Genomic DNA, 53,870 nt, shown 5'->3' with positions numbered 1-53,870 from the left:
CCTCCAAGGTGACGGGCACCTGGCGCGGCACCTGGCAGGCGGTGCGGGACATGAGCCGCGTGCTGGCGGAGACCCCGGCCGAGGGGAGGCTCGTACGGTGACCACGCTTCTCGTCATCGCCAAGGAGCCGCGACCGGGGCGGGTCAAGACCCGGCTCACCCCGCCGTTCACACCGCAGGAGGCCGCCCGTCTGGCGGAGGCGGCGCTCGTGGACACCCTGCACGCCGTGGCGGCGGCCCCCGCCACTCGGCGGGTGCTCGTCCTGGACGGGACGCCGGGACCGTGGCTGCCGCCCGGTTTCGAGGTGCTGCCCCAGTGCGCGGGCGGCCTGGACGAGCGGCTGGCGGACGCCTTCGCCCGGTGCTCGGGGCCGGCGCTGCTCATCGGCATGGACACCCCGCAGGTGACGCCGCAGCTGCTCACCGTGGACTTCGCGGCCTGCGACGCGTATCTGGGCCTCGCCGAGGACGGCGGGTTCTGGGCGCTGGGCCTGGCCGAGCCCGCCCCCGCGCTGCTGCGGGGCGTGCCCATGTCGACGCCCACCACCGGGGCCGTGCAGGGGGAGCGGCTGCTGGCCGCCGGGTTGCGGGTGCGGGAGCTGCCCCGGCTGCGGGACGTGGACACCGCCGCCGACGCCCGCGCCGTCGCCGCGCTGGCCCCGCACGGCAGGTTCGCCCAACAGCTGGCCCGCTGCACGCCGGTCACCCCGCGATGAGGGGCAGCTCCGTCGCCTGGGCGGCCGCCGATCCCTACTCCGCCGCGCTGCGCTCCGGCCGTGGCCCGCTGTTCCTACGCCGCGCCGACGGCTGGCTGCTCCCGCTGGAGGTGGAGCGCTGGTGCGCCCGCGCGGACGCCGTGGACCGGGCGGTGCTGGACCGCTGCGAGGGCGCCGTCCTCGACGTCGGCTGCGGGCCCGGCCGGCTGGTGGCGGAGCTGGCCGCCCGTGGCCGCAGCGTGCTCGGCATCGACGTCAGCGAGGCCGCCGTCGACCACACCGTCCGGCTCGGCGGGCAGGCGCTGCGGCGCTCGGTCTTCGAGCGGCTGCCGGGCGAGGGCCGCTGGGACACCGTGCTGCTGATGGACGGCAACATCGGCATCGGCGGGGAACCGTCCGCCCTGCTGGAGCGGGTGGCGACGCTGCTGCGGCCGGGGGGTCTGCTGATCGCCGAGACCGTTCCGGGACACGTCGACGAGCGGGCCCGGGTCCACGTGGTCGACACGGCCGGTACCGTCGGCGCCTTCCCGGCCCCCGGTGCGCCGTTTCCCTGGGCCCGCCTCGGCACCCCGGCCCTGCTGCGGTACGCGCGCAGGGCCGGCTGGCGGTCCGTCGCTCAGTGGTCGGCGGGCGGCCGGTGCTTCGCCGCCCTGCGCAGCCGCCACGCCAACAGCGCTGCCGAGCCCCCGAAGAGGACCGCGGTGATCAGCAGCCAGCGGGTGAGGAAGCCGTCCGGGGACAGGCCGGTGGCCGACCGGTAGCGCTGCTCGACCATGCCGCTGATCAGCGGGAACCACACCAGCAGGAGCAGCCCGGACAGCATCGCCGGGACGCGTACGTACAGCGTCCAGCCGCGCCGTCCGGCCGTTCCCAGACCGCGCACGACGGCCCGGTCGGCCGCCGTGTACAGCGGCAGCAGGACGAGGTCGTGCAGCAGGGCGGCGCCCACGACCCACACCGCGACGCCGAACCAGTCACCGGCGAACAGCCGGAGCCCGGCGTACGCGGCGAGCGCGAAGGAGCAGGCGAGCAGCAGCAGTTGAAGGGGGCTGCCGAGGTGTACGCGCGGCGGCATCACAGGTCTCCGAAGGTCAGCCGGGCCACCCACTTGGTGTTGAGCACGCCGGGCGCCGCGGGGACGATGATCCGCGCCGGGTGGCCGTGGTCGGGGGACAGTTCCTCGCCGTTGACGTACAGGGCGAGCAGCGAGCGCCCGTCGGCCACCTGGTTCGCGCGCAGGGCCGCGCGGCGGAAGGCCCCGTGCCGTTGCAGGGACTCCACGAGCACGTCCGGCGGGTCGCCCTCGTACCCGACGAGTGCCGCGAGGTCACGCAGCCGGACCCCGCGCCACCACTGGTCGGCGGTCGACCAGCCCTCCACACAGGCGATCGGCAACGACGCGCTGTGCTGGGGCAGTTGAAGCAGCTGGGCGCGGCTGAGCCGGACGGTTCCGGTGCGGCCGGCGACGACGAGCCGCCACGCGTCCTCGTGCGTGTCGGCCGCCGTGACACCGGCGTAGGCGGCCGTCTTGTTGATCTGGAAGCCGTTCGGACCGCCGCCGGGATCGGCCGTGCCGTGCGGCGCGAGCAGGGCCGTACGGCGGAAGGGGCCGCCGAGGCTCTGCCCGACCGTGGTCAGGAACAGCAGCAGGGAGCCACCGCCGACCAGCCCCAGCGCGCCACGCCGGGAGACCGTGGGTGCCGTGGGCCGCGGGGAGACCAGGTCGCTCTGCTCGTGTCGGCGCCGCCGTACGGCCCGTACCGCCGTGGGTGTCTTCAGCGCGGCGTGTGCGACGAACGCGGCGAAGAACACCCACGCCCCGTAGAAGTGCAGGGGGTAGAAGGAGCCGGGGAAGACGTAGTCCAGCTGGACGTTGAGCACCCCTGTGGTGAACTCGAACAGTCCTCCGCCGACGAGCAGGACCAGGGAGATCCGCTCCAGCGCGTGGGCGAGCGAGCGGGCCGGAGGCAGGCTGAACAGCCTCGGCACCACCGACCACAGCTTGGCCAGCAGGACGGGGATCAGGGTGATGCCGAGCGTCACGTGGACACCCTGGGTGAGCCGGTACAGCCACACCGGGCCGGTGGGCCAGGCGAACAGGTAGAAGCCCAGGACGCCCTTGTCCGGGGTCATGTCGTTCACCCGGGACAGACCCGGGTTGTAGGCGGCGTACGACACCAGTCCGGTGACGAACAGCACGGTGACGCCACCGAGCAGGACGAGGCCGAGGACCGAGGTGAACCAGGGGCCGCGCAGCGGGCTGCGCCAGAAACCTGGGGAGGTGGGAAGCCGAGGATGGTCGCGCATGTCCTGACCGTAGGCCGGTGCACCCCCGGAAACGGGTCCACGACCGGTGACGAAACGCTGACGTCCTGCCTGGCGGGCGCCCGGTTGCCGGTACCCCGGCCTAGCGTGCCGGTGTGACCCGATCTCTCCGCCGTGACCTGTACGCCGCCGGTGCCGCCGTCCTGCTCGTGACGGCGGCCGTCGTGACCGGCCGGCACATCCAGGACACCCGCCACACCCTGTTCGTGCACTGGCCGCCCGTGTTCGCCGACTGGGACCCGCATGTCGGCCCCGGCACCCCGGCGGCCCTGGCGGTGGCGGCGGCCATCGTGGCGTACGGGCCCACCGTCGCGGCCCGTCTCCCCTGGCGAGCGCTGCTCGCGGTGGCCTGGACGGCCGCCCTGGCCTGGATCCTGTCCCTCGCCCTGATCGACGGCTGGCACCAGGGCGTCGCGGTCAGGCTGACCACCCGCAACGAGTACCTGACTGTCCTCGGCCGCTTCCACGACATCCCGGCGACCCTGCGGGACTTCACCCACCACATCGTCAGCGGCACCCCCGAGCCCTGGCCCGCGCATGTCGCGGGCCATCCGCCGGCCGCCACGCTCACGTTCGTCCTGCTGGACCGGATCGGGCTGCGGGGCGGCGGCTGGGCCGGGATGTGGTGCATCACCGTGGGTGCGACGGGATGCGTGGCCGTGCTGATCGCGCTCCGCGCGCTGGCCGGCGAGAACCTCGCGCGGCGGGCCGCGCCGTTCCTGGTGCTCGCCCCGGCCGCGGTGTGGCAGGGCACCTCCGCCGACGGCTACTTCGCGGCCGTCGCCGCCTGGTCCCTGGCCCTGTTCGCCCTGGCGGTGACCCGACGGTCCCACGGGTGCGCGGCGGTCTCGGGCCTCCTGTTCGGCCTGACCTGCTACCTCTCCTACGGCCTCGCGCTCTTCGCGCTCATCGGCGCGGCGGTGCTCGCACTCGCCCGCTCCGGCCTCCGGGAACGCCCCACCCTCCTGCTGTCCCTGCTCGCCGGACTGGCCGTGTTCCCGCTGGTGTTCACCCTCGCCGGCTTCGACTGGTGGGACGCCTACCACCGCCTCGTCACCCGCTACTACCAGGGCGTCGGCGGCACCCGCCCCTACGGCTACTGGGTCTGGGCCAACCTCGCCTGCACCGCCCTCGTCACCGGCCCCGCCACGGCGGCGGGCCTGCGCCGGACGACCGCGGCACTGCTCCCCGGGACCGGGACCCGGCGCCCTGCGGAAACGCGTCTGGCGCTGCTGGTCTCCGCCGCGCTGCTCGCCCTGCTGGTCGCCGACCTGTCCGGCATGAGCAAGGCGGAGACGGAACGCATCTGGCTGCCGTTCGCCCTGTGGCTCCTGGCGGCCTGTGCGCTCCTCCCCCGCCCCCGCCCCTGGCTCACCGCCCAGGCCGTGCTGGCCCTGCTCCTCAACCACCTGCTGCTGACGGGCTGGTGAGGCCGGGGGCCTTCGCAGTGCCGGACCAGGCAGAACGGGTGCCCTGCCGGGTCGGCGTACACGCGCCGGCTCCGGCCCCCGGCGCCGCCGTCCAGCACCTTGGCGCCCCGGGCCACCACCCGCTCCTCGGCCCGGTCCAGATCGGCCACGCCGAAGTCCAGGTGGAATCGCTGGGGTCGGCTCGGGTCCGGCCACAGGCCGATCCTGGGCGTCCACGGGCGAGCCCCGGCAGCCTCCTCGCGCCCGCTCCGGGGTGACCTCGCGTGACCGCCGGTCCGTCCGGGCGTTGCGCTGGGCGTGGGAGGGGCCGGTGTGGCCGAAATCGCGTACTGGTGCGGGGCGTACCGCTGCCACTTCTCTGAACGCACACGGCAGGAAGGACAGGGTCAGGGTATGGACTTCGGCAGCGTCGACCGGCGCCGGTTCATCGGGACGGCCGCGGCAGGGGTGATCGGCGCCGTCTCCCCGCGGCCGGCGGCGGCACGGGAAGCGGGCGACGGGTCCGGTGCGCCGGCAGGCAACGCCCGGCGGTTCCTCACCTACACGGGGATGACCGGCGGTTCGGTCACCGCCGGCAGGGCCGGCGGCGCGCTGATCGCCGAGGTGCAGGGGGTGCTGTGGCGGGTGCCCAGGGACGGGGGGTCGGCCGTGCAGGTGACGGGCTGGGAGCTGGAGGCGACGCGCCCTGCCCTGTCCCCCGACGGGGCGACGCTGGCCGTGTGCGGCTATCGCGGGGGCGGCTTCCACCTGTGGACGATGCGGCCGGACGGCGGCGGACTGCGGCAGGTGACGGACGGGCCCTGGGACGACCGCGGGGTCGCCTGGTCGCCGGACGGCACCCGCCTGGCCTTCTCCTCCGAACGCGGCGGTGACGCCACGGCCGGCGCCTCCTACGGGCTGTGCGTACTGGACGTGGCCGGCGGCCCGCCCCGCCGGCTCACCGGCGGCGACCACGAGGACTTCGATCCGGCCTGGGCGGCGGACGGGCGGTCGCTGGTCTGCGTGCGCGCCGCCCACACACCGGGCGGCGGCAACGACGGCGGTCTGTCGCTGGTCCGGGTACCGGTCGAGGGCGGCCCCGCCGAGGTGCTGCGCACGGTGACCGGGGGCCGGCTGCTGTGCCCGTCCGTGTCGCCCTCGGGGCGGATCGCGTATGTGCACCTGACCGGCGCGAGCAGTCCGGGATCGCCGGCCGACGCGGCACTGCTCGTGGTCGACGGTGAGGTCGTCACGGCCGACGAGGACCTGGCGGCCGCTCCGCCGTGCTGGCTGAACGACGACGAGCTGCTGTACGTCGGGGACGGCCGGATCCGTGTCCGCTCCCTCTCCGGCTCCTCCGTGCGCCAGGTGCCCTTCACCGCGCGCATGCCGGTGCCCGGTCCGTCCCGGCGGCGCCGACGGCGTCCGCTCGCGCCGGAGCGGCCGGCCCCGGTGCGGGGTCTGCACCGGCCGGCCCTGTCCCCCGACGGCCGCACGGTGGCCTTCGTGGCGCTGAACGCCCTGTGGCTGATGCCGGTCAGGGGCACCGCGCGCAAGCTGCTCCAGGCCGCCGACGTCCACCTGGTGCAGATGCCGGCCTGGGCGCCGGACGGGCGCAGCCTGCTGTACTGCACGGACCAGGACGGACTGGTGGCCGTACGTCGCCACCACCTGGACGGCGGCGCCGACGAGCCGTTGACCGAGGGCGGCCGGCTGTACCCCGCGCTGTCACCGGACGGCTCCCGGCTGGCCTGCCAGGACATGACCGGGAACCTGCTGCTGCGCACCCTGGCCACGGGCGGCGAGCAGCGGCTGGCCCAGCCGCTGGCCACCGACGGGCCGCCCGGCGCCCCCACCTGGTCACCCGACGGCCGGTACGTGGCCTTCTGCGACCGCAACCGGCTCAACCAGCGGTTCCGCGAGGGATACAACCTCATCCGCGTCTTCGACACCCGTACCGGCGCCGAACGCCGTCATCTGCCCGCCGAGCACCAGTCGCTCTCCGACCGGGTGGCCTCCGGGCCGGTGTGGTCCCCCGACGGCCGCTGGATGGCGCTGGTGGCCGAATCCGCGCTGTGGCTGCTGCCCGTGACCGCCGACGGCACCCCGGCCGGTCCCGCGCGCCGCATCACCGACGAGCCTGCCGACCACCCCAGCTGGTCCGCCGGCTCCGGCACGCTCCTCTACCTCTCCGACGGCCGTCTGCGCCGCCTCACCCTCACCACCGCGCACGCCCGTACGCTCCCACTGCGCCTGACCAGCGCACCCGTCGCGGGCGACTCCGCCGGGCCACTGCGGATCCACGCCGGCCGGCTGTGGGACGCCACCGGCGCTCCGCCGCGGCACGACGTCGACATCCTCGTCACGGGGAAGCGGATCACCGCCGTCGAGCCGCACCGTTCCCGCCGCCCGGGGCACCGCACCCTCGACGCCTCGGACCGGACGGTCCTCCCCGGCCTGTTCGACAGCCACACCCACCCTTATGCGGCCACGTACGGCGCCCGCCAGAGCCTCACCGCGCTCGCGTACGGCATCACGACCACGGCGTGTCTCGGCGGCCCGCTCTACGACGCGGTCCGGCTGCGCGAGGCGGCCGCCTCCGGCGACCTGCTCGGTCCGCGGCAGCTCGCCTGTGCCGAGCTCATCGACGGCTCCCGCACCGCCTACAGCATGGGCCGCGCCCACCGCACCCGGGAGGGTGTCCGGCGCACGCTCCGGCGCGCCACGGCCCTGGACGTGGACTTCGTCAAGACCTATGTGCGTGCCCCGGGCGAGGTCATGGCGGAGGCGGCCGTGGCCGCCCAGGCGCTGGGGGTGCCCAGCGGCAGCCATCTGTGCGCGCCGGGCCGGGCGGCGGGCCAGGACCTGACCACCCATCTGCAGGCCACCCAGCGACTGGAGTACGGGCATGCCGTCACCCCGCTCGGCCGCGTCGGCCAGGACCTGGTGCAGCAGTACGCCGACGGCTCCTTCGCCCTGATCATCACGCCGTTCAGCGCGCAGATCCTGCTCGCCGCGGACCCACGGCTGGCCGAGGATCCGCGCGTCACGCGTCTCATGCCGCCCTGGGACGTGGCCGCCGTCCGCGCACACGCCCGGACCGCGCCCACCGACGCACAACAGCGCGCCCTCGGCACCGAGATGGCGGACTACCGGCGGCTGGCGACGCACGGCGCCCGTATCGCCCTGGGCACCGATGCTCCCCTGGTCCCGGTCGGTCTCTCCCTGCATCTGGCGCTGCGCGCGCTGCACGCCCACGGCTTCACGCCCGCGGAGGTCCTGCACAGCGCCACCACGGTGCCGGCCCGCCTCTTCGGGCTCGACGGGGATCTCGGCACCGTGGAGGAGGGCAAGATCGCCGACCTGGTGGTCGTCGACGGCGACCCGTTCTCCGACTTCCGTACCCTCGTCGACATCCCGGTGGTGGTACGCGAGGGAGTCCCGCACCTCCAGGGCGACCTGACGTCGGCCCACCGGCCCGACGGGGCAGCCGAGCACCAGCCTCCCCGGGGCATGACGTGGCTCGAGGTGGCCGGTCAGGTCCGGCGGGGTTCGTGCTGCCACCCCGGCGCGGACGGCGGATAGCACGACGGGGGCACCGCGAAGGGGGCCGCCGTCAGTCACCTGCGCCTTCGTCATCAGTGGTGGTGCGGCTCGCCAGTCGTTCGTAACGCTGTCTGGCGGCCTGGGGCGTGCCGAGTCCGAGTCCGAAAGCGATCTCCGGCCAGGTCATCCCCCGGCCGCGCGCCATCTGGAGCAGCCCCGCCTCCAGTTCGTCCAACTCGGCCCGCACCAGCGGCACCAGGCTCAGTGCGGCCGTGATGTCGGCGTGGTCCACCTCCGGCTCGCCGTCCTCGTGCAGCACGGCCCCGCTGAGCAGGAACGTCACCAGCCTGACGGCCTCGTGCGGCGCGAGGAGGGAGGGATGCGTCTGCCGGCGTCGTTGCTCGTCCGTCGCGGCATGCCGCTCGGCGATGCGGAACAGCGAGGCGTACACCCGCTGGGCACGGGCCTGCTCCGGATGCGGGGGCGTGAAGGGATCGGTGGGGTCAGCGGTCGGTGACATGGCCCCAGCATCAGATCACACACAACACGACGTCAACTCATTATTGTGAACGGAATGTTCACCCGAGCGGTGCGGTGATCTCCCGCTTGAGGATCTTGCCGCTCGGGCCCATCGGCAGGGCGTCCGTGAGCCAGAGCCGGCGCGGGTACTTGTAGGCCGCGACCCGGTCCCGGACGAACTGCTGCAGTTCCTCGGTGCCCACCTGGGCGCCCGGCCGCAGCACGACCGCGGCGGCCACCTCCTCGCCGAGCCGCTCGTCGGGGACCCCGAGGACCGCGGCGAGGGCGACGGCGGGGTGCTCGTGCAGCACCTCCTCGATCTCGCGCGGGTAGACGTTGTAGCCGCCGCGGATGATGAGGTCCTTCTTCCGGTCGACGATGAACAGATAGCCGTCCTCGTCCTGGCGTGCCAGGTCGCCGGTGCGCAGCCACCCGTCGGGGATGGTGGCGGCCGTCTCCTCGGGGCGGTGCCAGTACTCCTTCATGACGTTGGGCCCGCGCACGGCCAGTTCACCGACCTCGCCCGGGGCGACGTCCCGGCCGGTGTCGTCGAGCAGCCGGACCTCGACATCGCGGATGGGGGTGCCGATGGAGCCGGGCTTGCGCGGGCGGTCGGGGTGGTTGAAGGAGACGACCGGGCTGGTCTCGGACATGCCGAAGCCCTCCAGCACCATGCAGCCGAAGCGCCGCTCGAACCCGTGCAGGACCTCCACCGGCAACGACGCGCCGCCCGAGACGCACATGCGCAGGCTGGACACGTCGGCAGCGGCGGCGCCCGGGTGCTGGAGCAGTGCCGCGTACATGGTGGGGACGCCCTCGAAGACGGTCGCGCGGTCCCGGGCGATGGCTTCGAGCACCGTCTGCGGCTCGAAGCGCGGGACGAGCGTGAGGGAAGCGCCGCTGCGGACGGCGACGTTCATCGTGCAGGTCTGCCCGAAGATGTGGAACAGCGGCAGACAGCCGACGATCACGTCGTCGGAGTCCAGCCGCTGCACCTCGGTGACGTTGACCTCGGTGTTGTGGCGGAGCCCGGCGTGGGTGAGCGCGGCACCCTTCGGCCGGCCGGTGGTGCCCGAGGTGTACAGCAGCACGGCGATGTCGTCCCCGGCGGTGGCGGTCACCTCGTCGTACGGCTCCAGGCGCGCCAGCTCGGCGGCGAGAGCGACCGGTTCGACCGCCAGGCGCCGTACCCCGGCGGCGGCCGCCCCGGCTGCCCCCTCGCCGGGCGCCCGGTGCCACTCGAAGAGCAGGACGGCGCCGGAGTCCCGCAGGTGGTACTCGGTCTCCCGTTCCTTCAGCAGCGGGTTCAGCGGCACCACGATGCCGCCGGCGCGCAGGACGCCGTAGTACAGGACGACGAACTCGGGCACGTTCGGGAGCATCAGCGCGACGCGGTCGCCGGTGCGCAGGCCCTCGGTGCGCAGCAGCGCGGCCGCCTGCGCGCTCAGCCGGTCCAGTTCGGCGTAGCTGGTGGTCGCCGTCCCGAGCCGCAGCGCCGGGCTCGCGGGCCGCCGTCGCGCCGTCTCCACCAGGAACTCCGCCAGATTGGCCATGATGCCTCCTCGCACCCACGCGCTCGCCGCGCTCCCGGGGTCCCGTCCCCGGCTGACGCGGGGTCCCGCCCCCGACGCCCTCGGCATGGTCGCCCGCACGATCGCCGGGGTCCATGGCCACGCCCACAGTTCACTCCCGCCCCGATTGTTCCCGGGACCAAACAGACCGCCGTACGCTGCGGGTATGGGTCTGCAGAATGTGGGTGCGGCGTTGCGTGTGCGCCTTCCGGAGCTGGGTGAGCTGATGACCGAACGCATCCGCGCGGAGGTCGAGTCGTACGCCGACGACTCGCTCATCCCCTTCGCGTCGCTCAGGGAGTCCTGCGAGGGCAACGCCGATCTGCTGCTCGGGCGTTTCGCGTACGGGGCCGAACCCGACGTGGGAGCCGCGCAGCAGACCGGTCGGCGGCGCGCCGAGCAGGGCGTGCCGCTCGCGGACACGCTGCACGCCTACCGGGTCGGTTTCGAGATGCTCTGGTCGGAGATGGTCGACGAGGCGCGCCGGCACCCGGACGTGACGGACGCCGAGCTGGTGGCCGGTTCCTCGGAGATCTGGGCCCTGTTCGGCCGGTACGCGGAGGCAGTGGCGGCCGCCTACCGCGAGGCCAGCGCGGAGCTGGCGCTGCAGCGCGAGTCACGCCGCTCGGCCCTGGCCGAGGCGCTGTTCACGGGCGCCCTCGCGAATCGTACGACGCCGTGGGAGGCGGCCCGGCAGCTCGGTCTGCCGGAGCGCGGCCCGTACGCGGTGGTGGCCGCGTCGGTGCCGGATCCCGGCCAGGAGCCGCTGCCCGGCATCGAGGCGGCGCTGCGCCGCTCCGGGGTGCCGTCGGTGTGGCGGCTGCTGCCCGACCAGCAGGTCGGGCTGGTCTCGCTCGGGCACCGGGACGCGGAGACGGTGAGCCTGCGGGCGCTGCGCCGGCGGCGCGGCCGGGTCGGCGTCAGCCCCCGCTTCGACTCGCTGCGGGAGACGCCGCAGGCACTGCGTTTCGCCCGGCTGGCCCTGGCCGGGCTGCCCGCCGACGGGCCGGGGGTCGCCCGGTTCGACGACAGCCCGCTGGCGATGCTGGTGGCCGCGGCGCCTGCGGAGGCCGGCCAGCTCGTCGAGGTCGCCCTGGGCCCGCTCCTGCACCTGCCGGAGGCGGAGCGCGCACGGCTGCTGCGGACGCTGGGGCACTGGTTCGGTGCGGGTGGTGTGGCCGCCGAGGCCGCCGAGCGGCTCTTCGTCCACCCGAACACCGTGCGCTACCGGCTGCGCCGCATCGAGGAGCTGACGGGGCGCTCGCTCTCCGACCCGATCGCCGTCGCCGACCTGGGGGCGGCGATGTACGCCCTGCGGCTGCTGCCTTCCTGAACACTCCGCGCGCGGTCTGGGCTAGCGGGCCGCCGTGAGCCGGTACACCGAGACATGGGAACGGGAGTCGGCCGTGAACGCGGCGCCTTCCCAGTCCGCGTGCCTGGACTCCAGCTCGAACCCGGCCAGTTGGGCCATGAGGTCGAGTTCGGACGGCCAGATGTAGCGGTGCGGGCTGCGGTGCAACCGCACCTGCTCGGTCCCTTCGACGTGGAAGTGGTGCGACACGACCCGCTGCTCGATGACGTCGTAGGTGTCCAGCCCGACGTAGTCGGCGTCGGCGTGCCACACGGTGGCCGCCTTGCCCGGGGAAGTGTGCGCAGCTCGGGCACCCACAGCTCGATCACGAACCGTCCGCCGGCGGTCAGATGGCGGGCGGCGTTGCGGAAGCACGCGACCTGCTCGGCCTGTGTGAGCAGATTGGAGATCGTGTTGTAGACGAGGTAGACCAGGGTGTACGCCCCCGGGGCGACCGTCGTCGCCATGTCACCCATGACCACGGGGATCCGGGCTTCGTCGGTCTTGGTCCGCAGCTGCTCCACCATCGGCCCGGACAGCTCGATGCCGGTGACGGGAACTCCCCTCTCGGCGAGCGGGACGGCGACGCGCCCGGTCCCGATCGCGAACTCCAGCGCCGCTCCGCCGTCCGCCAGCGCCGCGAGGCGTTCCACCGTGGGGGTCAGCACCTCCGGCGCGAACATGCCGGTGCCTGGCGTGTCGTAGCGCCGGGCGACGGCGGCGTCCCAGATGTCATCCTGCTGCATGACATCGACGCTCGCCCCTGTCACGGGAGTTGTCCACCGAATATCGTCCCGGCGCTCGCCTCTCCCCTGTGCCACGCAACCGACCTCCGGGCCGCCTACATCGGCTGGTCCCCGTACACGCCGGTCACCGGTGCCGACCGCGGTTCACGCCAGACGAACACCTCGGTGCTGGGGGCGCGTTCGGAGAACAGGCCCGCGGGTGAGGACCGGGCGAGCAGGCGGCGCAGATCCGTTTCGAAGGTCCCGCGGCGGGGGCCGAACAGGTGGGGAGCCGAGCAGGACATCGAGAACGTCCAGGCGACCACGTCGTCCACCGTGCGCCGCAACTCCTGCCCACCGGGTACGACGTACCGCTCGGGGCCCAGGAAACCGGCGCCGGCGAGCACCGCCGCCTCGCCGCCGGGCGTTCCCTGCGGCAGCAGCCCTCGGCCGGCTCGGCGGACCGGCCCCAGGTGCCGCCTGACCAGTTCCTCGACGTCCCGGTACGGCACGGCGGGGTGGGGCAGTCCTTCGACCGCACGGGGCTCCGTCTTCAGGTCCGACAGGTGCACCAGCGCCCCGCCGGGGCGCAGCATGCCGCGCACGGTCCCCGCCACCCGTTCGCGGTCCGTCCAGTGGAAGGACTGGGCGAAGACCGCCACGTCGAACAGGCCCAGGCCGGCCGGGAGTTCCTCCGCGCGCTTCCGCACCCAGCGCGTCTTGCGGGCCAGCCCCGCGGCGTCGGCCCGGCTCGTGGCCTCGCTGATCATTCCGGCGTCCGGATCGACCCCGACGACCTCGCGGAACAGCCGGGCCAGCGGGATGGTGACGGTCCCGGGGCCGCATCCCACGTCGAGAAGCCGCCCGTGTCCGTCGGCCGCCAGTACGCCGGCCAGCAGCGGCACCAGCCCCGGGGCGTAGGGCAGTCGGCCCTGCTCGTAGTAGGGAGCCGCACCCTCGAAGAGGGTCTCGTCCCACTCCCAGCCGCTCATGGAGCCAAGGATCGAGCACGGCGGGGTGCCGGTCAAAGCGAAATCCCGGCCTCCTCGAAACCGACTCAGCGGTTTGGTAAGGACGGTCGTACGACGGCCACGGGCAGCGGGCCGGTCAGCTGTTGGCGCCGGCCAGGGGTGCCGCCGCGTTCTGCCGTACCTCCGCGATCACCCGGGCACCGCGGTCCGGGGCGGTGTCGAGGCGGACGAGGACGGCGGGAGCGGCGATCGCCGGGAGCAGGTGGTTGAAGAGGGCCGACACGCGGTGGCCGAGGTCGGCCCAGCCCGCGACGGCCTGGGAGACGAACTGCACGCCGATCCAAGCGCCGAGGAAGACCTCGGCGGTCTCCTCGGGCACCACGTGCGGGAGCACCTCGCCGCGCTCCTTGGCCTCGGCCAGCACGGCTCCGGTCAATTCGGCCCAGGCCGGCCAGGCGCTGCCGAAGACGTCGCGGCCCTGCAGGTCCGCCGAGAGCCGCACGCCCGCGAGCAGCATCGGCTCCCGGGGCAGCCGCACGGCCAGGGTCATGCCCGCGTCCACCCACTCCTGCAGCTTCAGTTCCCGGGTGACGTGGTATTCGACGCCTGTCTGCTCCTGCAGCACGCCCTGGGCGAGGGCCGCCTTGGAGTCGAAGTGGAAGTACAGGGCACCCTTGGTCACGCCGGCCCGGTTGAGGATCTCGGCGATGGTCGCCGCCGCGTATCCGCGCTCGGCGAAGACCGCCGCGGCGGCTTCCAGAACAGCACGTCGGGTCCGGACAGCTCGCTCCTGCTGAGCCATCGGCCCTCCCCAAGCTGAAAATTAAACCAAACAGCTCGTACCTTACCGCAGGGCACGTCAACGCCAAGGCCTCCCGGGGCGGTTGCCATGGACTAGGCACACACACGACCGGCACCCTATTTTGAACGCGTTCAAATCTGTGGTTAGGCTGTGTCCACCGAACAGAGGGGGCTCGATGAAGGTGGTTCTGCCCGGGGGCACCGGACAGGTGGGCACGATTCTCGATCGGGCGCTGACCGCAGCCGGCCATGAGGTGACCGTGCTGACCCGGCAGCCGGAGCGGGAGCGGCAGGTCGCGTGGGACGGCGTCACGCTCGGCCGTTGGGCCGAGGTGGTCGACGGCAGCGACGTCGTGATCAACCTGGCCGGACGCAGCGTCTCCTGCCGCTACACCGCCGAGAACCTGCGGGCCATGATGGATTCGCGGGTGGACTCGGCGCGGGTGGTCGCAGCGGCCGTCGCCGCCGCCGCGCGGCCACCGCGACTGTGGCTGCAGATGAGTACGGCTACGATCTACGCCCATCGCTTCGACGCGGCCAACGACGAGACGACTGGGCTGATCGGCGGCGCGGAGGGTGGGGTTCCGGGGTACTGGGCCTACAGCGTCGACATCGCCAGGAACTGGGAGCGCGCACAGCGCGAGGCGTCGACGCCGAAGACGCGGAAGGTGGCGCTGCGCTCGGCGATGGTGATGAGCCCGGACCGGGGTGGTGTCTTCGACGTCCTGCTGGGCCTGACCCGGCTGGGACTGGGCGGGCCGGTCGCCGGTGGGGCGCAGTACGTCTCCTGGATCCACGACGAGGACTTCGTACGCGCGGTGGAGTTCCTGATCGAGCAGGAGGACATCGACGGTCCGGTGAACCTCGCCTCTCCCGGCCCGCTTCCGCAGCGGGAGTTCATGCGGGCGCTGCGCAGAGCCTGGGGCGTCCCCGTGGGGTTGCCGGCCACCCGATGGATGGCGGAACTTGGGGCGTTCGCGCTGCGCTCGGACACGGAGTTGCTGCTCAAGAGCCGCCGGGTGGTCCCGGGCCGGTTGCGGGACGCCGGGTTCGACTTCGCGTACCGCGAGTGGCAGCCGGCCGCCGTGGACCTGGTGCGGCGTGCCAGGTCCTCGCGGGCGGGGCGTCGCGGCCGGACGGGGGCGGCGTCCGTGCCGCGGACCTGATCCCGGTCACGGGTGACGGCCCGGGGTGCGTGCCGCCCGGGTGACGCCGAGCAGCACCAGCGCGGCGACCTGGATCGCGGTCACCACCGTGATCAGCAGGGGAATCGAGTAGCCGTACAGGCCGCCGGTCAGCGCGCCGCCCGCCAGGCTCGCCGCGCCGACCACACCGGCGAAGAGACCGTACGCGGTGGCGCGCCGTCCGCTGGGCACCAGGTCCGCGACGGTGGCGCGCAGGGTGGACTCCTGGATGCCCATGGCCGCGCCCCAGACCAGCGAGCCGGTCACCGCGACGGCGACGGTGTTCGTGAACGCCAGCGGCGCCACCCCGGCGGTGAGCACGGGCAGGGCGGCCAGCACGCGCGGTCCGAACCGGTCGTACAGCCATCCCGTGGCCAGTGCCGCGACGGCGTCCACGACCATCGCGGCCGCGTAGAGCACCGGCACCCACGCGGTGGCCAGCAGACGCCGCTCGACCAGGTGGTAGGAGAGGAGACCGAAGGTGGCGAAGCCGGTCGTGGTGGCCGCGGTGAAGGCGGCGTAGGTCCAGAAGGCCGCTGGCAGCGGCCCGCCTTGAGCCTGCTGCCGCGGCGCCGTACCGACGGCCGTCTCGCGTTCGTACGCCTCCGGGTCGGGCACCCGGGCCCTGAGCCACAGCAGCAGCGCGAGTACGGCGACACCGGGCAGCGCCAGCACGCCGAGCGCCGGTCCGTAGTCGCCGCCGGTCAGGGCGAGCATCCCGGCCACCAGTAGGGGCCCGGCCAGGGCGCCGATCTGGTCCAGGGCCTCGTGCACGGCGAAGCCACGGCCCCGTCCGGTCGCTGCCGTGGCGTGCGACAGCAGGGTGTCCTTGGCCGGGGAGCGCACCGCCTTGCCGACGCGCTCCGCGATCACCAGGGCGCAGGCCGCCCACAGGATGCCGACGACACCGAGCAGCGGAACCGACGCGACCGTCAGTGCGTACCCGGCGATCGCCAGCCCCCAGAAGCGCCCGGTGCGATCGGCCAGGGGACCGGAAACCAGCCGCAGGCCCAGAGCGGCGGCCTCACCGGCGCCCGTCACCACGCCGACCACCAGCGCGGAGGCACCCAGCGAGGCCAGGAGGGGGCCCGTGACCGAACGGGCGCCCTCGTAGACGAAGTCGGCGAGCAGACTGACCGTGCCGAACCACACCACGAACCGCCAGGGCCCCATCACCGGCCCCTGCGGGCGCGGGCCCGTGTCCCTCATCCTCATGAGCTCATCCTGTCGCGCCTGCCGGGACCAGTCCGCACCTTCACCTGACGGACCCATGAGCGACCGGTCCGCCGCCGGCCCTCACGACGGCGGCGAGCCGGCCGGCGACCCCACGTGCGAGGGAGCACTCGACTCGGCGTTACGACCCGCCGGTTGGGGAAGTTCCGGGCGGGGCGGCTGCCGGGGGCGAGACGGGGCCGGACACCGTGCGCGGCGCGCGTGCGGGAACGTCCGCCACGCGGGACCATGGCCGTCCGGGCGACCGCGGCGGTGCCCGGCCGAAGACGGGTGGCGAGGAGGATGCCGTGTGCCGGCTGTTCGGACTGATCAGCTCCCCGCTCCGCTCTCGTGCCACGTTCTGGCTGCTGGACGCCCCCGACAGTCTCAGCGTGCAGAGTCACCGCGAACCCGACGGAACGGGGCTCGGCTACTTCGACGCGGACGGCACGCCGGAAGTGCACAAGGCACCGATCGCGGCCTACGAGGACCGGGCCTTCGCCCGGGAGGCCCGGGACGTCGAGTCGGCCACCTTCCTCGCGCACATCCGCTACGCCTCGACCGGCGGGCTCGACGTGCGCAACACCCATCCCTTCGAGCAGCAGCGGCGGCTGTTCGCCCACAACGGTGTGATCGAGGGGCTGGACGAACTCGACCGCCACCTGGGCGAGGACCGCTCGCTGGTGCACGGCGACACCGACTCCGAGCGCTTCTTCGCCCTGGTCACGCGCGAGACCGCGGCGCACGACGGGGACGTGACAGCCGGCCTCGAGTCCGCGGCCCGCTGGGTCGCAGCGAACCTGCCCCTGTTCGCGCTCAACATCGTCCTCGTCACCGCGCGGGAGCTGTGGGCGTTGCGCTATCCCGCGACCCATGAGCTGTGGGTCCTGCGGCGCCCGGCGGGCGGTCACCAGGGATCGCGGCATCTGGACCACACCGGCCGGAACGGTCATCTGCGGGTGCGCTCGGCACACCTCGGTGACCGGCCGTCCGTCGTCGTGGCCAGCGAGCGCATGGACGAGAGCCCGTACTGGCAGCTGATGGCACCCGGCGAGCTGCTCCACGTCGGCCCCGACCTCGGGGCGACCTCCCGCATCGCACTCGCCGAGCCACCGGCCCGCCCACTCGCCCTGTCCGACCTGCGCCCCGACGCGGCGGCCTCCCAGCGGCCCGCGTAGCACGGGGGGGTGCCCGTGACCCGGCTCACCAACTCAAGACTTGCGCAACCCGTAAAATTTCCGGTGTGGAGACTACCGAAGTGACGGGTTGGGAGACCGCCGTGCTGGACGGGGGGCCGGCGGACGGGCTGCGGATGAAGGTGGCCGACCGACCGCGCGTGGTCCAGGTGACGTGTCCCTGCCCTGTCGAGGCCGCACCGCCCGGCGGCATACGCGCGGAGGCGGTGTACCTGTACCGCCGCGACTACACCGTCAGCACCGAGCCCCTGCGGTACGGCTTCGACGTCGCCAGCCCCTGAACCGGCGCGGTGCGACCGGCCGCGGGTTCGTCGCGGCCGGTCAGGCGTCGGAGTCGGGCTTGCCGCGCGCCGCGGCGTAGGCCTGTGCCGGTGTCATGGAGACGCCGTTGAGGGTGACCGTCCGGTAGGGGCTGACCTTGGCGCAGGTCTTGGCCTGGTCGGCGGTGGAGGCGTGCGCGTTGGACACAGCGGCCTGGGTGTCGGCGGGCGCGGGCGAGGAGCTGCCGCCCGGATAGCTGGTGCCGCTCGGCCAGTCGCTGCCGATCACCAGGGTCAGGCCCGTGCCGGTGCCCTGCTTCAGGTGCGCGGAGGACAGACCGAGCGCCTTGGCGGCCGTCTTCGCCTCCTCCTTCTGACCGGTGCCGTAGGTGAGGGTGGTGCTCGTCGCGGGGCTCGGTGCGTTGGCCGTGGTGGTGGCGGAGCTGAAGCCCTGGTCGGTCAGTGCGGTCGCGATGTCCGAGGCACGGCCGGTGACCGACGTTCCGTTCTCGACCGTGACGGCGATCCGCGACGCCGGTACGGCCGAGGCGGTGGCCTTCGCGGTCGCCGAGGCCGCCGCGGACTTCTTGCCGGAGTCCGTGGTCAGCGACTGGTCGCCCGCGATGGTGGAGAACAGGGTCCTGGCGCCCGCCCCCACGACCACCCGGTCCTTGTTGGCCGGGTCGGGGGCCGTCTGCATCGTCGTGAACGTCATCCGCTTCGTCGGCACCTTGTTCACGTCCGACGCGAGCGAGATCAGCTTCTTCACGCTGCCCAGGCCGTCGTCCACGGTCAGCGCCTTGGTGGCGGCGTCGGCGAGGTCGTAGACGGCGGTGGGGTCGGTGAGCGTCCCCGCGCTCTTGAACTGGCGGATCATCGAGCTGAGGAAGATGTGCTGCGAGATCGTACGACCGAGGTCACTGCCGTCGCCGAAGCCGTGCCGGGAGCGGACGAACTCCAGCGCCGCGACGCCCTTGAGCGTGTGGGTGCCCTTGGACAGCTTGAGGTGCGAGTAGGTGTCGTAGACGTCGTCGGTGACACAGACGGGAACACCGCCGACCGCGTCGGACATCTTCACGACACCGGAGAAGTCGAGCTTGACGAAGTGGTCGATCGGGATGCCGGTGAGCTGGTGGACGGTGGCCACCTGGCAGGCCGGGCCGTACTGCAGCGCGCTGTTGATCTGGCCGTAGTAACCGGACGTGGACTGACCCGTCTCACTGTCCTTGCAGGCCGGGACCTTGGTCATGGTGTCGCGGGGAATGCTCATCACGGTCGCGTTGGAGCGGTCCGCCGATATGTGCACCACCATCTGCACGTCCGCGTTGCTGCCGGTCTGCACACCGGTCTTCGAGCAGCCGCCGCCGAGCTTGCAGTCGGCCGCGCTGGTGCGGCCGTCCGAGCCCATGACCAGGATGTTGATCGGGGTGCGGCCGAAGGCGTCGGCCTTCTCGCTGCCGCCCTTGCCGTCGAGCGAGACGCTGTGGATGTTGCCGTTCAGGTGCTCGTAGAACCACCAGCCCGCGCCTGCCGTGACCAGGACGACGGTCGACATGCCTATCCCGAGGACCTTCAGCACCCGCCGGCCGCGGCCCACCGGACGGCCCCGGCGCCCCCGCCTGCCGCCCTGCGCGCGGGCAGCTGCCCGGACAGCGGCCCGGCCGCCCGGCTGGTGCGGCCCGCCGGGCTCGGCCGCCCGCTGTCCGGGCAGCCGCGCACCGGGGCTGCGCGTGGCCTGGCCGACGGGCCCGTCCCACGGGTCGCTCATCTCCCACTCCCATGAACGGTCGGGCCCGTCAGGCCGGGCCGCGGGGTGTACGGCCAGGCCCGCGCGGCGATGTACGGGCCGGTGGAGCGCGCCGCTCCACCTTGCTTGCGTAGTTGCGCAATCTAACAAACCTGGGGCCCGAACAGCACAGACACATACGCGATTCACAGTGAGGCATCTCATGGAACCGCCGTGCGAGCCCGGGTACGGGAGCCGGAGTCTACGCGCCCTGTACAAGAAAGAGGCCGGTGTGCGTGAGAAACAGGGGGCGCCGTCAGCCCTGGAGCCTGCGCAGACCCTGGACGGGGAGCGAGGCGTGCCGGGATCGTGCGGTCAGCTGTCCCACCACCACCCGGACCAGGGTGACGACGTCGGGGTCGTCGATGAAGTAGACCTGACGTCGGCCCTCACGGCGGGCGCGGACCAGTCCGGCGAGCTTCAGCTTCGCCAGGTGCTGGCTGACCGCGGGCAGAGCGCCGCCCACCCGGTCCGCGAGATGCGTGACATCGCTCTCCCGCTGTGACAGGGCCCACATCAGATGCAGCCGAGCGGGCGAGGCGAGCAACCCGAACGCCGCGGCGGCCTCCGCGAGCACCTCGGCGGGCGGGTCCTGGAAGCCAGCGGCGTTCTCCGTCAAGATCCTCTCCCGCCCCCGCCCTCGTCACAGCCGACGCACACGCGCCCACCCAGTGTAGGCGGGCGCCGCGGCGTCGCCGGTTCGGGCGGTCAGTCCTCGTAGTAGTTGTTGACGACCTCCGGCTCGTCGTCGTCGAACGCCTCGTTGAGCAGCGCGCCACCGATGAGGCCCGCCGCACCGGCACCGATGAGCGCACCCGTACCGAAGCGCCGGCCGCCGCCCTGCTGGTGGTGTTCGTGGTCCGCGTACGGCTGTGGGTACCCCTGCTGGGGATAGCCCTGCTGCGGGTAGCCCTGCTGGGGATAGCCCTGCTGGGGCGGCGTGTAGAACGGCGGCGCCGTGGTCTGGACGCGCTGCGCGCAGGAGCCGCAGGACTGGACGGGGCGGGGCACGCCCCACTGCGGGGACCACGTCACGGTCACGACGCCCGGGCCGTGCTGGGGGTCGAAGAAGCAGGTCATGGGGGAACTCCCGGTGGGTTGAGGGGATGTGGGGTACGCCGGGGCCGACGGGGCGGTGACCGGTGGATTCAGCGGGGCGGGCGGCACGGACGCACCCGCGCTCGGCTGCGGTGCCGGTGCGGTGAGCGGGGCCGCGCTCGGTGCCGGACTCGGCGTCGGTGGGGTGGCAGTGTCCCGCAGGACGGTCACGCCGTAGTCGGTGGCGATGCCGGCGAGTCCCGAGGCGTAACCCTGGCCGACCGCACGGAACTTCCACTCCGCACCGTGCCGGTACAGCTCGCCGAGGACCAGCGCGGTCTCGGTCGACAGGCTGCCGGCCGCGAGGTCGTAGCGGGCCAGTTCCGTCCCGCCGTCGCGGTCGAGGACGCGGATGTACGCCCGGTGCACCTGCCCGAACGTGTGGCCGCGGCTCGCGCCCTCGTAGAGGGACACCAGGAAGACGATCTTCTCGACCCGGTCCGGGACTCTGGTCAGCTCGACGTGGATCCGCTGGTCGTCACCGTCGGCCTGACCGCGACCGCCACCGTGGCGGACCGAACCGTCGGGACTGCTCAGGTTGTTGAAGAAGACGAAGTGCTCGTCGGACAGCACCGTGCCCGACAGGTCGCACAGCAGGGCACTGGCGTCCAGTTCATATCCGGCGTTCGCCTGCCAGCCCAGCCCGACCGTCACAGCAGTCAGCCCGGGGGCCTGCTTGCCGAGCGACACATTGCCGCCCTTGGTCAGGGACACACTCATCCACGTCCTCCGCAGTCGCTCATACTTCCCGCGTCCGTCATGACAAACGCCCGTGAGTCACGCACAGTTCCTCAATTGCGCAATGTCTTGATCATGTAGCAGAACCTCGACGGGTCGTCACCAGGGGCCAACTCCCTTGCCCGGCTCCGCCGTCCCACCCCTAGGCTTGCGCAAACAAGCAACTCATGCGTCGGCGTCCGGCCTGCTCGGAGCGGATCCCGACCCGACTGGAGGACAACACCGTGGGAATCATCGGCTGGATCATCCTCGGCCTGCTCGCCGGAGGCATCGCCAAGGTGCTGCTGCCCGGCCGCGATCCCGGCGGCCTGATCGGCACCACCCTCATCGGCGTCGCGGGCGCCTTCGTGGGCGGCTGGCTCTCCGCCCGCTTCCTCGACCGCCCGGTCGAGAAGCACTTCTTCGACCTCTACACGTGGGGCGCGGCGATCGGCGGCTCCCTGGCCCTGCTCATCGGCTACCGCATCCTGTTCGGCAACTCCCGCGACTGAGGGCAGCGACTGCTACACGTGGGCCTTGCACCCTTGCGACGCGCTGTGGGGCAGCCGCGTCCGCAACGGGACAGGGGGGTGCGGGGCGTATGAGTGCCTTCGTTCTGTGCGCGTGGCTGCTGACCGCCGCACTGCGGCTACCTCTCGACGGTGCGGGTCCGGCACGGTGGACTGCGGCAGCGCACGCCCGGCGTGACGCGGCTGCCGCTGTGGCTCGTGCTGCCGAACGGCATTTCCCGCTCACGGCCGTCGTCGACCACGGTACGACCGCCGGCGCCACCGTACTGCTGGTGCTCCTCGTCGTCCTGGGCTGAGGGGGCGTACCGGACAGGCGTGAACGGTCGTGTCGTGGGAGACCTGAGCGGGAGCCCGGTTCACTTCCCGGCGGATCGGCGGCGCACGGCCACCAGTGCCAGCCCGCCGACCGCCGCCGCGGCCACCGCGCCCGCGGCCAGCAGCGGCATGCCGTCGCTGCCCGTGGCGGCGAGGCTGCCCCCGGTACCGGCCGAACCGTCCGTCCCGGACACGCCCGAGGTGGAACCGGAGCTGCCCGACGTGCCCGAGGTACCGGCGGTGCCGGACGTCCCTGTCGTGCCGCCGGTCGACTGGCCGTGCGGGTCGTTGCCCCGGCCACCCGAACCCGTACCGCCCGTACCCGTACCCGTACCGCCGTCGCCGGGGTCCCCGCCGTTCGCGGTGCCGCCGGACGTGCTCGTGCCCGGATCGCCGTCACGGGTCACGTCGACGTTCAGGTAGGCCGTGTCGTTCGCCGCGTTCGTGTCGAAGGCGGGATGGGTGCCGTACACCGAACCGACCGACACCTTGCCCCTCGTGTCCTGGGCCGTCTTGCCGATCTCGAGGACGAAGGGGTAGTCGAGATACTGGTCGACCTCGATGGTGTGGTCGCCGGGCGCGCACACGTACGTCGAGTGGCCCGGCTCCGACGGGCCGGTCGGGCCGTCGGTGCCGAACGGCTCGCACTCCTCGGGAACCTGCACGGCCACGGTGCCCTTGGGGATCCGGACCATCAGGGCGGGCTGGTCGTCGCTCTCCTGTTCGCGGATCCAGCCGGGGCCGTCGTTGCGCAGCGTCGCGGTGACGGTCACCCGGCTGCCGGGCGCCCCCTCGGTCAGGTCTCCCTGCGCCTCGAGGTCGGCCGTGCTGGCGGCGGTCAGGGCCAGCCGCCGGTAGCTGTCGTCGAAGCCCTCGCCCGGTGCCGCGCCCGTGGGGCTCGTGCCGTACTCGACGGCCTCCATCAGTGCCTTGGGCAGCGCCTTGAACCGCACGGGCGTGGTGATGCTCGCTCCGGGCTCCACGACCTCGTCCAGCTCGCACAGCGCCTGTCTGACCTGGTCGGCGGCGGTCGAGTACGTGCAGCCGGCGAGGGGCGCCGGAAAGTCCAGGCCCCGGGTCAGCCGGATCCGGAAGGTCACGCCGTCGGCGGCCAGCGTGCCCTTGTTGGTGATGGTGACGGACTGGTCGTACACCTGGCCCGGCTTGGGAGTGGCGATCGGCAGCGTCGAGACCACCAGGTCGGGGGCGGGGTCCTCGGCGTGCGCCACGGGTGCGGCGAGCACGGGAACGCCGATGCCGATCGCTGCGGCGGCCACACAGGTCGCCGCGGGACGGAGGGCTGAGCGCACGATGGGTCTCTCCTCTGAGGCGCAGGGCGTGTCCCGGCCTGTCGGCCGGCTGATCATGTACTGGACTCCCTGCGAGGCCCGGAGGTTGTACGGACATGTGAAGGGACCCGGAGGTTGCCGGTGAGGACGTGCATCCTCGGCCGTATCCGGGGCAGCCGCCACGGTGAGGCAACCTCAGGTCAGAGATCGTCGAACGAGGACGAGGGACGCGTGGCAGACACCGCAGACACCAACGAGCCGGCAGGACTCGACCGGCTGGCCATCAGCCGTACCACCGTGGACGGCGTCACCGTGGTCACGGTGTCCGGCGAGATCGACTACCACACCTCCGGTCTGCTCCGCCGGGCGCTGATGCCCGAGGACCCCCCGACGACGGCTCGCACCGTCGCGGACTTCACGGGCGTCGCGTTCATGGACTCCAGCGGCATCAACGTCCTCATCGCCGCCCACCAGGCCCACGGCCCGGACGGCTGGCTGCGGCTGGCAGGCGTGCGCACATCCGTGCTGCGCACCCTGGAGATCGTCGGCCTCACCGACCTCGTCGACTGCCACCCCACTGTGAGCGCGGCCGTGGCCGGGTGAGGACGCCTGGCCGAGGGCGTGCCCCCGCGGCGGCCCGGTCCGGGGTCCGCGCAGGAGTCGTCGGGGCGGCCGCCGGGCCTGGTGGGGCGGCGGATTCCGTGGTGTGCTGGTAGTGGCGGGAAGGACCGAGAACAGACGCGGAGAAGCGGTCGGGAACCGCGCACCGCGCAATCCGGATCCGCGAGAAGCGGGTGGCCCTTCCCGCCCTGCGGTGCCGCCCCTCCCCTGCACCGGCGAACGGCCGCGGACGGGACCCACGTTTTGCGGATCCCCGTGCCACCGCCTCCCCTCGCCACTGCGGCTCACGCGGCACAGGAGTCACGAAGGACCGTGCCCGCACGTCCCCGCCGGCCGCCGCGACCCGTGCGGCACAGGGGCGATCAAGGACCGTGTCCGAGCCGTTCCCGCCGGGCCCGTGCAGCACAGCGGGGGTGGAGAGGCGTGAACGCGCCGTACCCGCGGCCGGTGACGACCCGTGGGTGCCTGTCAGCCTCGTCCACCGCTGAGGTTCCCCCAGCGCGGCCCGATCTGCTTCCACTCCTCGTCCCACTCGGCCATGCGCCGCCGGATCAGGCGGCTGCGGACCAGCCATCCCGCGCCCCAGACCGCCGCGCCGGCCGTCGGGGCGACGAGGGCACCGGTGAGAGCCGCCTGCAGGTCCGCAGCGGCGCCGGTGACGGGTGCCGAGACCACGCGGCCCGCGCGGTTGGTCCACACCGTGACCGGGGATCCGGCGGGGGCGCCGGGCCGGACCTTCGTCTGGTCGGTGTGCACTCGCCCGTGCTCGTCCGTCCAGCGCACCGCGACCCACACCCGCCCGTCGTCGTAACCGCTCCCGGAGGTCTGAGCCCCCGCCGCGCCGTCGACGAGCACGGCCGACACGGCGTGCACCTGGGCCTGCCGGGCGGAGAACGCCGCGTCGGCGGTCTGTACCGCCGCGAGTCCGGCGACGGCCCCGCCGAGCACGGCGAGCACCCAGGTCGCCAGGACGATCCAGGCCTCGACGACGTCGCTGTGCCGCCTGAGCGGATTGCGTCGCCAGCGCCACAGCCGTACCCGGGCGACCGTCGTGGGAGGTGTCCGGTTCATCGTCACCGCCTCCTCTCGCGCACCGGCGGCTTCGCCGCACACTCCGCGTCCACCGCCCCGGGGCGGGTTCCGTCCGGACCGGTGGCGAGCGGGACCGGGGAGGTCTCCCGGACCCGAGCGTGGAGTGCCACCCCACCATCGTGCACCTCAATCGGGATACCGGCGGTGTCGGTGCCGTGGAAGGGCGCACCGAACGGGCCCAGCCCCCCTCCCTGCCGGCCGCGGGGCCGGGACGTCCGGCCCCGCGGCCGGGGACCGAAGGGCACTGGGCGCGGGGAAGGAAGCGCAGGACAGTGGGGTCAGAGCGGCGCCGGAACCCCGCGGTGCCGCTCCGTCCCCCTCCAGCATGCCGCCTGCTCCGGGGCGCGGCCTTCCGGAGCAGGCGGGGCGACCGTCACCCACCCGTGAAGAAGCGAGCCATGATCCGTGACGACGGCCCGGCGCACCGGCGCACCGACCTCGACCCCGTCGAGGCCCTGCGGCTGCTGAGCAGCGTGCGCCTGGGCAGAATCGTCTTCACCCGGCAGGCGCTGCCCACGGTCCGCCCGGTCAACCATGTCCTGGACGACGGCGACATCGTCATCCGCACCCATGAGGGCGCGGCACTGACCGCGCACGCACGGCAGGGCGGCGGCCAGGGCGTGGTGGTCGCCTACGAGGCCGACGCGCTCGACCCGGACACGCAACTGGGCTGGAGCGTGGTGGTCACGGGCTACGCCCGGCTCGTCACGGATCCGGTGGACCTGGCCCGGATCCGGACACTGCTCGCTCCGGCGCCGCAGGAAGGCACGGACCACGCCGTGCGCATCCGGCCCTGCCTGGTCACGGGCGTCCTGCTCACCGACCCGGCGGCCACCGCGGTGCCGGCCCAGGGCTCCGGGGCCCTGAGCGGCGTCCGGCGCCTGGATGGGGGTCGTTAGGACGGCGTGAGCGGCAGGTCGTCGGTGTAGGCGTTCACCGGCTGGGCGATGGGGCGGGTGTCCTTGACGTCGAGGGCGGGCTGCGCGGTCTTCGTACCGAGCGCGCCTCGGGGGTGCCAGGTGCCGGTCACCGTGAGCCAGGTGTTCGCGGGCGGCGCCTGGGTGCCGTACACGCGGACCTTGACGGTCTGTGAGTCCGCCGCGCAGCACGTGAAGATGATCCGGGTCAGGTAGAAGCCGTTGTCGTCCTCGGCGGGGGTGACGAAGCCCGTGAGCTGGACGATCCGGTTCCTGATGGCCCGGGTGCGGTCCTGCTGGACGCGTTTGGTGAAGTCGGTGAGGGTCAGGGGCAGCGGTGAGGTCGCGGGAAGCGGCGTGAACCCCTTCTGCGCCGCGACGGGCTTGGTGTTCGAGCGGGCCGCGGTGTACGCCCCGAGGGCGGGAGGCGCGTAGAAGAGCAGGCTGATGGCCGGGAGGAACAGCAGCCAGGCGATGCGCGGGGTGCAGGCGTGGTCGTGGCCCTGTTCAGGGTCATGGCCGTGTTCAGGCTCGTGGCCGGCATGGGCGGTGGGCCCGGGTCCGTCCCGGACCGCCGCCGCGGCCAGGCCGAGCAGCAGCAGCACGACCCCGGAGGCGATCAGCACGGGGCGCAGACCGGCCTTGACGTACCGCAGGTAGATGTCGGTGAACAGGGCGGTGTGCAGCAGGCCGGCGCCGGTCAGCGTCAGGAGCAGGGCCTGGGCAGGGCGTTTCACAGCAGCGCACCTCCGATCAGGACGCTCGCGGCGACCGCCACGACGGTGGTGGCCGTGGAGAACCGCCAGGCGAAGGACCGCCCGAAGGTGCCCGCCTGAAGGGCGATCAGCTTCAGGTCGACCATGGGCCCGACCACCAGGAACGCGAGCCGCGCGGTCGGGGAGAACCCGGTGAGGGAGGCGGCGACGAACGCGTCGGCCTCCGAGCAGACCGCCAGCAGCACGGCGAGCCCGGCCAGGAAGAGCACCGAGAGCCAGGGTGACCCGGAGAAGGCGTCGAGGACGGAGCGCGGCACGGCGACGTTGAAGGTGGCGGCGGCCATGGCGCCGAGGACGAGGAAGCCGCCGGCGTTCAGGAAGTCGTGCTGGAATCCGAGCCGGAACTCGTGCCAGCGGCTGCGACCGTGCTCGTGACCGGTGTGCCGGTGCCGCAGGACGGGTCGCAGCCACTCCTCCTTGCCCAGCCAGAGCCACAGCCAGCCCATCACGGCCGCCGCGGCGAGGGAGGCGAGCAGCCGGGCTGCCACCATCGCGGGGTTGCCCGGGAAGGCGACGGCGGTGGCGGTCAGCACGACGGGGTTGATGGCGGGCGCGGAGAGCAGGAAGGCGAAGGCGGCGGCCGGGGTGACACCGCGTCGGATCAGGCTGTGGGCGACGGGGACGGAGGCGCACTCGCACCCCGGCAGTACCGCGCCCGCGACGCCGGCGACCGGCACGGCGAGGGCGGGGTGCTTCGGCAGGACCCTGGTGAAGAGACCGGCCGGTACGAAGGCGTTGATGGCACCGGACAGGGCGGTGCCGAGGAGGAGGAAGGGCAGCGCCTGGACGGTGATGGCCAGGCAGACGGTGCGCCAGGCCTGGACGGCCGGCTGGTTCAGCCACGGGGCGCCGGCGAGGAGGAGCACGGCCGTGGCGCCGGCCGCGATCGCGAGGGCGGCGCCGAGGGGCCACGGCCGGATGCGGCGCAGGGGCGGCGAGCCGACGGGGACGACCGCCACATCGTCGACCACATCAACCAATTCATCCGATTTTTCCATTATCACTCCGGATGTCGGTGTCTGGCCGACGATAAGCGAGACGCACGGTCCGGCCGCGTGTACACGCCGTCGCTTGACCGCCCCGTGCGCCGCAATGCGTCCCATTGGTGGCGCCGGTGGCTCTTCTCACACTTCGCCGGCCAGGGGCGGGAAGGTGACGGCTGCCACTTCGCGCGGTGCACGTTTTGTTTACGTTCGGGGCCATGTCGTCTCGCCCCTCCCGCACCGCCGCACGCACCCGGACCGGCCTCCTCCTGGCCTCCGTCGCGACCCTTCTGTCCGCCGGCGCCCTGCACCCGGTACCTGCAGCGGCCGCCTCCGCGCCGGTCACGGCCCCGCACGCCACGGCCGCCGTGCTGGACCTGGACGGGGCCGGGCGTACCCCCCAGGTCCACGGGACGGACAGTGCGTACGACACCGCCAGCATCGTCAAGGTCGACATCCTCGCGGCGCTGCTGCTCCGGGCCCAGGACGCGGGACGGCCGCTCACCGCCGGGGAGCGCGACCACGCCGAGCCGATGATCGAGCGCAGCGACAACGCGGCGGCCAACGCGCTCTGGCGGCAGATCGGCCAGGCCCCCGGGCTGGCGGCCGCGAACAAGCGGCTGGGGCTGACCTCGACCGCGGGCGGTCCCGGCGTCAAGTGGGGACTGACGCGAACGACCGCCAGCGACCAGATACGGCTGCTCAGGGCGGTGTTCGACGGCGCTGCGCCCGCGAAGTCCGGCTCCGGCGGGCTGAGCACGGAGTCCCGGACCTACATCCGCACCCTCATGGCTCACGTCGTCCCCGAGCAGACCTGGGGGGTCTCCGCCGCCGGCGGCTCCGGCGCCCCGCGGGCGCTGAAGAACGGCTGGCTGCAGCGCAACACCTCCGGGCTCTGGGACGTCAACAGCGTCGGCCAGGTGACCGTGAAGGGGCACCGCTACCTCGTCGCGGTCCTGTCGAACGGCAGCGCCTCGATGAGCGACGGGATCTCCCTGGTCGAGAGGACCGCCCGCCAGGCCGTCGCGTGAGCCCGCCCGTCGTCACCGGTCCACCGGGCGGCGGGAGCGGACGAGGGCGGTGACGGTGAGCGCCGCCGGAGCGGCCAGACAGAGCCAGGCGAAGGTGTCGCCGACGCGGTCGTAGAGCGTGGTGACGCCTCGCACGGGCACGTAGGCGACCATGGTCTGGCGGCCGGTCGTGAAGTAGTCGCCGGTGGCGAGGACGCGGCCCTCGTGGTCGTACGCCGCCGAGACGCCCTCGGCGTCCTGGCGGACCAGGGAGTAGCCGCCCTCGACGGCGGCCAGGACCGCCTTGCCGGTGTGCGCGCCGCCGTACTCCTTGGGCGGGCACGAGCATGATGTCGGCCCGGGTGCGCCTCAGGGCCGGGAAGTCGGCGTCGTGGCAGATCACGTTGGCGAGCCGGCCGTACGGAGTGCGGACGACCGGGACATGGCCGTCGCCGGGCGTGAACCGCTCCGAACCGGGGATGGGGTGGGCCTTCTGGTAGGTCCAGAGCACCGTGCCGCGGGGGTCGATCAGGAGCGCCTCGTCCCGGCCGTGGGCGGGCGCGGTGGTGCTGTACACGCGCACCCCGATCTCCAGGTACACGCGCGAGCGGCGGGCCTGTGTCCGGGCGGCGGCTACGGATGCGGGCTCCTGCTGCTCCTGGGCCCTGACGGCCTCCTCGGGCCAGATCACGATCTTGGCCCCGGCGGCGGCCTCGCGCCGGGTCGCGGCCAGCAGGTCCTTCTCGACCGCGGTCATCGCGGGCCGCACCGCCGTGGCGGGAGCCGCGGCGACGCCGCCCGGACCGCCGGCGAACCGGGCGAGCGTGCTCTGCAGCCGCTCGGTCACGGTCCGGGACGGGCTGACGCCGGCGATCCGTACGGTCGTGCTCTGGGGCGGGAGGAAGGCGAGCCGGGCCCGCCCCCGCGCCGGCTCCTCGCGAGCGGGAGACCCTCCGGCACATCGCGGCCGGCCGCACCCATCTGCAGACCGCCCGCCACATGGGACTGTCCACCCACCCCGGCCTGTGACCGGGAGGACCAACGGGCCCACGCACACGCGTGGGCCCGGTTCCCTCGGGGCGGTCAGCCGACGGTCAGGGAGAACGGCCCGGCCAGGACCGAGTAGCCGTCGTTGGCCAGGTAGTACACGTCGTACGTCCCCGCGCCGCTCAGTTTGCCGGTGGACAGGGTCACCGCGCCGCTGGCGTTCGGGGCGTAGGACCAGGTGAGCGAGGACTGCTTGCCGGGGGTGGCGCCCGCCGAATAGACGCCGATCCAGTTCTTGGCACTCACCTGGGCCGCCGACGGCACCGAGTAGCGGAAGGTGACGTTGCCCCCGTTCGCGACCGCGTTCAGGTCGCCGGTGAGCGTCGGCGTCGTTGCGGTGGAAGGCGCGAACGCGGCGTTGAGCGGAGTCGCGTAGGTGTCGTTGGCCGTGAGGCCGGGCAGGCCGAGAGCCGCCTCGATGGTGCGGCCGATGCCGTAGTGGTCGTAGTGCAGGGGGCTGCTGGTGCCGGCGGGGACGGTGGCCTGGGAGCCGACGAGGGTGGTGACGATGTGGTTGTAGCCCTCGCTCTGGCTCTCGTCCCAGGTCAGGACGAGCAGCGAGCGCTGCTGGGTCCAGGCCGGGGAGGCGAGGACCGGGGCGAGGGTCTGCTTCAGCCAGCCGTCCTGCGTCTTCAGGCTGGTGGCGTTGCCGTTGCCGGAGGCCTCTCCGTCGTAGTAGTCGTCGGCGGCGATCCAGGAGAAGTTGGGGGTGGTGGCCGCGGACCCGAGGTCGGTGGTCAGCTGCGTGGTGTCGAACAGGTGGGCAGCGCAACGGGCCGCGTCACCGCTGATGTCGGTGTAGTTGATGAAGGGCGCGTCGTCGGGCTCGTAGTAACTGTCGTTGTTGTTCTTGGTGTTGCAGGGTGTGCCCATGCCCTGCTCATAGGCCTTCCAGGTCTTGCCGGCGGACTCCAGGGTGTCGCCGAGGTTGCGCTGGGGCGAGTTGATGTTCGGGAAGTAGGTGGCGCCCTTGGCGTAGGTGTCGCCGCCGGCGACGGCCAGGTAGTTCTCGTCACTCGGGTGGTAGACGCCGTGGAAGTCCGTGAGCGTGGCGCCCTGGGTCATGAGGCTGTGCATGTACGGCGTGTCGGCCGGGTCGTTCATGACCTCGGAGTAGTCCGTGTTCTCCATCATGACCATGAACACATGGTCGTAGCCGGGGACTTTGGAGACGGGCGGGGCGAGGGGGGCCGGTGCGGTGACGGGCGTGTCCAGGGTGAGGGACAGGTTGTCGAGGTAGCCCGTCTCGCTGCCGGTCGACAGGAACTGCACCTCGACCTGGATGGACCGGGTCCCGCCGGGGACGGCCCCGGTGGCGCTGCGCGAGAGGAACTTGGTGGCCAGGCCCCGGTCGCTCGCGGACACGGTGGGCAGCTTGGCGGTGGCGCCGACCGGGCGGCCGCTGCCGTCGTGGAAGTGCAGGCTCACGGCAACGAAGCCGCTGTGGGTGGTCCAGCCGCCGAGCCAGCCGGACAGGTTGTAGTGCACGCCGCCGCCGTCGATGGCCGACGCGGCCGAGGAGACGTCGACGGTCTGGCTCATGGAGCCGTCGCCGAAGTTTCCGGGCCCGAAGAACGCCTTGCCCGGTGTCCCGCCGTCGCTCGGCAGCCCGAAGGAAGCGACGCTGTGACACATGACGTCCGGACCGCCGGCCTGGGTGGTCCAGCCGGGCACCGTGGTGGCCGCCGCCCAGTCTTGGGTGCAGTAACCACCGCTCTCCGCATCGCCGTTGACGATCAGGTTGCCGCTGCTCCCGGCCGCGTGGGCGGGAGCGGGAGCGACGACGATCAGCGCGCCGAGGAGGGCCAGGAGCCCGCCGAGGGATCTCCAGCGCAGTCGCATACGTGGTACCTCGTCCTGTGGGTGAGGATGCCGTGAAGGGTGATGACCTCACGGCCTGACTGTGCGCAACGAACGGGACATGAGTACGGGACGTCGCTGTCGAGCGGAAGAACCGCGACCAAACTTGACCAGACAAGTTCGCGGCGGACGGGGCTCGGTCGCCGTTCCGGACGCGGCGTGCTTTTCGGTTGCCGCGGAAGGGGCACGCGGTGGGGGTACCACTTCCGAGCGGAGGGGCGGTAGCACCATGGGCGAGTACGAACGTTCCCGCACGATGCCCGCACAGCCCGAGCAGGTCTTCGACCAGGCGGCCAACCTCGGCCAGCTCGACGCGTGGCTCCCGGACGCCCTGCACGTGGCCGCCGAGGACCCGCCCGCCGTGACCGTGCACGAGGACGCCTCCGGCGAGGACACGCCCGCGCTGCTGCGCTCCCAGCCCGACCAGATGCGGCTGGAGTGGGGCACCCGGGAGCAGGGCAGCTACGCCGGATGGCTGCAGGTGGCCGGGATCGGCAGCGGGGCCAGCGAGGTGACGGTGCACCTGTCGTTCTTCGACGAGGGCCACGACCCCGGCGAGCAGGCGGTGTACGACGCGCTCGACGGCAGTCTGCGGCGCCTGGAGGAACAGGTGCGCATACGCGTCGACAACCCGGCCGGCTGAGGTGCCGCACCCGGCGGTGACCGGGCCGGCGCTTGGGGGCAGCGGGCCTCGGGGAACATTGGTGCAGCGGTTGACGCCAAGCCAGTGATCATGGTGACGCGCAGGGTGTAGCCCTGGCCGCGCCGTACGGTCACGCCCTGGTCCAGCGCGGCCCGCTCGACATCGTCCAGCTCGGCGGACCGGAGGAAGTCGGCGACCTTGCCGGGCATGCCGAGGGTGACTGGCAGTTCCTGGGCCGGGGCGTCCTCACGGTCGGCGGCGGTGTGCTCGGACATGAGACCGGCGATGGCCGTGCGGATGGCGCAGCGGCTGACGTCGTGCTCGCGGACCAGGGCGGCGATGGATCAGTCGTCCATGAATGCGGTGCGGACGGTGTCGGTCTTCGCGGTCGGGACGGCAGGGCGGCGGCCGCCCTTGCTGCCCTTGGCCTCGGCGGCCCGCAGATCGGCGTCCATCTGGATCACGACGTCGGCGCCCTCGTCCAGCGCACGGGTCATTCCGGCGAGGCAGGCACGGCCCAGTCCGTCTTTGGCGGTGCGGTGCAGCACGCCGACGGTGGCCGGTGACTCGGCGGCGAGTTTGTCGGCGACCTCGCCCGTGCCGTCGGGTGAGTTGTCGTCGACCACGAGCAGGTGCAGGTTCGGCACCGGCAGGTCCGCGAGCAGGACGGGCAGGTTGTCCCGCCCGTTGCAGGTCGGTACGACGACAACGACCTTCGGGGATACGGCGGCCATCGGCAACTCCTGGGTCAGAGGCCTACACCCTCTTCTGTCGTAGATCGTGGCCGGCGCTGATGGCCGTGACGGCCAGGAGGCCCAGCAGCAAAGTCTCGACGAGGGAGCCGGGGCGAGGAGCGGTCCGGACGCTGGCGAGGAGGCTCTGGCTCGCTGCAAGGGCCAGCCCCGTCCCGATGTGCAGAAGGGCTGCGGACAGTCGGCGCGTGGTCGCAAGGGCGGCGGTCCGGGTGACGTGGGTGACGAAGATACACAGGCGGAGTGCGGCGAATCCGAGCGTGAGCCAGTAGAAGAGGACCACGGCGGCGTCGGCGAAGCCCGTGAGGTGTTCGGCCGTGCCGCTCCAGGCCGTCAGGCACAGGGCCGCTACTGCGGCGGCCGGGGCGGTCAGGGTGCGGACCGCCGAGGCCGTCAGGATGCGGAGTGCTGCGCCGCTCGGCCGGGGAAGCGGCGCTGCGAGGACGATGCCGAGCAGGAGCGGGGCGATCCACAGGCTGGTGGCGGGGTGGTGGATGTCGGCCGTGAGGGTGGTGGAGGGTTCGGCCGAGCGCAGCAGCAGTCCGGTGACTGCCGCGAGCGCGAACAGGGCGACGGTCAGGACGCGGCGGGTCTGGCCGGTGAACGTCTCGGGCCAGTCGCCGGGGTGCAGCCACAGCCGCGCCGCCCCCGCGAGGGTGTCGGGCCAGGAACGGATTCCCGATGCGGACACCTCGTGACGGATGTCCTCGCCCCAGCGGTCGCGCACGGGCGGCGGGTAGAGCCGGGTCAGGAGGGTGGCCGCGTTCATGCCGGGGTGATCCCGAGTGCGCGCAGGCCGGCGGCGGAGATGCGGGCCATCTGCTGGAGTTCGGCGCGCAGTTGGTCGCGGCCCGCGTCGGTGATCTGCATGGTGCGGTGGCGTTCCTGGGCTTTCGCCGCCTGGTCCGCAGGCTGGATCAGCTCGCGCGCCTCCAGCCGGGACAGTGCTCCGTAGAGGCTGCCGGGGCCGAGTTTGCGGCCGGTGAGTTCTTCGATCGCGGTGTTGATGGCGTATCCGTGCAGCGGGCCGTCCGCGAGGACGGTGAGCACGAGCATCTGGGCGTCGTTGCTGTGCATGGGCCTCCTTGTCTCCGGCCCACATGCTACGAGCCGCGATACTACTTGTCACGTAGTACGACACGCGTACTATGGCGGCCCATGGAACGTGTGGAGGAGAACGGCCGGGCCTACCCGGCAGTGGTCTGGACGAGCCTCAGCGGGGCCGGTGTGTTCGAGGCGTTGACGGTGCTGGAGACTCAGGACAAGACGGTCAGGGCGGCCAGCCCGTGGCAGGACGACCCGTACGACGTGGTGGTGTCCCTGGCTCAGTTCGCGGTGCCGGTGCTCGCCTTGGTGATCGCGTTACGGCTGCTCGTGTGGCGGGCACCGGGAGGCGCGGACCGGGTGCAGCAGACGGTGCGTGCGGCGGGGGCGATGGTCACGCTGGTCGGGCTCACGGTGGTGTCCGAGTGGGCCGCAGTCATCGCCGGGGCACCTGCCTCGCACTCGGGGACATGGCCATCGGCGCTGGTCGGCGGGCTGGTCGTCAACTCCTTGCTGACCGGGGTGGCAGCAGTGTCGCTCGGGCGATGTCGCCGTCGGCGCCGTTCGGTCCGCGGCCCGCGGACCGACTGGCTCGGTGACGCCGTCTTCCTCTGCCGACGGATTCCCGTGCTGCGGCGCCGGGTCGGTCCTGACGCGGCGGTCTGGGTGCGGCGTCGCGCGACGACGGTGTTCGTCACGCTGAGCACGCTGGCCGCGGGGGCCATCACCAGTGCGCAGGCCATCGGCGAACGCTGGAGGGATCCGCTGCTGATCGCCTGGTTTCTCGTCGTCGTAGCGACCTCCCACCTCGCGTTCTGCGTGATCAGCAACGCGGTCGCGGGCTTCATCGCCCGGCCGCGGCGCACCCGGCCCCGCCGTATCGCCGAGGCATCGGCCGTCGCCGGGTGCGTCGCGATCAGTGTCGCGACGGCGTTCCGGGACGCACTGTGGCCGATGTTCGGGACGGGCTCGCTGACGTCCGTACCGGCCATGGCCGCCCTCACACTCGGCGCAGGTCTGACCACGTCCCTGGTCACGGCCGCTCTCCTGCTCGCGTGCTTGCCGTATGACCCAGACGGCTTGCGCCGCCGCTTCGGCGCGGGCGCCACCCACCTTCGACAACCGGATACGCACCGGTGAAAGGCGTGACGATGGAACCGATCACAGCGCAGGAACAGGCAACACCGACGATCTACGCCCGCGAGCTGTCCAAACGGTACGGACGCAGACAGGCCGTCAGCGGGCTCAGGCCGCCGCTCCCTGCCGCGGTCGGCGAGACGGTGGAGACTGCCGAGCCGCCCACGGCCAATGCGACGCGCGACTACGCCTCGGCCACGACGATGTAGAACGTCACCGCAGCGAAGAAGGGGCCCCGCGCGAGATGGCTCAGCCAGGCTTCCACCGTCTGGTCGCTGAAGTAGCCGGCTTCGACGGCGCGCCGAGTGGTGCGTTCCAGGCCGAGGATCTTGTCCGCGGCCTGGACATCCCGGAAGAGCGGTGTGACGGGGATGACCGTGGGCACCGTGAAACCGCTCTCGGCAGCCAGCCGCGCCAGCTGCCTGCCGATCCCCTCGTTGCGGACCACCCGTTCGGCCACATGGCGGGTGTAGGCACGCGTCAGGTTGCTGTCCGGATGGTCGACGGCCAGGGTTTCCCAGTCGGGCTCGCCCATGACGAGCCGCCCGCCCGGCCGTAGGACCCGGCGGATCTCACCGAGCGCTGTCAGGGGATCTGTGACGTGCTGCAGGACCCGGTCGGTTCGGGCGCGGTCGGCGGTGTAGTCGGGAATCGGCAGGTCGTGGATGTCTGCGTGCCGGACGTCCACCATGGCCTGACCGGCGGTGCGTGTCCGCGCGGCGTCGACCATGTTCTGGTCGTGGTCGAAGCCGATGACAGCGCCGGTCGAGGTGACTGCCCGGGCGAGCGCCTGAAGGTCCGTACCCGGGCCGCAGCCGAGGTCGAGCACCCTGTGTCCGGCACGCAGGTCGAGTTCGTCGAGCATCCGCCGCTTGTAGGAGCGGCCGAGATCGCTCGTGGCGAGCCGGTCGAGATAGCTGACGGGATCGGGCGTGGCCGTCTCGAACGCAGATGGTGTCATGGGTCCAGTCAACCAACTACCCAGTCCGTCCTATGGGTTGTGTCGCGACAGAATATGGCTCGGCCGCTCAAGTCGTACCGATGCGCTACTCCGGATCAGTGTCTTCGTTGAAATTGCCCAAATGCACAGGGGCTTGATCAAGGCCCATGGCCGACAGGGCATCGGGCAGGAGAGGAGCCATCCTCTTCGGCCGGACGGTCTCCGCAGTGGTGGCGAGTTCCGCTGCCGACCACCAACGATGCCCGTAACGAGCCTCCTCCGTCCGGACGTTCATACGGCGGACCTCATCGGCCGTGACGCGGGCAAGGCGGTATTCCTCGTACTGGTCGAAGACACGGCCGTCGACGCTGAAGATCGCCTGCCGGGTCCAGACAACGGGGCTCAAGCGCCCAACGGGAAGAGACAGCGCCGTCTCCTCCCAGACTTCACGCACGGCAGCCTGAGGATAGTTCTCGCCGTCCTCGACAGCACCACCGACGGTGAACCACCATCGTGCCCCTGGGCTGCGCGGATCACGGCCGCACAGCAGGAGCAGACGATCGTCGCCGTCCACCAGGAGCACACGGGAAGTCCACCGCTGCGTCAGCGTCATGAACCCCGATGCTTCCACGGATCACATCGGCAGGAGAAGCACTTGATCCTCCCGCGGAGACATGAAGGCGGGATCATGGACGGCGGCACCCTCTACTCGAGCGGTGAGCCGGCTCGGGGCCGAGATCAACGGCTTGGCGTCAACCGCTGTGCCGATGTTCCCCAAGGCCGGCAGCGGCGGGACAGGGCACCGGGCGCCGGCCTGACAGGGCTCGAACAGCCGCCTGCTCGTTGAGGATTGAACAGGTCACGCATAAGGCCGACCATGACCATCCCTACATATTCCTTATTTGCCAGATGCCCTATTTGTCCGATTACCCTGGGCGGTCTTGTCGGACCGGCTACGGGAAGGACGGACGGGGCATGCACAGCGCACGGGTGCCCGCTCTCATGGCGCGGATCGCACGGGCCGGCGGCGCCGAGGCCGCGCGCGCCACCGTGGCGGCCGGTCTGACCTGGCAGACCTCCACGGTGCTGCTGCACGTCTCCGATCCCTACGCGGGTGCCGTCGCGGCTCTGCTCATCGTCGAGACGACGGTGGTCGCCACGGTCTCCGCCGCCACCCGCTACGCGGCGGGCTGCCTGCTCGGCGTGCTCGTCGCCGTGCCCGGCGCGCTGTACGCCGAGCCCGGCATGGCGGGCCTGGCGCTCGTCGTCTTCGCGTCGGTGCTGATGGCCCGGCACGGATTCCTCGGTCACCACGGCCTGCACGTCCCGACGACCGCCCTGATCACCTTCGCCCTGGTCCGCGGCCGCCACCCCGGTGAGCTGACGGCCCACCTCGCGGAGATCGTGGTCGGCATCGCCTTCGGGCTGGCGTGCAGCGCGCTGCTGTTCCCGGCCGTGCGCGTACGGTCCGCCGAGCGGGCGCTGGAGGACCTGCGGCTGCTGGTCGCCCGGCACCTCGACGGCCTGGCCGACGCGGTCGTACGGCACGAGCGGCCGCGCAACGCCCTCGGCCCCGCCTGGGAGGACGACCTCGGCACGGCACTGACCCGGGCCCGCACCGCCGTGGACGAGGCGCACGAGAGCATGCGCTGGAACGTCCGGCCGACCGCCCGGCGCCGCCGCTGGCACCTGGACCACCGGGTGCTGCGCACGCTGACCGACGTGGCCGGGCAGGTGACCGCGACGGGCCGGCTGCTCGACGCCCACCCCGACGCGGCCGCGTCTTCACGCGCCGGCTCCCTCTTCGCTCAGCCGTACGCCCGACTCCTGCGGACGACCGCCCTGTGCGCCTACTCCTGCCGCGGCGGCCGGCCGCACCCCGCTCTGCCCGCCGCTCGGCAGGCCCTCGCCCGGCTCGGCGCCCCCGACTGCCATCCGCCGGGCACGGCGGCCCCGGACCAGCGTCTGCTGCGCCCCCTGGAGTCCGCACTGACCTGTCTGTCGGCGCCCGCGCCCACGCCACCCGCCCGATCCCACCGGCTCCTCGATCCGCTACGGCCCTCACCGCGACGATGACCTCTCACACCGACCTTCGGGATCCGTCCACCGCCGAGCAGACCGCCGCACCCGGGCAGCGGAAGCCGGCACGCCGCCCCGGCACCCGCGCACTGCTGGCGCCGGCTCCCGTGCTGCTCATGGTGGTCGTCGCCCTCACCGACCTGCTCACCCCGGACTGGCTGCACGTCGCACCGGTGATGGCCGCCGTCCCGGTGCTCGCCGCCGCCCTGCTCCCGTGGTCCGCGACGGCGGTGCTCGCCTGCGCCGTACTCGTGATCACGGGGCTGCTGCAGTGGGACGCCGGCAGCTGCGGACACCCGGACTCCGACGTCACCCTGGGCAGCCTGTTCGTGGTCGGACTGGCCTCGCTGGCCGCCTGCTCACTGCGGCAGCGCCGGGAGCGCCAGCTGCGTCAGGTGCGCTCCGTCGCCGAGACCGCGCAGCGCGCCCTGATGCACCCCCTCCCCCATCGGATCGGCTCGCTCGCCCTGAGCGGCGTGTATCTGCCGGCCGAGTCGGAGGCGCGGATCGGCGGCGACTTCTACGAGGCGCCGCACGCCGTACGGCATGCGGATCGTGATCGGCGACGTACGCGGGAAGGGACTGGAGGCTGTGGGCGCGTCGGCGACCCTGCTCGGGGCGTTTCGCGAACTGGCCTACCGTGAGCCGTCGTTGACGAGGGTGGCGGAGCAACTGGACGAACGGGCCCGCCGGCACATCGCCGCGCTGGACGGCGCACCGGACGCGGGCGGACCCGAACGCCAGGGTACAGGTGCCCTGTTCACGGAGCGGTTCGCGACGGCGCTCCTGGTGGAGTTCCCGCCCGGCGAGCCCGTGGCCCGCATCGTGCACTGCGGCCACCCCGAGCCCTACGTCCTCCACGGGGGCGAAGTGAGACCGTTCGAGCCCGCACAGCCCGGCGAGCCGCTCGGTCTGGGCGATCTGCTGGAGACCGAACCAGTCGCCCAGAGCGTGCCGTTCGGTGCAGGCGACCGCCTGGTCCTGTACACCGACGGGTTCATCGAGGGCCGCGACCGCAGTGGCCGCTTCCACGACCTCGCCGCCCAGGTGCACGCGCACGCCGGCAGGCCGCTGGAGGCGATGGTGACCGCTCTGCGCCGCGACCTGCTGCACCACGTGCACGGCGACCTCGATGACGACGCGGCCCTGGTCGCCCTGGAACGCCTGCCGTGAGCACCCGGCACGCCGCTGGATCGGATGCGCTCGCCATACCGGTCCGGACGAGCCAGGTGACGTACGTCACGGGCGATGTCCGGCGGTGGCAGGGAGTACGACGCCCGCTTCGGACCTCTTTCCCTACGAGGCGTTCGTCCCGACGTCCCAAGGAGCTCCCATGTCGCCCCGGCTCAGCCCGTCCGAACGACTGATGCCCGAACTGCCGGGAGTCCGCCACTCCTACGCCGAGGTACGCGGACTGCGTCTGCACTACGCCGAGGCGGGCCCGGCCGACGCCCCGCCGGTGCTGCTTGTGCACGGTTTCCCGCAGCACTGATACGCCTGGCGGCACGTGATCCCAACCTGGCGGGACCGTCTTCTGTCAGTGGCCCGCTCACCCGAGTCCATTCGTCGTCCCTGAAAGCCTCACGTGGCGGACGACGACACAGCCTCGTCTTTTCACGGCGATAACACCGGCTCGGTGGCATCGCGATCCTTTCCGATCAGTCACCCCTCAGGCTCAGTTGACTCACCGTCGGAACGTCGCGCCGCGGGTGGAGGCACTCCTGCTCGCAGTCGGCGTGGTTCACCGCCCGGTCAGCGGGGTGAGCCCGACCCCCCTGACCCCCGCCCCAGCGGTCGGCACCGCGCGACGAGGTCCTGCGCCTTGTTCCCGGCCGTGTCGGTCGAAGGGCCGCCGTCCCCTGGTCGGCGCAACGGCGATGCGCCGGAGGGGCGAGGAACCGTGACGGGTGTGACCGTGGTGGAAGGCATGTGCGAGCGAACCGGTGGTGAGGAGGCTGCATGTCGGTCGTAACCGGCGAGGACGGCGCGGCGCTCGCCGCCCGGATGGACAGCGACGGAATCGGCGTGCCGGGCGGCGCCTTCGAGCAGGTCGGGGCCGTCGCCGACGCCGTGCTCTACGAGGGTTACCTGCTCTACCCCTACCGCCGGTCCTCACCGAAGAACCGGGTCCGCTGGCAGTTCGGCGTGCTGCTGCCGAGACCATGGGTGGAGCGGGACGGGCCGGTCAGACCGGGGCTCTCCGGTTCCGCGGACTCGTGGTACCAGCAGACCGAGTGCCTGCTGCGGGCGCCGGGCGCCGACGCGGTCGTACGGGTCCGGGTGCGGTATCTGCAGATGCAGGACAAGCAGGTCGAGGCGGCCGCAGGGGGCGGACGGTACCGCCCGGTCGAGTCGTTGCGGACGGCCGACGGCGCCGCGCATCTCTCCTTCGAGGAGGCGGTGCCCCGCGAGGTGGAGCTGGTGCTGCCGCTGGCGCAGCTGCTGAGCGGCGGTGGTACCGCCCCGGTGGGCGCGGCCGCCGGCACCCGGTCCGAGCCACTGCCGGACGGTTCCGGGCGGACGGTACGGCGGCGCCAGGAGGTGCGGGCGGAGACGACGGTCGTGGCCGAACCGCTCGGGCCACAGCTGTACCGGCTGCGGGTGCGCACCGAGAACACCGGCGAGGCTCCGGGCCGGGCTCGGGACCCGCACGCCCCTCGCCACGAGGCGCTGCGGCGGGCGCTGATCGCCACGCACACGCTCGTGGGAGGTGACGGCGTGGAGTTCGTGTCCCTGATCGATCCGCCCGAGAGTCTCGCCGAACAGGCACGGGAGTGCCGGAACGCGTTCACGTTTCCCGTTCTCGGCGGCCCGCCCGCGCGGACGGGGACCGCCGGTGTCATGCTCTCCGCCCCGATCATCCTCCCCGACCACCCCCAGGTGGCGCCGGAGAGTCCCGGCGATCTGCACGACGCGGCGGAGATCGACGAGATCCTCACGCTGCGCACGATGCTGCTGACCGACGAGGAGAAGGCCGAGGCCCGGGCCACCGATCCACGGGCCGCGCGGATCCTCGACCGGGTCGACACCATGCCCCAGGAGGTCTTCGAGCGGTTGCACGGCGCGATCCGTTCCCTGACACCGGTGCCGGCGCCCGCCGAACGGCCCGCCTGGTGGCAGGAGGGCGGCGATGACGGCCTGTCCCCGGCGACCGACACGGTGCTCGTGGACGGGGTGGCCGTCGGCGGCGGCAGCCGGGTGCGGCTGCGCCCGCGCGGTCGGGGTGCCGACGCGCAGGACATGTTCCTGGACGGGCGGACGGCGCGGGTCGCCGCGCTCTTCCACGACGTGGACGGCAGCGTCCACCTTGCGGTGACGGTCGACGACGATCCGGCCGCCGACCTGCACGGCTGGTACGGCCGTTTCCACTACTTCCGGCCCGACGAGGTCGAACCGCTCGGCCACACGGGCCCGCCGGGACCGGCGGGCCCGGTGGGATCCCCCGGGCCGCGCGACCCGCGGCCCCAGCGTCCGGCCGACCGGCCGGAGGAACGACGGTCCGATGGACGCCCCTGAGATGCCGGCCCACGACCAGCGTGGGACCGAGCGGCTGTTCCGCGGCGACGCGGCAGCCCATGACCCACTCCGAGACCGGCTGCGACGGAGGTTGCAGACATGAGCACACAGAGCGGTACCACCGAAGTCCGCGGCGAGCCCGGCCTGGCCGAGGCGCGACAGGGCTTCGACGAGATCACCATCCTCTGGATCTCGGAGGGCATGAGCTGCGACGGCGACACCGTGTCGCTGACCGCCGCGGGCCAGCCGTCCATCGAGGACGTGGTGCTCGGTCTCATCCCGGGCCTGCCCAAGGTGAACCTCGTCAACAAGGTGCTCTCGCCCAGCCTGGGCGGTGAGGACTTCCTGGCCCCGTACCGGGCCGCGGCCCGCGGCGAGCTGGAGCCGTTCATCCTCGTGATCGAGGGTTCGATCCCCAACCAGAACATCATCGAGGGGGACGGCTACTGGACGTCGTTCGGCAACGACCCGGACACCGGTGAGCCACAGACCCTGAACTGGTGGATCGACCAACTCGCGCCCAGAGCCTGGGCGGTGGTGGCCGCCGGAACCTGCGCCACCTTCGGCGGGATCCACGCCATGGCGGGCAACCCGACCGGCTGCATGGGCCTCGCGGACTATCTGGGCTGGGAGTTCAAGGCGCGCTCGGGGCTGCCGGTCGTCAACGTGCCCGGCTGTCCCATCCAGCCGGAGAACTTCATGGAGACCCTCGTCTGGGTGCTCCAGCACGCGGCCGGTGCCGCGCCCCCGCCGCCGCTGGACCACATGCTGCGACCGCAGTGGCTCTTCGGGAAGACCGTCCACGAGGGCTGCGACCGGGCCGCGTACTACGAACAGGCCGACTTCGCCCGGGACTACAACTCCCCCAAGTGCCAGGTGAAGGTCGGCTGCTGGGGCCCGGTCGTCAACTGCAACGTGCCCAAGCGCGGCTGGATGGCCGGCATCGGCGGCTGCCCGAACGTCGGCGGCATCTGCATCGGCTGCACGATGCCCAGCTTCCCCGACGCCTTCATGCCGTTCATGGACGAGCCCCCGGGCGGCACGCTGTCGACCCTGCTCGTCAAGCCGTACGGAGCCGTCGTGCGCCGGCTGCGCGGTCTGACGAACGACGTGGTGAACCACGAGCCCAAGTGGCGCCACAACAAGCGCAAGCTGACCAGCGGTTACGACCCGCACTGGCGCGCCTGAAGCGCCCCCCTCCCGCCACCGACCCGCTCACATCGAACAGCGAGGGCAGCACCGCAGATGACCACCACCGAGTCCCGGTCCACAGGACGCAAACCAGCCCAGCTCGTCGACATGTCCTGGGATCCGATCACCCGGATCATCGGCAACCTGGGCATTTACACGAAGATCGACTTCGCCAACCGGGAAGTCGTGGAGTGCCACAGCACCTCGTCGCTGTTCCGCGGCTACTCGGTGTTCATGAAGGGCAAGGACCCGCGCGACGCCGGGTTCATCACCTCCCGGATCTGCGGCATCTGCGGCGACAACCACACCACCTGTTCCAACTACGCCCAGCAGATGGCCTACGGCGTCAAGCCGCCGAAGCTGGCCGAGCACATCACCAACCTCGGTGAGGCGGCGGAGTACATCTTCGACCACACGATCTTCCAGGACAACCTGGTCTTCGTGGACTTCTGCGAGGCGATGGTCAAGGCCACCAACCCCGGTGTCCTGGCCCGCGCCGAGCGCACCGACGCACCCCGCGGCGACGTCCACGGCTACCGGACCATCGCGGAGATCATGAAGGCCTTCAACCCCTTCGAGGGCGAGGTCTACAAGGAAGCGCTGAAGGTCAGCCGGATCACCCGGGAGATGTTCTGCCTGATGGAGGGGCGGCACGTGCACCCCTCCACGCTGTACCCGGGCGGCGTCGGCACGATGCCGCAGCCGAACACCTTCACCGACTACCTCAGCCGCCTGATGCGCGTCATCGACTTCGTCAAGAAGGCGGTGGCCATGAACGACGACGTCTTCGACTTCTTCTACGAGGCCCTGCCGGGCTACGAGGAGGTCGGCAAGCGCCGCATCCTGCTGGGCTGCTGGGGCGCCTTCCAGAACCCGGACGTCGTCGACTACCGCTACGCGACGATGAACGAGTGGGGCCGGGCGATGTACGTCACCCCCGGCATCATCGTGGACGGCAAGCTGGTCACCAACAACCTGATCGACATCAACCTCGGGCTGCGCATCATGCTGGGCAGCTCCTTCTACGAGGACTGGGTGAACGAGGACCCGTTCGTCACCCACGACCCGCTCGGCAACCCCGTCGACATGCGCCACCCGTGGAACCAGACCACGGTCCCGGTGCCGCAGAAGCGGGACTTCGAGGGCAACTACAGCTGGGTGATGAGCCCGCGCTGGCTCCACCCCCAGACCGGTGAGCACCTGGCGCTGGACACCGGTGGCGGGCCCCTCGCCCGGCTGTGGTCGACCGCGCTGAGCGGCATCGTCGACACGCCCTACGTCAAGACGGTCGACGGCGGCATCCGCATCACCCTGCCCAAGGGCGAGAAGCTGCCGGAGACGACCCTGGAGTGGCGCATCCCGAAGTGGAGCAACACCCTCGAACGGGACCGCGCCCGGCCGTACTTCATCGCCTACGCCGCCGCCATGGCCCTGCAGTTCCTGGAGGAGGCCATGGGGATGCTCAAGAACGGCGACACCAAGGTGTACGAGAACTTCGAGGTGCCGGACGAGTCGATCGGCTGCGGCTTCCACGAGGCGGTGCGCGGTGTCCTCTCCCACCACCTGGTGATCCGGGACAAGAAGATCGCCAACTACCACCCGTACCCGCCGACCCCGTGGAACGCCAGCCCCCGGGACATCCACGGCACCCCGGGCCCGTACGAGGACGCCGTGCAGGGCCAGCCGATCTTCGAGGAGAACGGCCCGGACGACTTCAAGGGCGTCGACATCATGCGCACCGTGCGCAGCTTCGACCCGTGTCTGCCGTGCGGTGTCCACATGTACATGGGCAAGGGCAGGACGCTGTCCACCGTGCACTCCCCGACGTACGGGGCGAACCATGGCTGACACCGCCGTACGGCTGGCGGATCCGGCCGTGGAGGCGCGCCTGGCCCGTCTCGACGAGCTGCTGGCCACGCTGGAAGCCACGCACGGCCCGGCCCTGGAGGCGGTGCGGCTGCTGACCGAGGTCTACGGCGAGGCCCTCGCCCGGGTGCTGGACCACGCGGAGGAGCCGCTGCGGGAGCGGCTCGCCGAGGACGAGCTGCTCGGGCACCTGCTGGTCCTGCACGACGTCCACCCGGAGACCCCGGAGCGCCGGGCCGCCCGCGCGGTGGAGAAGCTGCGGCCCGCGGTGCGCGAGCGCGGCGGTGACCTCCAGTGGGGCGGGATCGACGGGCAGGTGGCGCGGGTGCGGCTGAGCGCCGGCTCCGGTGGCGGCTGCGGCTCCGGGTGCGGCGGCGGGTCCGCCGACATCGCCGAGGCGGTCCGGGCGGCCGTGCTGGCCGTCGCTCCCGAGCTGACCTCGGTGGAGACGGAGCAGGAGGAGCGCAGGGCGGCACCGGCGTTCGTACCGCTGACCACGATCAGGCGCCGGGGCACGCCGCAGGAGGCCCGGTGAGCGTGGACGGGGCGCTCGCCCGTGTCATCCGCTCCGCGGCCGACCGCGCGGCGACGGCCCGGACCGAGGTCTGTGAGCTGTGCGCCGCGCGCGTGGCCGAGGAGCACGCCCACCTGTACGACACCGAAGCGGCCGAGGTGCGGTGCGTGTGCGGTCCCTGCTCGGTGCTGTTCGCCGACGACGGGGCGGGCCGCTACCGGCTGGTGCCCCGGCGCCGGCTGCGGCTGGCGCCGGTCGACACGGCGGTGCTGGGCGTCCCGGTGGGCCTGGTGTTCTTCGTTCCGCACGCTGACGGCACGGTCACCGCGCAGGGGCCGAGCCCGGCCGGGGCCATGCGCTGGGAGGTGGACGCGGCGGCCTGGCGGCGGCTGACCGGCACGGTTGCGCAGCTCTCGTCCCTGGTACCCGACGTGGAGGCGCTGCTGGTGAACACCGTGCGGGGCCTCGACGAACACTGGATCGTGCCGGTCGACGACTGCTACCGGATGATCGCCCTGGTCCGCCGCGAGTGGCGGGGCCTGTCCGGTGGCGGCCGCGTCTGGCCGGCCGTAGAACAGTTCTTCAGGGAGCTGACCGAGCGGTCGTGAGACCCGGAAGGAGAACCGACATGGGCAGCATCCGAGTGGGCCGCCCCCAGGCGAAGCCCGACACGCCCTCCCACGTGCCCGGACTTCACCAGGGCAACAAGGGTCCCTACAAGCACCAGACCGGACACCACAAGGACGGCAGCTCCGACGCCCGCCGTTCCACCGGGATCCACTGGAAGCGGCATGACGCCCTGGTGAAGGACATGCCGAACATCTCACCGGGATGAGAGAGCAGAAAGTGACCGCCATGAACATCCGCAGGAGAAGAAGGACCAAGCGAGCGGGGATGTCGGGACGGCGGCTGCTGGGGGCGCAGGCCGCGCTCGTCGGCGGCCTCGTGGCCGTCCTGTTCGTCAAGGAGTTCCCGGGCATCGTGCGCGAGTTGCGCATCTACCGGATGACCGGTGGGCTGCGCGCCCACCGCCGGTACCCGTGAGCCCCTCGTGCACGAGCTGTCGATCGCGACCGCGATCGTGGAACAGGCCGAGGAGATCGCCCGCGCGGACGGGGCGGACCGTGTGACAGCGGTGACCGTCCGGGTCGGCGAGCTGGCCGGTGTCGTGCCGGACGCGCTGCACTTCGCCTTCGAGGTGGCTCGCGACGGCACGGCGCTCGCCGGGGCGGACCTGGTCGTGGAGGAGGTGACCGCGCGGGCCTGGTGCGGGGGGTGTGCCGAGGAGTTCGCGGTCGGCATGCCGCCGTTCTTCTGGTGCCCGCGCTGCGACCGGCCCTCGCAGGAACTGCGCAGTGGCCGGGAGCTGGAGATCACGGGTGTCGAACCGGTGCCGGCCCCGTCCTGACGGGGCCGGACCGCTCAGCAGATCCGGGGCAGCTGCTCCCCGAGCGGCAGATCCACCACCCGGGTGCCGCCGAGGCCGGTCGCGACGACGACCATGCCCGGGTGATCCGCCACGCACTCGCCGATGAGGGCCGCGCCCCCGCCTTGTGGGTGCGCCCGCATCGCCGCGAGGACCGCCTCGGCGTGCCGCGCGGGTACGAACGCGACGAGCCGGCCCTCGTTGGCGACGTACAGCGGGTCCAGGCCGAGGAAGCCGCAGGCGTTCGCGACCTCCTCCGGGACCGGGATGGCCCGCTCGTGCAGGCGGACGCCGGTGCCGGCGGCTCGGGCGATCTCGTTCAGGGACGCGCCGAGGCCGCCCCGGGTCGGGTCGCGCAGGACGTGGATGTCCGTCGTGACCGCCAGCATGGCCGCCACGAGGTCCGCCAGGGGCGCGGTGTCGGAGGCGATCTCGACGCCGAACTCCAGGCCCTCGCGCACACTCATGATGGCCACACCGTGCAGCCCGATCGGGCCGCTGACGATGACGGCGTCGCCCGGCCGGGCGCGCTGCGGCCGGATGTCGACGCCGTCCGGTACGAGGCCCACGCCCGCGGTGGTGACGTAGACGCCGTCGCCGTGTCCGGACTCGACCACCTTGGTGTCGCCGGTGGCGACGATGACGCCCGCCGCCTCGGCCGCCGCGCCGATCGCCTGCGCGACGCGGCGGACGACGTCCAGTTCCACGCCTTCCTCCAGGACGAAGGCGGTGGACAGGTACGCGGGGCGCGCGCCGCTCATCGCCAGGTCGTTCACCGTGCCGTTGACGGCGAGGTCGCCGAGGCTGCCGCCGGGGAAGAACAGCGGCCGTACGACGTAGGAGTCCGTGGAGAAGGCCAGCCGGGCGCCGCCCAGGTCGAGGACGGCGGAGTCGGTGAGGGCGGCCAGGGTGGGGTTGCCGTAGGCGGGGGCGAAGACCTGCTCGATCAGTTCGGCGGACAGCGCGCCGCCTCCGCCGTGGCCCATGACGACCACCGGCTGGTCACGCAGGGGCGCGGGGCAGGTCCAGTTCGCGGGGTCGACGGCCGCTTCGGTAGCCAGGTCAGCCAACGGGGTTCATCTCCTCGTGCGGGGCCTGCGGCGTGCGGGTTCCCCGCGGCGCGGGGGCGTTGTTCATCCGGCGGTACAGGTAGTAGGCCGCGCAGGCGCCCTCGCTGGAGACCATGGTGGCGCCGAGGGGGGTGCGCGGGGTGCAGCTCGTGCCGAACGCCTCGCACTCGGTGGGCTTGATCAGCCCCCGCAGGACCTCGCCGGCGCGGCACACGGCGGGTTCCTCGGTGCGGATACCGGCGACGTCGAAGCGGTGTTCGGCGTCGTAGGCCCGGTAGGCGTCGGACAGCCGCCAGCCGCTGGCGGGGATCAGGCCGATGCCGCGCCAGTTGCGGTCGGTGACCTCGAAGACCTCCTCGAGCATGCGCAGGGCGGCCGGGTTGCCCTGTTCCCGTACGGCACGCGGGTAGGCGTTCTCCACCCGGTGCTCCCCGCGTTCCAGCTGGTGGACGGCTCGGCGGACGCCCTCGAGGATGTCCAGCGGCTCGAAGCCGGTCACGACGACGGGCACCCGGTGCCGGTCGGCCAGCTCCGGATACTCGGCCATGCCCATCACACTGCACACGTGCCCGGCGGCGAGGAAGCCCTGCACCCGGCATTCCGGTGCCGTCATGATGGCCTCGATGGCGGGTGGGACCCGGACGTGGGAGACCAGCAGGCTGAAGTTGTCCAGACCGAGGCGGCGGGCCTGGTGGACGGCCATGGCGTTGGCGGGGGCGGTCGTCTCGAAGCCGATGGCGAAGAACACGACCTGGCGGTCCGGGTGCTTGCGGGCGAGGTCGAGCGCGTCCAGCGGGGAGTACACCACGCGTACGTCACCACCCTCGCCCTTGACCCGGAACAGGTCCCGGTCGGTGCCGGGCACCCGCAGCATGTCCCCGAAGGAGCAGAAGATCACGCCGGGGCGGGCGGCGATCTCCAGGGCCTTGTCGATGACGTCGAGCGGCGTGACGCACACCGGGCAGCCGGGCCCGTGGATCAGCTCGACCTTGTCCGGCAGGAGTTGGTCGATGCCGTGCCGGATGATGGAGTGGGTCTGGCCGCCGCAGACCTCCATCAGCGCCCATGGCCGGGTGACCGTCGCGTGGATCTCGTCCAGCAGCCGGCGTGCCAGGCCGGGGTCGTTGAACTCGTCGATGTACTTCACCGGGCCTCACTCCCGCTCTCCTGCCGGGCGGCCTGTTCCCAGGCGTCCCCGAACTCCTCTTCCAGCAGCCCCAGTTGCTCGAACAGCTCCAGGGACGCCCGGGCCGACGCCTCGTCCAGCCGCTGCAGGGCGAAGCCGACGTGGACGATCACGTACTCCCCCACCCGGACGTCGGGCAGGTACTCGAGGCACGCCTGCTTGCGCACCCCGCCGAAGTCGATCATCCCGGTCAGGGGGTCGGCACGATGGTCGATGGACACGACCTTGCCGGGCACTGCCAGACACATGGGTCACTCCGTCTCGTGGTGGTTCGCTGTTCCCGCGACCATGAGCTGGCCGAGCGCCAGCCCTCCGTCGTTCGGGGGCACTTCGCCGTGCCTCAGGACCGTGAAGCCGGCCGTGGTCAGCCGTGCGGTGCACTCCTCCTCCAGCAGTCCGTTGGCGAAGACACCTCCCGTCAGGGCGACCGTGGTCAGGCCCGACTCGGCGCGGGCGCGTTGACACATCTCGGCGACGGCCGCCGCGACGCCTCGGTGGAAGCGGGCGGCGAGGACCGGTGCGGGGGTGCCGCGCCGCTGGTCCTCCAGGAGCGCGCGCAGCATGGGCGCCGGGTCGATGTGGCGCTGCCGGGCGAACCCGAAGGGGTACGCCACCGCGTCCGCCTCCCGGGCCTCGGCCGCCGCCGCCTCCAGTTCCAGCGCGGCCTGCGCCTCGTATCCCGCCCGGTGGCACACACCGGCCAGGGACGACACCGCGTCGAAGAGCCGGCCCATGCTGGACGTCGGCACACACGCCGCCTGTCGGTCCAACTGCCGCCGCAGTACGGCGCGTTCGACGTCCGTGCAGGCCTGTACGCTCGGCAGGTCCGGCTCCCAGGCCACGCCCGCCGCCCACAGCCGGGCCAGCGCCAGCCGGCACGGGTTGGCCACGCCGGCGTCCCCACCGGGCAGCGGGGCGGGTGCGAGGTGGGCGAAGCGCCGGTAGCCGGTGTAGTCGGCGAGCAGGACCTCGCCGCCCCACACGGTGCCGTCGTCGCCGTACCCGGTGCCGTCGAAGGCGACGCCGATCACCGGGGTCGTACCGTCCAGGCCGTGTTCGGCCAGGGCGGAGGCGATGTGCGCGTGGTGGTGCTGGACCAGCCGCAGGGAGCCGTCCGGCAGGTGGGCGGCGCGACGGCGGGCGCGGCGGGTCGAATGGTAGCCGGGGTGCCGGTCGGCGGCGACGAGGCAGGGGGTGACCCCGGTCAGTCTGGCCAGGTGCCGCTCGGCGCGCTCGGCGGCCTCCAGGGTGGCCAGCTCGCCCATGTCGCCGATGTGCGGCCCGAACCAGGCGTGGTCGCCCTCCCCCAGACACAGGACGTTCTTCAGGTCGCCTCCGACCGCGAGGGCGGGCGCCACCGGCACCGGGAGCCGCACGGGGCGGGGGACGTAGCCGCGGGAGCGTCTGAGGACCTGTTCGGTGCCGTCGGGGCGGACCCGTAGCAGGGAGTCGTCGCAGGGCGAGGCGATGGACCGGTCGTGGGCGAGCCAGGCGTCGGCCAGTCCGGCGAGCCGGGTCAGCGCCTCGGCGTCGTCGGTGACGATGGGCTCGCCGGAGCGGTTACCGCTGGTCATGACCAGTGCCCGGGGGCCGGGGGGATCGCCGGGCAGCCCGAACAGCAGGGTGTGGACCGGGGTGTAGGGAAGCATCACGCCGATGTGCGGACTGCCCGGGCAGACCTGGTCGGCCAGGCGGAGGCCGTCCGCCGGGGTGCGCCTGCGGAGCAGGACGATGGGACGCCGGGCGCTGGTCAGCGCGGCCCGTTCGGCGGCCGGGAGGACCGCGAGCCGCTCGGCGGTGGCGAGGTCGGCGCACATCACGGCGAAGGCCTTGCCGCCGCGTTCCTTGCGGTCGCGGAGCATGGCCACGGCCCGGGCGTCGGTGGCGTCGCAGGCCAGGTGGTAGCCGCCGAGGCCCTTGACGGCGACGATCCGCCCGGCGGCCAGCAGCGCCCGCGCCGCCGCCAGCGCCTCCGCGTCCCGGGCCGGACGGACGCCGAGGCCGTCGCCCGGGACCAGGGTGAGCCGCGGACCGCAGTCGGGGCAGGCGACCGGCTGGGCGTGGAAACGCCGGTCGACGGGGTCGCCGTACTCGCGGGCGCAGGAGGGACACATCGGGAAGCCGGCCATGGTCGTGGCCACGCGGTCGTACGGCATCCCGGTGGCGATGGTGAAGCGCGGGCCGCAGTGGGTGCAGGTGACGAACGGGTGCCGGTGCCGGCGGTCGGCGGGATCGGCGAGCTCCCGCAGGCAGTCGGCGCAGGTGGCGGTGTCCGGTGGGAGCTGGGTACGGCCGCCGGCGCGCTCGGTGGAGCGGATGGCGAAGGCGCCGGTGTCGCCCGTCGCGGGCAGGGCGGCGTCTTCGACGGCGGTGACGGTGGCGAGCGGCGGCGGCTGTTCGGCGAGCAACAGGCAGAAGCGGTCCACCTCCGGCGCCGGGCCCTCGATCTCGATGTGCACGCCGTCCCCGGTGTTGCCGACGAAACCGGCCAGACCGAGCCCGGCGGCGAGGCGGTGCACGTAGGGCCGGAAGCCGACGCCCTGCACGGTGCCCCGCACGGTGAGGGCGCGGCGTACCGGTCCGGTGACGGGGGCGGTCATGCGACGGGAGCGGAGGCGGTGTGCTGGTGGCTGTGCGGCTGCGGGGCCAGGGGCGGCCGGTGCGGCACGCCGTCCCGGGCGGCGAGGGCGCGCTCCAGGAGGGTGCCGACCCCCGCGCCGGTGCGGGCACAGGACCGTACGATCTCCACGCCCGGGTTGACCCGCTGCACGTTGGTCCGGAAGGCGGTCTCGTCGAAGCCGGCCGGTTCGGCGAGGTCCGTCTTGGTGATCACGACGAGATGGGCGGAGCCGAAGGCGGTGGGGTACTTCAGCGGCTTGTCCTCGCCCTCGGTGACCGCCATCAGCACGACCCGCAGGGTCTCTCCGAGGTCGTAGGCGGCCGGGCAGACGAGGTTGCCGACGTTCTCCACGAAGAGCACCGAGGTGTCCGCGGGCAGCCAGCCGTCCAGCCGGGCGCGGACCTGACGGGCCTCCAGGTGGCACAGTCCGTCGGTGAGCAGCTGCTGCACCGGCGCGCCGGAACGGGCCAGGCGGTCCGCGTCGTTCTCGGTGGCCAGATCGGCGGTCAGCGCCGCCACCGGCACCCCCTGCTCGACCGCGCGGGCCAGGACCCGGCCGAGGAGTTCGGTCTTTCCGCTGCCGGGGCTGGACAGCAGGTTGACGACCGTCACGCCCTGCCGGGCGAGATCGCCGCGCAGATCCGCGGCCAGGTCGTCGTTCTTCGCCAGGACTGCCTGCTTGACGTCGGACCGGCACATGGGCGCTGCTCCTCGGATACGGCGGTGGAGCCCGGGCCGCGTCCCTGTGGCCCGGGCTCCACCGATCTTCCGCTCAGCCGGCCGCCGTGCCGGGCAGCGCAGCCGGGCGTGGGGGCCCGGATTCCATCGGGCGGCCCAACGGGGGCGCGGGCGCGTCGGGGTCGGCGAGCAGGGCGGGGATCAGAGTGTGCAGCGCGTCGACGGCCCGGGGAACGGCTTCCCGGACCGGTGTGCTGAGGCCCGGGAGCAGGTCCTCGTCTGCGGACGGCTGCACTTCGGGCTCGCAGGCGAGGACGAGGACGCGGGGCAGCGGCTCCTCGCCGAGGTGCGCGGCCAGGGCCAGCACTTTTGCCGGGTCCATGCCGTGAGCCTCGGGCACGACGGTGCCGTCGGGCGGTTCGGCCTCGATCAGCGAGAGGGTGCCGGGGCGGTGGCCGCGCCGCGCGGTGTCGACCAGGACGGCGGTGGCGCAGCCGTCCAGCAGGGCGTAGGCGAGGTCCAGACCGCGGATGCCGTAGTCGTGCACCCGCACCTCGGGCGGCAACGGGCGCTCGCCGAGGGCGCGGATCACCTCTGGGCCGAAGGCGTCGTCGGCGAGGAAGATGTTGCCGACGCCCGCCACCAGCAGGCGCGCCGTCAACGGACGTCTCCGGTGGGCGCGGCGAGCGGCCGGGGGGAGCCGGACGGTGTCTTGCGCACGAAGGCCGAGCGCAGGGCGTGGTACGAGGCCTGCGGGTCGAAGAAGATCGCGTGCATGCGGGACAGTTCTGCCTCGCGGTACTCCGCGAGGGGGCGCTCGCGTTCGTCGGCGGCACGGGCGGCGGCCTTGGCGGCGATCCGCTCGTCCAGACCGGGGTCCGTGGCGAGTTCGGCCGCCAGCCGCTCGATCTCGGCCGGGAAGCCGCCCGGGGTGGCCGGTACGAGCCGGTCCACCAGCCCGAGCCGCTCGGCGGACGCGGCGCTGACCGGAAGGGCCTCGGTGGTCAGCCGGCGGGCCTGCTCCGCACCGGCGCGGCGCGGCAGGGTGTACGTCCACAGCTCCGAGCCGTACAGGCCCATGCGCCGGTAGTGCGGGTTGAGGACGGCGCCGGTGCGGCACCACACCTCGTCGGCGGCGAGCGCGAGCATGGCACCGCCGGCCGCCGCGTTGCCGGCGAGCGCGGCCACGACGAGCCGGTCGGTGGTGCGCAGCACGGCCTCGACGAGGTCGTCCATGGCGCACAGGTTGGTCCACGACTCCCGGGCCGGGTCGGGGGCCGCCTCGATGACGTTCAGGTGGATGCCGTTGGAGAAGAAGTCGCGTGCACCGCCGAGCACGAGGACGCGGGTGGGCCGGGAGAGCGCGTACGCGTAGGCGGCGC

Annotated in this window: 57 protein-coding genes and 3 pseudogenes (2 of these 60 only partly in view); 30 read left to right on the top strand and 30 right to left on the bottom strand. The window is 72.8% G+C overall.

Translation table 11 applies throughout. The features are described from left to right. The 3 genes in view from ACZ7HQ_RS27050 to ACZ7HQ_RS27040 are tightly spaced (each overlapping or abutting the next) and all read left to right on the top strand, a layout consistent with a single transcriptional unit that may run on beyond the window. A protein-coding gene (locus tag ACZ7HQ_RS27050) for a glycosyltransferase family 2 protein (protein ID WP_470994873.1) crosses the window boundary here: on the top strand, positions 1–101 show its 3' portion. It extends 592 nt beyond the left edge of the window; 101 of the gene's 693 nt are visible here — the last part of the coding sequence; its start codon lies beyond the left edge, outside the window; the stop codon is at positions 99–101. Further along, complete coding sequence (locus ACZ7HQ_RS27045) at positions 98–715, top strand: TIGR04282 family arsenosugar biosynthesis glycosyltransferase (RefSeq protein ID WP_470994870.1); 618 nt, start codon at positions 98–100, stop codon at positions 713–715. Before ACZ7HQ_RS27050 ends, ACZ7HQ_RS27045 begins: the two co-directional genes overlap by 4 nt. Then, entirely contained in the window at positions 712–1,476 is a 765-nt protein-coding gene (locus ACZ7HQ_RS27040; RefSeq protein WP_470994866.1) for a class I SAM-dependent methyltransferase, read from the top strand. The genes ACZ7HQ_RS27045 and ACZ7HQ_RS27040 overlap by 4 nt, the downstream gene beginning before the upstream one ends. Before the next feature lie 313 nt (positions 1,477–1,789). On the opposite strand, the gene ACZ7HQ_RS27035 is transcribed toward ACZ7HQ_RS27040, so the two are convergent. Further along, a complete protein-coding gene (locus ACZ7HQ_RS27035; RefSeq protein WP_470994863.1) occupies positions 1,790–3,022 on the bottom strand; it encodes a molybdopterin-dependent oxidoreductase in 1,233 nt (410 codons plus the stop codon). 113 nt (positions 3,023–3,135) lie between these two features. On the opposite strand from ACZ7HQ_RS27035, the gene ACZ7HQ_RS27030 reads away from it, so the two are divergent. Continuing rightward, entirely contained in the window at positions 3,136–4,470 is a 1,335-nt protein-coding gene (locus tag ACZ7HQ_RS27030) for a hypothetical protein (protein WP_470994860.1), read from the top strand. 17 nt (positions 4,471–4,487) lie between these two features. On the opposite strand, the pseudogene ACZ7HQ_RS27025 reads toward ACZ7HQ_RS27030, so the two are convergent. Then, positions 4,488–4,709, bottom strand: a pseudogene (locus ACZ7HQ_RS27025) (VOC family protein); the annotation flags it as partial. Between the two features lie 154 nt (positions 4,710–4,863). On the opposite strand from ACZ7HQ_RS27025, the gene ACZ7HQ_RS27020 reads away from it, so the two are divergent. Then, positions 4,864–8,034, top strand: a complete 3,171-nt coding sequence (locus ACZ7HQ_RS27020; RefSeq protein ID WP_470994857.1) for an amidohydrolase family protein — start codon at positions 4,864–4,866, stop codon at positions 8,032–8,034. A gap of 31 nt (positions 8,035–8,065) precedes the next feature. Here the strand turns inward: ACZ7HQ_RS27020 and ACZ7HQ_RS27015 are convergent, their stop codons facing one another. Next, positions 8,066–8,515, bottom strand: coding sequence for a DNA-binding protein (locus tag ACZ7HQ_RS27015; protein WP_470994854.1), 450 nt, complete (start codon positions 8,513–8,515; stop codon positions 8,066–8,068). 58 nt (positions 8,516–8,573) lie between these two features. Further along, positions 8,574–10,067 (bottom strand): long-chain-fatty-acid--CoA ligase, encoded by a 1,494-nt coding sequence (locus ACZ7HQ_RS27010; protein WP_470994851.1) that lies wholly within the window; start codon positions 10,065–10,067, stop codon positions 8,574–8,576. Positions 10,068–10,251: 184 nt separating this feature from the next. Between ACZ7HQ_RS27010 and ACZ7HQ_RS27005 the strand changes: the two genes are divergently transcribed. Continuing rightward, a complete protein-coding gene (locus ACZ7HQ_RS27005; RefSeq protein WP_470994848.1) occupies positions 10,252–11,418 on the top strand; it encodes a PucR family transcriptional regulator in 1,167 nt (388 codons plus the stop codon). A 21-nt stretch (positions 11,419–11,439) separates the two neighbouring features. Here ACZ7HQ_RS27005 and ACZ7HQ_RS27000 read toward each other — a convergent pair. The 3 genes and pseudogenes from ACZ7HQ_RS27000 to ACZ7HQ_RS26990 form a co-directional block, all read right to left on the bottom strand. Then, positions 11,440–12,182: pseudogene (locus tag ACZ7HQ_RS27000) on the bottom strand (class I SAM-dependent methyltransferase). Positions 12,183–12,277: 95 nt separating this feature from the next. After that, positions 12,278–13,153 carry a class I SAM-dependent methyltransferase gene (locus ACZ7HQ_RS26995; protein WP_470994845.1) on the bottom strand — a complete coding sequence of 292 codons (876 nt, stop codon included), beginning with the start codon at positions 13,151–13,153 and terminating at the stop codon, positions 12,278–12,280. A gap of 115 nt (positions 13,154–13,268) precedes the next feature. Beyond that, positions 13,269–13,934 (bottom strand): ScbR family autoregulator-binding transcription factor, encoded by a 666-nt coding sequence (locus ACZ7HQ_RS26990; protein ID WP_470994842.1) that lies wholly within the window; start codon positions 13,932–13,934, stop codon positions 13,269–13,271. A 175-nt stretch (positions 13,935–14,109) separates the two neighbouring features. Between ACZ7HQ_RS26990 and ACZ7HQ_RS26985 the strand changes: the two genes are divergently transcribed. Continuing rightward, positions 14,110–15,099, top strand: coding sequence for a TIGR01777 family oxidoreductase (locus tag ACZ7HQ_RS26985; RefSeq protein ID WP_470994839.1), 990 nt, complete (start codon positions 14,110–14,112; stop codon positions 15,097–15,099). A gap of 6 nt (positions 15,100–15,105) precedes the next feature. Here ACZ7HQ_RS26985 and ACZ7HQ_RS26980 read toward each other — a convergent pair whose 3' ends face one another. Further along, entirely contained in the window at positions 15,106–16,332 is a 1,227-nt protein-coding gene (locus ACZ7HQ_RS26980; protein WP_470994836.1) for an MFS transporter, read from the bottom strand. 305 nt (positions 16,333–16,637) lie between these two features. On the opposite strand from ACZ7HQ_RS26980, the gene ACZ7HQ_RS26975 reads away from it, so the two are divergent. Together ACZ7HQ_RS26975 and ACZ7HQ_RS26970 are read left to right on the top strand one after the other, a co-directional pair. After that, positions 16,638–17,507, top strand: coding sequence for a class II glutamine amidotransferase (locus ACZ7HQ_RS26975; RefSeq protein WP_470994833.1), 870 nt, complete (start codon positions 16,638–16,640; stop codon positions 17,505–17,507). A gap of 65 nt (positions 17,508–17,572) precedes the next feature. Further along, complete coding sequence (locus ACZ7HQ_RS26970; RefSeq protein ID WP_470994830.1) at positions 17,573–17,806, top strand: hypothetical protein; 234 nt, start codon at positions 17,573–17,575, stop codon at positions 17,804–17,806. Between the two features lie 40 nt (positions 17,807–17,846). On the opposite strand, the gene ACZ7HQ_RS26965 is transcribed toward ACZ7HQ_RS26970, so the two are convergent. The 3 genes from ACZ7HQ_RS26965 to ACZ7HQ_RS26955 form a co-directional block, all read right to left on the bottom strand. Then, positions 17,847–19,553: an LCP family protein gene (locus tag ACZ7HQ_RS26965; protein ID WP_470994827.1), complete on the bottom strand. Its 1,707-nt coding sequence runs from the start codon at positions 19,551–19,553 to the stop codon at positions 17,847–17,849. 274 nt (positions 19,554–19,827) lie between these two features. Then, on the bottom strand, positions 19,828–20,193 hold the full coding sequence (locus ACZ7HQ_RS26960; RefSeq protein ID WP_470995313.1) for an ArsR/SmtB family transcription factor: 366 nt from the start codon (positions 20,191–20,193) through the stop codon (positions 19,828–19,830). A gap of 86 nt (positions 20,194–20,279) precedes the next feature. Continuing rightward, complete coding sequence (locus ACZ7HQ_RS26955; RefSeq protein WP_470994824.1) at positions 20,280–21,389, bottom strand: TerD family protein; 1,110 nt, start codon at positions 21,387–21,389, stop codon at positions 20,280–20,282. 242 nt (positions 21,390–21,631) lie between these two features. Here ACZ7HQ_RS26955 and ACZ7HQ_RS26950 point away from each other — a divergent pair, with 242 nt between their 5' ends. Then, positions 21,632–21,898, top strand: coding sequence for a GlsB/YeaQ/YmgE family stress response membrane protein (locus ACZ7HQ_RS26950; RefSeq protein WP_470995311.1), 267 nt, complete (start codon positions 21,632–21,634; stop codon positions 21,896–21,898). Positions 21,899–21,987: 89 nt separating this feature from the next. Next, positions 21,988–22,212 carry a hypothetical protein gene (locus tag ACZ7HQ_RS26945; protein WP_470994821.1) on the top strand — a complete coding sequence of 75 codons (225 nt, stop codon included), beginning with the start codon at positions 21,988–21,990 and terminating at the stop codon, positions 22,210–22,212. A 60-nt stretch (positions 22,213–22,272) separates the two neighbouring features. Here ACZ7HQ_RS26945 and ACZ7HQ_RS26940 read toward each other — a convergent pair whose 3' ends face one another. Then, complete coding sequence (locus tag ACZ7HQ_RS26940) at positions 22,273–23,541, bottom strand: LPXTG cell wall anchor domain-containing protein (RefSeq protein ID WP_470994818.1); 1,269 nt, start codon at positions 23,539–23,541, stop codon at positions 22,273–22,275. 210 nt (positions 23,542–23,751) lie between these two features. Here ACZ7HQ_RS26940 and ACZ7HQ_RS26935 point away from each other — a divergent pair, with 210 nt between their 5' ends. Further along, positions 23,752–24,123 (top strand): STAS domain-containing protein, encoded by a 372-nt coding sequence (locus ACZ7HQ_RS26935; RefSeq protein WP_470994815.1) that lies wholly within the window; start codon positions 23,752–23,754, stop codon positions 24,121–24,123. A 486-nt stretch (positions 24,124–24,609) separates the two neighbouring features. On the opposite strand, the gene ACZ7HQ_RS26930 is transcribed toward ACZ7HQ_RS26935, so the two are convergent. After that, positions 24,610–25,212, bottom strand: coding sequence for an Rv1733c family protein (locus ACZ7HQ_RS26930; RefSeq protein ID WP_470994813.1), 603 nt, complete (start codon positions 25,210–25,212; stop codon positions 24,610–24,612). Between the two features lie 419 nt (positions 25,213–25,631). On the opposite strand from ACZ7HQ_RS26930, the gene ACZ7HQ_RS26925 reads away from it, so the two are divergent. Continuing rightward, positions 25,632–26,132 carry a pyridoxamine 5'-phosphate oxidase family protein gene (locus tag ACZ7HQ_RS26925; protein ID WP_470994810.1) on the top strand — a complete coding sequence of 167 codons (501 nt, stop codon included), beginning with the start codon at positions 25,632–25,634 and terminating at the stop codon, positions 26,130–26,132. Here the strand turns inward: ACZ7HQ_RS26925 and ACZ7HQ_RS26920 are convergent. Both ACZ7HQ_RS26920 and ACZ7HQ_RS26915 read right to left on the bottom strand, forming a co-directional pair. After that, positions 26,129–26,887 carry a TIGR03943 family putative permease subunit gene (locus ACZ7HQ_RS26920; protein WP_470994807.1) on the bottom strand — a complete coding sequence of 253 codons (759 nt, stop codon included), beginning with the start codon at positions 26,885–26,887 and terminating at the stop codon, positions 26,129–26,131. The two genes, ACZ7HQ_RS26925 and ACZ7HQ_RS26920, sit on opposite strands and share 4 nt — an antisense overlap. Beyond that, positions 26,884–27,924 (bottom strand): permease, encoded by a 1,041-nt coding sequence (locus ACZ7HQ_RS26915; protein ID WP_470994804.1) that lies wholly within the window; start codon positions 27,922–27,924, stop codon positions 26,884–26,886. The genes ACZ7HQ_RS26920 and ACZ7HQ_RS26915 overlap by 4 nt, the downstream gene beginning before the upstream one ends. Positions 27,925–28,127: 203 nt before the next feature. Between ACZ7HQ_RS26915 and ACZ7HQ_RS26910 the strand changes: the two genes are divergently transcribed. Continuing rightward, entirely contained in the window at positions 28,128–28,940 is an 813-nt protein-coding gene (locus tag ACZ7HQ_RS26910) for a serine hydrolase (protein ID WP_470994801.1), read from the top strand. A 12-nt stretch (positions 28,941–28,952) separates the two neighbouring features. Here the strand turns inward: ACZ7HQ_RS26910 and ACZ7HQ_RS26905 are convergent, their stop codons facing one another. After that, complete coding sequence (locus ACZ7HQ_RS26905; protein ID WP_470995343.1) at positions 28,953–29,081, bottom strand: hypothetical protein; 129 nt, start codon at positions 29,079–29,081, stop codon at positions 28,953–28,955. 63 nt (positions 29,082–29,144) lie between these two features. On the opposite strand from ACZ7HQ_RS26905, the gene ACZ7HQ_RS26900 reads away from it, so the two are divergent. After that, positions 29,145–29,270, top strand: a complete 126-nt coding sequence (locus tag ACZ7HQ_RS26900; RefSeq protein ID WP_470995340.1) for a hypothetical protein — start codon at positions 29,145–29,147, stop codon at positions 29,268–29,270. Positions 29,271–29,319: 49 nt separating this feature from the next. Here the strand turns inward: ACZ7HQ_RS26900 and ACZ7HQ_RS26895 are convergent. After that, positions 29,320–29,676, bottom strand: a pseudogene (locus ACZ7HQ_RS26895) (nitrilase-related carbon-nitrogen hydrolase); the annotation flags it as partial. Positions 29,677–30,002: 326 nt separating this feature from the next. After that, complete coding sequence (locus tag ACZ7HQ_RS26890) at positions 30,003–31,808, bottom strand: alkaline phosphatase family protein (protein ID WP_470994799.1); 1,806 nt, start codon at positions 31,806–31,808, stop codon at positions 30,003–30,005. 247 nt (positions 31,809–32,055) lie between these two features. On the opposite strand from ACZ7HQ_RS26890, the gene ACZ7HQ_RS26885 reads away from it, so the two are divergent. Beyond that, positions 32,056–32,469 carry an SRPBCC family protein gene (locus tag ACZ7HQ_RS26885; RefSeq protein WP_470994796.1) on the top strand — a complete coding sequence of 138 codons (414 nt, stop codon included), beginning with the start codon at positions 32,056–32,058 and terminating at the stop codon, positions 32,467–32,469. A 344-nt stretch (positions 32,470–32,813) separates the two neighbouring features. Here ACZ7HQ_RS26885 and ACZ7HQ_RS26880 read toward each other — a convergent pair whose 3' ends face one another. Genes ACZ7HQ_RS26880 through ACZ7HQ_RS26870 form a run of 3 tightly spaced genes read right to left on the bottom strand, consistent with a single transcriptional unit; the run spans position 32,814 to position 34,298 of the window. Next, on the bottom strand, positions 32,814–33,203 hold the full coding sequence (locus ACZ7HQ_RS26880; RefSeq protein WP_470994793.1) for a glycosyltransferase: 390 nt from the start codon (positions 33,201–33,203) through the stop codon (positions 32,814–32,816). A 22-nt stretch (positions 33,204–33,225) separates the two neighbouring features. Next, entirely contained in the window at positions 33,226–33,990 is a 765-nt protein-coding gene (locus tag ACZ7HQ_RS26875) for a hypothetical protein (RefSeq protein ID WP_470994790.1), read from the bottom strand. Further along, positions 33,987–34,298: a PadR family transcriptional regulator gene (locus ACZ7HQ_RS26870; RefSeq protein WP_470994788.1), complete on the bottom strand. Its 312-nt coding sequence runs from the start codon at positions 34,296–34,298 to the stop codon at positions 33,987–33,989. The genes ACZ7HQ_RS26875 and ACZ7HQ_RS26870 overlap by 4 nt, the downstream gene beginning before the upstream one ends. Positions 34,299–34,379: 81 nt before the next feature. Between ACZ7HQ_RS26870 and ACZ7HQ_RS26865 the strand changes: the two genes are divergently transcribed. Both ACZ7HQ_RS26865 and ACZ7HQ_RS26860 read left to right on the top strand, forming a co-directional pair. Next, positions 34,380–35,405, top strand: coding sequence for a hypothetical protein (locus ACZ7HQ_RS26865; protein WP_470994785.1), 1,026 nt, complete (start codon positions 34,380–34,382; stop codon positions 35,403–35,405). Positions 35,406–35,416: 11 nt separating this feature from the next. Continuing rightward, positions 35,417–35,611, top strand: a complete 195-nt coding sequence (locus tag ACZ7HQ_RS26860; protein WP_470994782.1) for a hypothetical protein — start codon at positions 35,417–35,419, stop codon at positions 35,609–35,611. Here ACZ7HQ_RS26860 and ACZ7HQ_RS26855 read toward each other — a convergent pair. Both ACZ7HQ_RS26855 and ACZ7HQ_RS26850 read right to left on the bottom strand, forming a co-directional pair. Then, a complete protein-coding gene (locus ACZ7HQ_RS26855; protein WP_470994779.1) occupies positions 35,587–36,363 on the bottom strand; it encodes a methyltransferase domain-containing protein in 777 nt (258 codons plus the stop codon). The two genes, ACZ7HQ_RS26860 and ACZ7HQ_RS26855, sit on opposite strands and share 25 nt — an antisense overlap. Before the next feature lie 85 nt (positions 36,364–36,448). Continuing rightward, positions 36,449–36,955, bottom strand: coding sequence for an NUDIX hydrolase (locus tag ACZ7HQ_RS26850; RefSeq protein ID WP_470994776.1), 507 nt, complete (start codon positions 36,953–36,955; stop codon positions 36,449–36,451). A gap of 362 nt (positions 36,956–37,317) precedes the next feature. Here ACZ7HQ_RS26850 and ACZ7HQ_RS26845 point away from each other — a divergent pair, with 362 nt between their 5' ends. The 12 genes from ACZ7HQ_RS26845 to hypA all read left to right on the top strand — a co-directional run bounded on the left by ACZ7HQ_RS26845 (position 37,318) and on the right by hypA (position 46,916). Further along, positions 37,318–38,418 carry an aromatic acid exporter family protein gene (locus tag ACZ7HQ_RS26845; protein ID WP_470994773.1) on the top strand — a complete coding sequence of 367 codons (1,101 nt, stop codon included), beginning with the start codon at positions 37,318–37,320 and terminating at the stop codon, positions 38,416–38,418. Further along, entirely contained in the window at positions 38,415–39,065 is a 651-nt protein-coding gene (locus ACZ7HQ_RS26840) for a hypothetical protein (protein WP_470994770.1), read from the top strand. The genes ACZ7HQ_RS26845 and ACZ7HQ_RS26840 overlap by 4 nt, the downstream gene beginning before the upstream one ends. Continuing rightward, positions 38,968–39,594 (top strand): PP2C family protein-serine/threonine phosphatase, encoded by a 627-nt coding sequence (locus ACZ7HQ_RS26835; protein ID WP_470994767.1) that lies wholly within the window; start codon positions 38,968–38,970, stop codon positions 39,592–39,594. The genes ACZ7HQ_RS26840 and ACZ7HQ_RS26835 overlap by 98 nt, the downstream gene beginning before the upstream one ends. Positions 39,595–39,754: 160 nt before the next feature. Further along, a complete protein-coding gene (locus tag ACZ7HQ_RS26830) occupies positions 39,755–39,913 on the top strand; it encodes a hypothetical protein (protein WP_470994764.1) in 159 nt (52 codons plus the stop codon). A 512-nt stretch (positions 39,914–40,425) separates the two neighbouring features. Beyond that, positions 40,426–41,937, top strand: a complete 1,512-nt coding sequence (locus tag ACZ7HQ_RS26825; RefSeq protein ID WP_470995308.1) for a hypothetical protein — start codon at positions 40,426–40,428, stop codon at positions 41,935–41,937. A gap of 99 nt (positions 41,938–42,036) precedes the next feature. Next, positions 42,037–43,125, top strand: a complete 1,089-nt coding sequence (locus ACZ7HQ_RS26820) for an NADH-quinone oxidoreductase subunit B family protein (RefSeq protein ID WP_470994761.1) — start codon at positions 42,037–42,039, stop codon at positions 43,123–43,125. A 57-nt stretch (positions 43,126–43,182) separates the two neighbouring features. After that, complete coding sequence (locus ACZ7HQ_RS26815) at positions 43,183–44,976, top strand: nickel-dependent hydrogenase large subunit (protein WP_470994758.1); 1,794 nt, start codon at positions 43,183–43,185, stop codon at positions 44,974–44,976. Then, a complete protein-coding gene (locus tag ACZ7HQ_RS26810) occupies positions 44,969–45,529 on the top strand; it encodes a NifU family protein (protein ID WP_470994755.1) in 561 nt (186 codons plus the stop codon). The genes ACZ7HQ_RS26815 and ACZ7HQ_RS26810 overlap by 8 nt, the downstream gene beginning before the upstream one ends. After that, complete coding sequence (locus ACZ7HQ_RS26805) at positions 45,526–46,116, top strand: DUF5947 family protein (protein WP_470994752.1); 591 nt, start codon at positions 45,526–45,528, stop codon at positions 46,114–46,116. Before ACZ7HQ_RS26810 ends, ACZ7HQ_RS26805 begins: the two co-directional genes overlap by 4 nt. A 20-nt stretch (positions 46,117–46,136) precedes the next feature. Then, a complete protein-coding gene (locus ACZ7HQ_RS26800; protein ID WP_055704988.1) occupies positions 46,137–46,343 on the top strand; it encodes a hypothetical protein in 207 nt (68 codons plus the stop codon). Between the two features lie 20 nt (positions 46,344–46,363). Next, positions 46,364–46,552 (top strand): hypothetical protein, encoded by a 189-nt coding sequence (locus tag ACZ7HQ_RS26795; RefSeq protein WP_470994748.1) that lies wholly within the window; start codon positions 46,364–46,366, stop codon positions 46,550–46,552. 7 nt (positions 46,553–46,559) lie between these two features. Next, positions 46,560–46,916 (top strand): hydrogenase maturation nickel metallochaperone HypA, encoded by a 357-nt coding sequence (gene hypA / locus ACZ7HQ_RS26790; RefSeq protein WP_470994745.1) that lies wholly within the window; start codon positions 46,560–46,562, stop codon positions 46,914–46,916. Between the two features lie 14 nt (positions 46,917–46,930). On the opposite strand, the gene hypE is transcribed toward hypA, so the two are convergent. From hypE to ACZ7HQ_RS26755, 7 genes are all read right to left on the bottom strand, one after another. Continuing rightward, positions 46,931–48,004, bottom strand: coding sequence for a hydrogenase expression/formation protein HypE (hypE, locus tag ACZ7HQ_RS26785; RefSeq protein WP_470994742.1), 1,074 nt, complete (start codon positions 48,002–48,004; stop codon positions 46,931–46,933). Further along, positions 47,997–49,151 (bottom strand): hydrogenase formation protein HypD, encoded by a 1,155-nt coding sequence (gene hypD, locus ACZ7HQ_RS26780; RefSeq protein WP_470994739.1) that lies wholly within the window; start codon positions 49,149–49,151, stop codon positions 47,997–47,999. The genes hypE and hypD overlap by 8 nt, the downstream gene beginning before the upstream one ends. Then, complete coding sequence (locus tag ACZ7HQ_RS26775) at positions 49,148–49,438, bottom strand: HypC/HybG/HupF family hydrogenase formation chaperone (protein ID WP_031161264.1); 291 nt, start codon at positions 49,436–49,438, stop codon at positions 49,148–49,150. Before ACZ7HQ_RS26775 ends, hypD begins: the two co-directional genes overlap by 4 nt. A 3-nt stretch (positions 49,439–49,441) precedes the next feature. After that, positions 49,442–51,790, bottom strand: coding sequence for a carbamoyltransferase HypF (gene hypF / locus ACZ7HQ_RS26770; protein WP_470994735.1), 2,349 nt, complete (start codon positions 51,788–51,790; stop codon positions 49,442–49,444). Further along, positions 51,787–52,509 carry a hydrogenase nickel incorporation protein HypB gene (gene hypB / locus ACZ7HQ_RS26765; protein ID WP_470994732.1) on the bottom strand — a complete coding sequence of 241 codons (723 nt, stop codon included), beginning with the start codon at positions 52,507–52,509 and terminating at the stop codon, positions 51,787–51,789. Before hypB ends, hypF begins: the two co-directional genes overlap by 4 nt. Before the next feature lie 73 nt (positions 52,510–52,582). After that, complete coding sequence (locus tag ACZ7HQ_RS26760) at positions 52,583–53,149, bottom strand: hydrogenase maturation protease (RefSeq protein ID WP_470994729.1); 567 nt, start codon at positions 53,147–53,149, stop codon at positions 52,583–52,585. After that, positions 53,146–53,870, bottom strand: partial view of a hydrogenase maturation protein gene (locus ACZ7HQ_RS26755; RefSeq protein WP_470994726.1) — the end only. Its footprint extends 985 nt past the window's final position; the window shows 725 of its 1,710 coding nt (coding positions 986–1,710); its start codon lies beyond the right edge, outside the window; its stop codon occupies positions 53,146–53,148. Before ACZ7HQ_RS26755 ends, ACZ7HQ_RS26760 begins: the two co-directional genes overlap by 4 nt.

The organism is Streptomyces sp. NPDC037290 (genome assembly GCF_055603245.1).
This window is presented reverse-complemented; position numbering and strand designations above follow the sequence as displayed.

Bases quoted from the DNA above. Each gene is read 5' to 3' on its own strand.
- ACZ7HQ_RS27040 (WP_470994866.1), top strand. From the start codon at position 712: ATGAGGGGCAGCTCCGTCGCCTGGGCGGCCGCCGATCCCTACTCCGCC.
- ACZ7HQ_RS27035 (WP_470994863.1), bottom strand. From the start codon at position 3,022: ATGCGCGACCATCCTCGGCTTCCCACCTCCCCAGGTTTCTGGCGCAGC.
- ACZ7HQ_RS27020 (WP_470994857.1), top strand. From the start codon at position 4,864: ATGGACTTCGGCAGCGTCGACCGGCGCCGGTTCATCGGGACGGCCGCG.
- ACZ7HQ_RS27015 (WP_470994854.1), bottom strand. From the start codon at position 8,515: ATGTCACCGACCGCTGACCCCACCGATCCCTTCACGCCCCCGCATCCG.
- ACZ7HQ_RS27010 (WP_470994851.1), bottom strand. From the start codon at position 10,067: ATGGCCAATCTGGCGGAGTTCCTGGTGGAGACGGCGCGACGGCGGCCC.
- ACZ7HQ_RS27005 (WP_470994848.1), top strand. From the start codon at position 10,252: ATGGGTCTGCAGAATGTGGGTGCGGCGTTGCGTGTGCGCCTTCCGGAG.
- ACZ7HQ_RS26995 (WP_470994845.1), bottom strand. From the start codon at position 13,153: ATGAGCGGCTGGGAGTGGGACGAGACCCTCTTCGAGGGTGCGGCTCCC.
- ACZ7HQ_RS26990 (WP_470994842.1), bottom strand. From the start codon at position 13,934: ATGGCTCAGCAGGAGCGAGCTGTCCGGACCCGACGTGCTGTTCTGGAA.
- ACZ7HQ_RS26985 (WP_470994839.1), top strand. From the start codon at position 14,110: ATGAAGGTGGTTCTGCCCGGGGGCACCGGACAGGTGGGCACGATTCTC.
- ACZ7HQ_RS26980 (WP_470994836.1), bottom strand. From the start codon at position 16,332: ATGAGGATGAGGGACACGGGCCCGCGCCCGCAGGGGCCGGTGATGGGG.
- ACZ7HQ_RS26965 (WP_470994827.1), bottom strand. From the start codon at position 19,553: ATGAGCGACCCGTGGGACGGGCCCGTCGGCCAGGCCACGCGCAGCCCC.
- ACZ7HQ_RS26955 (WP_470994824.1), bottom strand. From the start codon at position 21,389: ATGAGTGTGTCCCTGACCAAGGGCGGCAATGTGTCGCTCGGCAAGCAG.
- ACZ7HQ_RS26945 (WP_470994821.1), top strand. From the start codon at position 21,988: ATGAGTGCCTTCGTTCTGTGCGCGTGGCTGCTGACCGCCGCACTGCGG.
- ACZ7HQ_RS26930 (WP_470994813.1), bottom strand. From the start codon at position 25,212: ATGAACCGGACACCTCCCACGACGGTCGCCCGGGTACGGCTGTGGCGC.
- ACZ7HQ_RS26925 (WP_470994810.1), top strand. From the start codon at position 25,632: ATGATCCGTGACGACGGCCCGGCGCACCGGCGCACCGACCTCGACCCC.
- ACZ7HQ_RS26915 (WP_470994804.1), bottom strand. From the start codon at position 27,924: ATGGAAAAATCGGATGAATTGGTTGATGTGGTCGACGATGTGGCGGTC.
- ACZ7HQ_RS26910 (WP_470994801.1), top strand. From the start codon at position 28,128: ATGTCGTCTCGCCCCTCCCGCACCGCCGCACGCACCCGGACCGGCCTC.
- ACZ7HQ_RS26890 (WP_470994799.1), bottom strand. From the start codon at position 31,808: ATGCGACTGCGCTGGAGATCCCTCGGCGGGCTCCTGGCCCTCCTCGGC.
- ACZ7HQ_RS26885 (WP_470994796.1), top strand. From the start codon at position 32,056: ATGGGCGAGTACGAACGTTCCCGCACGATGCCCGCACAGCCCGAGCAG.
- ACZ7HQ_RS26880 (WP_470994793.1), bottom strand. From the start codon at position 33,203: ATGGCCGCCGTATCCCCGAAGGTCGTTGTCGTCGTACCGACCTGCAAC.
- ACZ7HQ_RS26875 (WP_470994790.1), bottom strand. From the start codon at position 33,990: ATGAACGCGGCCACCCTCCTGACCCGGCTCTACCCGCCGCCCGTGCGC.
- ACZ7HQ_RS26870 (WP_470994788.1), bottom strand. From the start codon at position 34,298: ATGCACAGCAACGACGCCCAGATGCTCGTGCTCACCGTCCTCGCGGAC.
- ACZ7HQ_RS26865 (WP_470994785.1), top strand. From the start codon at position 34,380: ATGGAACGTGTGGAGGAGAACGGCCGGGCCTACCCGGCAGTGGTCTGG.
- ACZ7HQ_RS26860 (WP_470994782.1), top strand. From the start codon at position 35,417: ATGGAACCGATCACAGCGCAGGAACAGGCAACACCGACGATCTACGCC.
- ACZ7HQ_RS26855 (WP_470994779.1), bottom strand. From the start codon at position 36,363: ATGACACCATCTGCGTTCGAGACGGCCACGCCCGATCCCGTCAGCTAT.
- ACZ7HQ_RS26850 (WP_470994776.1), bottom strand. From the start codon at position 36,955: ATGACGCTGACGCAGCGGTGGACTTCCCGTGTGCTCCTGGTGGACGGC.
- ACZ7HQ_RS26845 (WP_470994773.1), top strand. From the start codon at position 37,318: ATGCACAGCGCACGGGTGCCCGCTCTCATGGCGCGGATCGCACGGGCC.
- ACZ7HQ_RS26840 (WP_470994770.1), top strand. From the start codon at position 38,415: ATGACCTCTCACACCGACCTTCGGGATCCGTCCACCGCCGAGCAGACC.
- ACZ7HQ_RS26835 (WP_470994767.1), top strand. From the start codon at position 38,968: ATGCGGATCGTGATCGGCGACGTACGCGGGAAGGGACTGGAGGCTGTG.
- ACZ7HQ_RS26830 (WP_470994764.1), top strand. From the start codon at position 39,755: ATGTCGCCCCGGCTCAGCCCGTCCGAACGACTGATGCCCGAACTGCCG.
- ACZ7HQ_RS26825 (WP_470995308.1), top strand. From the start codon at position 40,426: ATGGACAGCGACGGAATCGGCGTGCCGGGCGGCGCCTTCGAGCAGGTC.
- ACZ7HQ_RS26820 (WP_470994761.1), top strand. From the start codon at position 42,037: ATGAGCACACAGAGCGGTACCACCGAAGTCCGCGGCGAGCCCGGCCTG.
- ACZ7HQ_RS26815 (WP_470994758.1), top strand. From the start codon at position 43,183: ATGACCACCACCGAGTCCCGGTCCACAGGACGCAAACCAGCCCAGCTC.
- ACZ7HQ_RS26810 (WP_470994755.1), top strand. From the start codon at position 44,969: ATGGCTGACACCGCCGTACGGCTGGCGGATCCGGCCGTGGAGGCGCGC.
- ACZ7HQ_RS26800 (WP_055704988.1), top strand. From the start codon at position 46,137: ATGGGCAGCATCCGAGTGGGCCGCCCCCAGGCGAAGCCCGACACGCCC.
- ACZ7HQ_RS26795 (WP_470994748.1), top strand. From the start codon at position 46,364: ATGAACATCCGCAGGAGAAGAAGGACCAAGCGAGCGGGGATGTCGGGA.
- ACZ7HQ_RS26775 (WP_031161264.1), bottom strand. From the start codon at position 49,438: ATGTGTCTGGCAGTGCCCGGCAAGGTCGTGTCCATCGACCATCGTGCC.
- hypF (WP_470994735.1), bottom strand. From the start codon at position 51,790: ATGACCGCCCCCGTCACCGGACCGGTACGCCGCGCCCTCACCGTGCGG.
- hypB (WP_470994732.1), bottom strand. From the start codon at position 52,509: ATGTGCCGGTCCGACGTCAAGCAGGCAGTCCTGGCGAAGAACGACGAC.